Source organism: Stenotrophomonas sp. GZD-301 (assembly GCF_049310345.1).
Taxonomy (GTDB): Bacteria; Pseudomonadota; Gammaproteobacteria; order Xanthomonadales; family Xanthomonadaceae; genus Stenotrophomonas.
In genome coordinates this window covers 1-55,834 of record NZ_JBMOWY010000041.1, presented here as the reverse complement: position 1 = coordinate 55,834, position 55,834 = coordinate 1, and the positions used below count along the sequence as shown (strand labels likewise).

Genomic DNA, 55,834 nt, shown 5'->3' with positions numbered 1-55,834 from the left:
TCGACGCCGAGCAGGCGCTGGACAACGCACGTGCAGATGCGGCCGGGCTTCGCTACGACAGCGACCCGAGGCGAACAAATGCCTCCGGTGCCCGGCAGGACGACGAACCCGGCGCCCCTGGCGCCAACGACGATGAAAGGAATGACGATGACGAGTAAGCCTGGCCTGTTGGCCCGAATGCTGGGTCGCGGCAGCCGTGCGCCCGTGGTGGCCTCGCTCGCTGCCGCGGTCCTCAATCAGCCCCTGCTGGTGCAGCCGTCCATCGGCGAAGCGCTGGTGGGTGGCTATCTGGAAGGGAAGGTCACCAGCGACGACAGCGTGCTGAAGGCTGACCGATTCGAGGTGTCCGGCCCCGATGGTCAGCCGGTTGGCGTTGCCCAGAACCTGATCGGTGTGATCAACCTGTCCGGTGCAATGGTGAACCGGCCTATGCCCGGCCCCAGTGGTTCGGGGCCGGTGAGCTATGCCGCCGTGCGCGACACCTTCGACGAACTGCTGAACGACGATGCGGTGACGTCCATCATCCTGCGGCTGGATACGCCGGGTGGTATGGCGTCGGGCTGCTTCGACCTGGTCGACCACATCTTCGAGGCGCGTGGCCGGAAGCCGGTGTATGCGCTGGTCGATGACCATGCCTACTCGGCCGGCTTCGCCCTTGCGTCGGCGTGCGATGAGATCTGGATCAGCCGCACCGGCGGCGTCGGGTCGGTAGGCGTGGTCCGCTACCACCACGACTGGAGCGGCAACAACGCCCAGATCGGCCTGAAGGTGACCCCGCTGTTCGCAGGCGCCCGCAAGGTCGACTTCAACCCGAACTTCCCGCTCAGCGAAGAAGCGCATGCCGAGGCGATGGTTGATCTGGAGGACATGCGCACGATGTTCGTCGACACCGTGGCACGAAATCTCGGTATGGAGGCTGATGCCGTGAGCGCCACCGAGGCGGCCTGCTACCGCGGCCAGGCTGCCGTGGCGGTGGGCTTTGCGACCCGGCTCGGCACCTGGCACGACCTGATCGCGCACCTCGGTGCCGCCGAAGCTGCACCGCCGCCCGCGCCGGGCAACCCCGAACAGGACGAAGAGGCGGAGGCAGCGGTAGCGGCAGCGGCAGCCCCTCCGGTGCCGGACGCCGCACCCGCGCCGCCTGCTGCCGTCGTGGAGAACCCGGCAGCTGCCTTGGCAGCCGCAGTCGCATCCAGTGAGCTGCCGCCGGCGCTCGCGGTGGCGGTGCTGCGGCGTCAGGCCCAGCCGGGGGAAACCGCCGAGGCGGCGATTGAATATGCGACGGCGGTGCAGGACGCATGCGCCGCCACCCTGCGCGGTGACGAGACGCTCGCCGCCAGCTTCATCGAGAAGAACACCGACCTCGACACGGTGCGTACGCAGCTGCTGTCGATGAAGGCGGAAGAAGGCCGGGCCACCCAGGTCATCACCGCGCAACCGGCCTCGATGGCCGATCAACGAGTCGCCCAGATCAAGGCGCAGCTGGACCCCACCAACATCTACAAGAACCGAGGAAACTGACGATGGAAATCTCCCTGGCCGGCCCCCGTACCGGCGAATTCCTGCTCTCCGAAGCCGGCGGCGAGCGTAGCCGCGAGCTGATCCGCATTCCGGCGGGGCAGGGCGTGCTCCGCGCAGGCACCCTGCTCAAGGCGGACAACACCGTCGCCGCCACCGGCGCCGACGCGGTGAAGGTGCTGTATGGCGCCGTGGACACCGGCACCGACATCGCGGACCTGGCGGTGAAGGGTGCCGCCGTAGCGCGCGATGCCGAGGTCTTCGGCGAGAAGCTGGTGTGGGCGCCGGGCGTGACCGCCGACCAGAAGCTGCTGGCAGCGCTGAGCCTGGCCGAGTCCGGGATCATCACCCGCTGGACCGAGCAGCCGATCGCCTCCAATGCGGCGGATCACCTGGTGTTCGTGACCACCCCGCTCACCGGTACCGCCGGCGAGCCGCTGTCCCCCATCGTCGCGCACGTCAAGGACGTGTTCGGCGCCCTGGTCACTGGCAGTGCCATCAGCGTGACCCTGGCCAAGGCCACCGGCGCAGGCAACCTGGCCGGCGGTGGCGCGAAGGCGGCGGTTGGCGGGGTGGTCACCTGGGATGCGGCCACCCTGAGCGCGGCCGGCGACTACACCCTGAAGGCGACGGCGCCGGACCTGGACGAGGCGGCCACCGAGACCATCACCATCGACGCCGCCGGACCGTAACCGCCGCCACCGCTTCACCTCAAAAGCCCTGCATCTGCGGGGCTTTTTTCGTATCCCCTTTCGAGAGAGACAAACACTATGGATCTGCAGACCCTTCTGGCACTGGGCGTGCTGAGCGTCGAATCCCTGAACGCCTACATCAACAATCTGCCGCGCATCTCCACCCGGCTGGCCGACATGCGCCTGTTCCAGGAAGACGGCCTGATTGGCACCACGGTCGTCAGGATCGGCATCGAGAACAACAAGCTGACCCTCGTGCCCAACGCCGCGCGTGGTGCCCCCGGCCAGCCCAAGGGTCTGGACCGCGGCAAGGTCAAGCTGCTGGAAACCACCCACTTGCCGCAGCGCTCGACGGTCATGGCTGACCAGCTGCTGGGCGTGTGGAACCCGACCGACCCGGAAGGTGCCAACGTCGCGGCGGTGGTCAACAAGCTCCAGGCCGTGCACAAGCGCGACCTGGACTACACCATCGAGTACCACCGCATGGGCGCGTTGCAGGGCAAGCTGCTCGACGCCGATGGCTCGGTGATCGTCGACTTCTACGAGGAGTTCGACATGCAGAAGGTCACCATCGGCATGGAGCTGAACAAGCCCGAGACCCGGGTTCGCGCCAAGACGGTGTCCATCAAACGTGCGATCGAGGGCAAGCTCGGCGACGTTCCGTATACCGGCGTCCACGTGTTCTGCAGTCCCGGGTTCTTCGATGCTCTCGTTGAGCATGATGAGGTGCGCGACGCTTACCAGCGCTGGCAGGACGGCGCCGCTCTGCGCACGGACCTGCGCAAGGGCTTCGTGTATGGGGACGTGATCTTCGAAGAGCTGCAGGGCAGCAGCGGCGGCAAGTTGGCGATCGCCGACAACGAGGCGATCGCGTTCCCGCTGGGTGTTCCGGACATGTTCCTCACCCGCTTCGCGCCGGCGGATTACCTGGAGACGGTGCGCGACGTGGGTCTGCCGTACTACAGCAAGACCGCAAAGCTGCGGATGGACAAGGGCATCGAGCTGGAAAGCCAGTCCAACCCGCTGAACATCAACACCCGCCCCGATGCGGTCATCCGCCTGAAGGCCGGCGCCAAGTAAGCGGCGCGCCCGGCCCGCTTCGGCGGGCCGGGCTGGAGGGGACATGGCACAGATACGAATCACCGTAGATCCGGACAACATTCTGGGCCGGCAGCTCACGGAGCTGGAGCAGAGCCAGCTTCCCTTCGCCGCGGCGCAAGCCGCGAACAAGGTGGCCTACGAGGTGCGCGAGCGCTGGAAGCGTCAGGCGCCGCGGGTCTTCGACCGGCCGACACCGCTCACGGTGAACGCCGCCATGTACCGCAAGGCCACCAAGGCCCAGCCCTACGCAGAGATTTTCATCCGGGACGAGGCGTTCAAGGGCACGCCTCCATCCAAGTACCTGGTGGCTGAGGTGGAAGGCGGCCAGCGGCGCCGCAAAGGCTTCGAGCGGCTGCTGCAGAGCAGGGGCATCCTGTCCCCGACTCAATTCGCGGTGATGGGGCGTGGTGCTCAGGCCAACCAGTACGGCAACGTGCCGGCCGGCCAGGTCACGAAGATCCTGTCGCAGCTCGGGGCCCAGCGGGACCGCTACCAGAACCAGACCGACGTCAGCAAAAAGCGCCGGCGCGGCAAGAAAAACAACCGCGACGGTGAGTACTTCGTGCTTACCACCCGCAAGGGGGCGCTACGCCCGGGCGTCTACGAACGCATCGGGCAAGGCTCAGGCGTCCGGTCCATCTTCATCTTCACCAACACCGCCGGATACCGCCCGCGCTACGACATCTTCGGGATGGCCGAGGACACGTGGAAGAAGCTGATGCCCTTCTTCCTCAAGCGCGAGTTGGAGAAAGCGATGCTGACCGCGAGGCCGCTACGTTGAGCCAGAAAGCATTCATGCAGTCCTTCGATGCCCTTGCGTTCGGGGCATTCCGTGCCGCCGGCGTCGCCGACGCGGCCACCTACACCCCGCCGGGTGCTGGTGCCGAGCCAGTGCCGTGCACTGCGCTGCTCGACGAGGGCGTGCAGGATTTCACCGACGACGATCCGGCCACCGTGGTTGCACGGTATGACCGGGTCAGGTTGCAGCTTGCCGAGGTCACGCCGCGCAGCGGTGGAATCGTCGCCATTGAGGCCACAGGGCGCCGCCTGAAGCTGGAGCAGAAGCTGAGCGGCGATGCGTCCGCAGAGCAGTGGGAGGTATCCAATGTCTAGCCCGCCGAGCCCGCGGCGAAAGCTCCTGGACGCGATGGGCGTCACGCTGCAGGCGATCAGTAAGGCAAATGGCTACCTCACCGACGCGGGCGGCGGCTGGACGCTTGAGCCCCGGCCGGGTGACCAGGACACGGCTGCCTTGCTCACTGCCGTTGTCGAGAGGCAACAACGGGCCACGGACCCGGCCAAGGTCAACAGCCACCGGCTGACCACCGTCAGCGTGATGGCGAAGGTGCCGTCCGGGACGGACGAATACCAGGCCACGCTCGATGACCTGGTCACCGACGTCGAAGCGGCACTGGATAGCCGCGAGTCGGCGCGCAACTACCCGCCCGGCATTCAGGTGCCGGTCTACGTGGGCATGGAGCCGCTGATGCCGGAGAAAGCCGGCGCCGGCTGGGTGGGCGTCCTGCTCACCTATCAATCGAACATCCCGAAAAACTGATCCGCCGCGCAGCGGCACAACTTGGAGAGCCAACATGGCCGAAGATCACAGCTACCTGGGCAGCGGTATCATTCTGATCCGCGAGTGGAACAGCGGCGAGCCGTTCCTCGAAATCGGCAACGTCTCCGCCTACACGCTGGCGCCGCAGACCACCACCATCGAACTGGCCGACTACCGGAACCAGGGCGGCGGCACCGCCAATCGCGTCGATCGGGTGACGGGCTACAACCTGAACTACACGTTCCACGACTTCAAATCCGCGAACTTCGCGCGTGCCACCCGTGGCAAGGCCAGCAACATCGCTGCCGCGAGCGTCGACGACGAGCCGGCGGTCGCGGCGAAGGGGTCGTTCGTGCCGCTGAAGAAGCTGGCCAGCAGCATCACGATGGTCGAGGATTCGACCGGCACGACCGAGTATGAGGAAGGCCGCGACTACCGTTTCGAGCGGGGAATGCTGTTCATTCCGGCCGACTCCACCATTCCGGCGCCGGTAGCGGACGAGCCCAACGTGCGTGTCCGCTACAAGCACGGTGAACTGGGCCATGTCGAGGCCGGCGTGACCTCGCAGAAGTTCTACGAGATGCAGTTCTACGGCGCCAACGAGGCCCGTGGTGGAAAGCTGGTGCGCATGGTGGCGCACAAGGTCAGCGGTGGCCTGATCGAGAGCATGGGCCTGATCGGGAACGAGTTCGGCGGTGGCAGCGTGCCGGGAGCTGTGCTTAAGGACAGCGCCAAGGCCACCGGTCCTGACACCTCGGCCTACTTCTACTGGCAGGAAGAGAAGTAAGTCATGGACGACCTGGAAGTGATTACGCCCCCCGCTCGACATGTCGCCTTCCGTGGCGCCCAGGTCACTGTGACGCCGCTGCGGCTGGAGCAGATCGGCCCCTTCATCGCTGCAAGCCGCACCATCATCGCCCGCGTGGCGATGGTGGCCGGCGTGGTGGAGGATGCCGGCCCGGTCGAGGTCGGCGCGCTCCTGCTCGACCTGCTCGAGCAGGACGGGCCGGAAGTGGCGAAGGCGCTGGCTGTCGCGATTGGCCGCGACGCGGAATGGGTGGCCGGCGGCACCTTGGACGAGGTCGCGGACCTGCTCGAAGCGGTTGTCGGGCTGAACCGGGATTTTTTTGCCCGCCGGCTGCTGCGTCTGGTCCAAGCGGCCAGGTCGGCGGGAGCCAATCCGGCGGCGGCGACCAGCACGGGTTAGCCGACCTCGTCCAGTACCTGATCGCGCGCGGCCACGGCCGCCGCGACGTCCTCACCTACACGCTCGCCCAGCTGCGGGCATTCACCGAAGCCGCCGCCCAGGACGATCGCGAGCGCCTCGCTGATCTGGCTGTGGCGACCCGCATGGCCATGTGCGCACCAGCGGCCGACTGGCAGCTCTTCCTGTCGGCCCTAAGTCACCAGTCCCCGGCCGAGCACAAGAAAGGAACCATGACCAATGGCTGAGCCCTCGGCAAACCTGCGCGTCCGTATCAGCGCGGACCTGGCCGACATTCGCCAAGGCCTCGGCCTGCTCACGCGCCAGTTGCGCGAGGTTCGTAGCGAAGCTGCGCGGCCGATCCCGGCGAAGAACGGAATCAATGCCCTCGGCGTCTCTGCTGGCCAGACCGCGCAGGCTATGCAGCAGCTGCCAGCTCAGTTCACGGACGTCATCACCAGCATCCAAGGTGGCATGCCGTGGTTCACTGTGCTCCTGCAGCAGGGCGGCCAGATCAAGGACAGCTTCGGGGGCATCGAGCCGGCTTTGAAGGGCGTATCCGCCGCGTTGTTGGGCATGGTTAACCCGTACACCATTGCTGCGGCGGCCGTCGGCCTGGTTGTGTACGCGTGGTACGACGCGGAGAAGCAGGCCGAGGCATATACCAGGGCTCTGGTGCTCTCGCGCAACGAGGCGGCCGCCACGTCGCTAACGCTGGTCACATTGGCCCAGCGCACCAGTGAGGCGATGGGCGTCACTGCGGGCGTCGGCGAGGACGCAGCGAAGGCCATCGGCGACAACGGTCGCATTGCGGCCCAGAACATGCAGGCTGTGGCGGCAGCTGCCGTTGCCATGAAGGAGGTCACCGGTCAGGCGATCGACGACACCGTGGCGCTGTACGGAAAGCTCGCCCAGGACCCGGTAAAGAACGCCCAGAAGCTCAATGAGCAGGTCAACTTCATGACCGTCGCGCTCTACGAGCAGGTGAAGGCATTGCAGGATCAAGGCCGAAACCAGGACGCCGCGACCGTCATCACCCGTGCCGCTGCCGACGAGACGGTCATGGCGCTCGCGCGGGTGCGCGCCAGCCAGAATCCGGTGGTCCGCGGGTTCAAGGACATCTTCGTCGAAGCGAGCAAGGCGTGGGCGGTGATGCAGAACAATATGGGCTTCGGGCCGGAGGCCGCCCAGATGCAGAAGATGCTCGCGGACAACCGGCGCGACGTTGCCCGCTTGAATGCACTGGCCGCCTCCGATGATCTGACCGCGCGCAACCCGATGGTGATTTCAGCGATCGAGCGGGACGTCAAGGCACGCTCCGCGAAGATCAAGGCGATCGCCGCCGATCTGATCAAGGAGCGCAAGGACGCCGAGGTGAAGGCCGCTCAGCAGGCGTCCGCGGAGTTCGTCGCGGAAATGGACACGATCCTGAGCGCCCAAGCCAGCAAGGAGGAAAAGAAGCGCAAGGAGGTGGAGCAGGCCAACGGGCAGGCTGCGGCGGCCCGGCGTCGCGCCCAGGCGGCGGGGCTCCTGGGAGAGGTGAAGGTAATCGAAGAGCGTCGCGCGGCAGCCGTTGCGGCGATCGAGAAGAAGTACGAGCAGAAGCCGACGGCGGGCACGGGGACGGCTTCACGCTCGGCAGGACTGCAGGGCTACAAGGATGACCTGGTAGCCGAGCAAGCGCAGATCACTGCGGGCACACAGTTGTTGCGCGCGCAGCTCTCGGCCCGAGAGATCACCGCGGCGGAGTACTACAGCCGTATGCGGACGTTCGTTCAGCAGGGAACCGACGCGCAAGCCAGTTCGCTGGAGCAGCAGATCGCCTTCCTGCAGAAGCAGGCAGTGACGGGGAAGGATGCGATCAACGTCAACCGGCAGATCGGTGAGCTGGAGGCGCGGCTTGCGAAGCTGCGAATCGAGGGGGCAGCAGCGCTTCAGGTGCTCACGACAGAGGAAAGTGCTGCGGCGAACACCAGGGCCAATGTAATCACAGCCTATGCCAGTGCTTTGGACGCGAGCAACGAGGCGCTGAAGCGCCAACTATCCACCCAGGTCCAGCGGGTTGGGATGGGTGATCGCGAGTACGAGATACAGCAAAAGCTCAGCGAGGCGTACGCCGACCAGGCAGAAAAGCTCCGGGAGCTCACGCTGCAGCGCAATGCGGGTCAGATCGACCAGTCAACCTTCGATGAGGAAAAGGTGATCCTGCTCGCCAAGACGCTGGATCGCCTACAGGCCGTGCGCGATGGCTACGGTGAACTGCAGGCCGCCGAAAGCAACTGGCTTCTCGGCGCCGTCGGGGCGTGGGAGAACTATCGGCAGGCCGCTTCCAACGCAGCCCAGCAGATGGGAAGCGTAGTGGGGAGCGTGTTCAGCGGCTTCGAGGAAGCCTGGGCGACGTTCACCACCAATGGCAAGCTCAGCTTCTCCGATATGACCAAGTCAGTCCTCGCCGACCTGGCCAAAATCCAGTATCGACAGGCGGTTATGGGGTTCGCGAAGTCCTTCGGCGGTGAGTACACCGGGACCATCGGCTCGCTCTTCTCTGGATCCTGGGGGTTCTCTTCGGGCGGTTACACCGGTGATGGCGGGAAATTCGAGCCAGCTGGCGTCGTCCACAAGGGTGAAGTGGTGTGGTCGCAGGCGGATATCGCGCGCGCTGGTGGGGTTGGAATCGTAGAAGCGATGCGAAAGGGGTTGCGCGGTTACACGGACGGCGGCGCGGTGGCGACGCGGGCCGATCCGACGGTCCAGGCCGGAAGCATCACGCTGCAGAGCAACTTGACCTTTAAAGGCGGCACTGAAGGCGGTGAACAGCCTGCGGTATCTGCCCATCTCGTCAAGGAAAGCTTCAACAGCGCCATCAACGATTGGGCGATGCGCAACCTTCGGCCCGGCGGGGTGCTCTACCAGGCGGGATACCGGCGATGAAACAGACATTCACGTGGCGTCTCTACAGTCAGCAGCCGAGGGTGGAGTACCAGGCCGTTACAAGGTTCGTTGAGTTCGGCGACGGGTACTCCCAGGAGTCGCCGGACGGGATCAACAACGAGAAGCAGATCTGGGACATCGAGCTCTGGGGCCACGAAGTGGACGACCAGATGGCAGCCGCAAAGGCGTTCTTGCGTGCGCGCCGGCGCCTCGGTGAATCGTTCCTTTGGACCCCTCCAGGCGACCACGAGGCGCTGTTTAAGTGCCGAGAGCTCTCAGCCGTGGATGAGCTGGAGGGCTATATCCGGATCACCTGCAAGTTTGAACAGACTTTCCAGCCATAAGGAGCCCTCATGGCGCGCCAGCACATTGACACAACGACCAACCACGGCAGCTACACAGGCGATCCGGCGCCAACCGCCTTCGGCAAGGTCAATGCGAACTTCTCCGAGCTCTACTCCGTCACCAGCGGCCTGACCCTGACCGCTGGCAACTACTTTTCGGGTGGCTGGGTCGCCACCGGTGCGGGCGGCACCGTCGCTTGGGACGATCGCACCGAGGGCGCCGCGAGCCGCTGGTTCTCGTTCGTCAGCGGCGGAATCTTCCAGCTCTACTACGCGCCGAGCGGCGCTTTGCCCATGTACGTCACCCGAAACGGTGTCGTCACCGCAACCTCGTTCAACCCCACATCATCGGCCGACGTCAAAGACTATCTGGAGGGTTACGCCGGGGACGCGGACGCTGAGCTGGACCGGCTGGTCGTTGTCAGCTACCGGTACCGCCCCGAGTTTGCAGACATCAACAAGACCTTTGTGGGACTGCTGTCCGAGAACGTTCACGACGTTCATCCGGATGCGACCGATGGAGGCACGGAGACGGTGATCCAGGTCGGTGAGGGCGAGGGCGCCGAGAAAGTGGTGAAGCAGTTGCCGCGGAACGTCGACATGATGCAGATCCTCGCGCTGGCCGTACGAGCGCACCAGCAGAAGTCCCGCCGCATTCGGCTCTTGGAGCAGCGCCTCGCCGCGCTGGAGGCGCTGGTAGCTCCGCCGCCGGCCGCTGTCCAATGATCACTGCCGACACCCAGCAGCTTGAACCGGGCGGCAGGGTCACCGTGTTCGAGCTGGACGCCAGCAGCTTCGGCGCAGACCAGTTGTTCTTCCATGCGCACCTGCAGAGCGGGGTCATCTGGTGGCAAGGGCAGGAGTACGGCGCCTGGCCCATCGATGCCACTGGCTTCGAGCGAACCAGCGACCAACCCCCCGTGCCGCGCCTGCGCGTAGGAAACCTTGACGGCCGGATTGGCGTCCTGTGCCAGATCTTCGACGACCTGGTCGGCGCGCGCGTCATTCGCAGGCAGACCTTGGTGAAGTACTTGGATGCGGCCAACTTTCCAGATGGGAACCCCGAGGCCGACCCGAACGAGCATTTCCCGGATGAGATTTGGTTCATCGAACGCAAGGTCTCCGAGGACAAGCAGGCCGTCGAGTTCGAGTTGACCACTGCAATCGACCTCAACGGCGAGCAGCTGCCCGGTCGGCAGATCATCGCCGGCCTGTGCGGCTGGCTAATCCGCGGTGGCTACCGAGGGCCCTATTGCGGGTACACCGGTCCGGCAGTGGCCGATGCCGACGACAACCCCACTGCGGACCCTGCATTGGACCAGTGCGCCGGCCGCGTGCGCAGTTGCAAGCTCCGGTTCGGCTTGAACGAGCCGCTCCCCTATGGCGGCTTCCCGGCCGCTGGCCTGCTGCGCACGTAGCACGATCTTCCACGGCAGTGCACGCGCGCGCTGACGCGCAGACAGTGAGTTCTGGGTTTGGGGGTGAAATTCCCCTACGTCGCGCAGGATCAACCCGAGTTGCGGGTTCGAGTCCCGATGGTTCTGCGTATGCCGGGATCAGCTCCGGCCACTGCCACTTCATCCAAAGGCCTGCCCCGCGCGGGCCTTTTTTATGGGCGAGACCCAATGCAACAAAGTACCCTTCAGGCGATCCAGGCGCACGCCGTGGCCGAGTACCCGCGCGAGTGCTGCGGACTGATTGTGGCTATGGCCGGCGGTGAGGCCTACGTTGCCTGCCGCAACGTCGCGGCGACACCCAGCGAGCACTTCCGGTTGCCCGCGGAGGACTACGCGGCTGCCGAGGATCTCGGCGAGGTGCTGGCAGTCGTGCACAGCCACCCGAACGCACCTGCAACGCCCTCCGACGCTGATCGCGTCATGTGCGAGGTAAGCGGCGTGCGGTGGCATATCGTCAGTGTTGGGCAGGTAACCGGCGAGGCGCCGGAATGCGCTGACCTGCAAAGTATCGAGCCGTGCGGCTACGTCGCACCGCTCATAGGCCGGCAGTTTTCCCACGGGATTCTGGACTGCTACACACTGGTCCGCGACTTCTACGAGCGCGAACTGGGCGTGCTGCTGAACCAGTACGACCGCCAGGACGACTGGTGGGTGAAGGGGCAGGACCTGTACAGCATTGACCGGCTCCATGCCGAAGGCTTCGAGCTGGTCGACACCGCGCCGCGCCGCGGCGACATGGTGTTGATGCAGGTCCGCTCACCGGTGCCCAACCATGCGGGCATTCTCTTGGGCGATGGCCAGATGCTGCACCACATGCATGGGCGGCTATCCGAGCGCGTGCCCTACGGGGGCATGTGGGCCGAGCGAACCTGCTACATCGTGCGCCATCGCGAGGTTCGTCATGACTGAGCGGGTCCGGACGGTACGGCTGTACGGCGTGCTCGGCGCACGCTTCGGTCGCGAGTTTCGGCTGGCGGTGAACAGCCCCCGAGAGGCCGCGTTCGCGCTGAGCATGATGGTGCCGGGCTTCCGCGAGTTTATGCGGGATGCTAAGGCCAAGGGCATGGAGTTCGCGGTATTCATCGGCAGGCAGAACCTGCGCTCGGACCAGGTAGATGACCCGCCGGGGAAAGACGATATTCGCATTGCACCGGTGCTGGTCGGCTCGAAGCGTGGCGGCGTGCTGCAGACCATCGTGGGCGCGGTGCTGGTCGTCGTGGGTGTGGTGCTGAATGCCTACACCGGTGTCAGCGGCACGCCCTTCATCAATCTCGGCATCAGCATGATGGCTGGCGGTGTAGTGCAAATGCTGTCCTCGCCGCCCAAGGGGCTTGGTGCCAAAGAGAGCCCGGAGAACACGCCGAGCTACAGCATGGATGGCACGGTCAATACTCAGGCGCAGGGTGGGCCGGTACCGGTCGCCTACGGTGGCCACGACACGAAGGGTATGTTCGTTGGCTCGGCGGTGATCAGCGGCGGGATCTACGCGGAGGATCAGCAGTGAGCCAAGCCAGCCAGTATGTGCGCATTCCATTCTCGCAGCTGGCGTCCGCGTGCCGCGATGTGGTCGGCGCCGGCGGAAAGAGCGGCAGCAACGCCCGAACCCCGGTGGAGACGCCCGACAGCCTGCGGTCTATCTCGCGCGCGCGCATTCTCGACCTGGTGAGCGAGGGTGAGATCCGCGGCCTTGTCGCGGGCAACCAGTCCATCTATCTGGATCGGGTACCGATTGCCAACGCTGACGGGTCGCTCAACTTTCAGGGCGTGCGGGTCGACATCCGTTCGGGCACGCAGGACCAGGACTACATCGCTGGCTTTCCGTCGGTAGAGAACGAAATCGGTGTCAACGTCGAACTGCGCGGGGAGTCGCCCGTCGTGCGAACGGCGAGCGGCTCAGATCTGTCGGCACTGCGCATCCGCTTCGGGGTTCCCGGGCTGCAGAAGGTGAACACCGAGAACGGCGATACCAACGGCTACAGCATCAGCTACGCGATCGATCTCTCCACGGACGGTGGCGCATACACCACGGTGCTGACCCCCGCGTTCACTGGCAAGACCACCAGCCAGTACGAGCGGAGCCATCGCATCGATCTTCCGGCCGGCTCCCATTGGCAGGTGCGTGTCCGGCGGCTGACACCCAATGCCAACAGCGTCACGGTCTCGGACACGGTGAACGTGCTGTCGTTGACCGAGGTCATCGACGCCAAGTTGCGGTATCCAAACTGTGCGCTGGCCGCTGTGGAGGTCGATGCGAGTCAGTTCCAGACGCCCCCAGCCAGGTCCTACCGGATCTGGGGGCGGATCGTCCGCGTGCCTGCGAACTACGACCCGCTCACCCGCAGCTACGCTACTACCGGCCCGGGGACTACCAACGGTGCGTGGGACGGCACCTTCAAATCGGCGTGGACGAACAACCCTGTCTGGGCGTTCTTCGACATGGTGACGAATGACCGGTTCGGCCTCGGTCACCGAATCCCCTTGGACTGGGTGAACAAGTGGCGGCTTTACCCGATCGCGCGGTACTGCGACCAGCTCGTGAGCGACGGCCAAGGTGGGATGGAGCCGCGCTTCACATGCAGCCTTTACATGCAGACCCGCGCCGACGCATACAAGGTGCTGCAGGACATGGCATCGATGTTCCGTGCCATCAGCTTCTACGCTGCCGGCCAGGTGATGGCGTCCGCAGACATGCCTGCAGACCCTGTGTTCACGTTCACCCAAGCGAACGTGGGCAAAGGGGATTTCAGCTACCAGGGCAGCGGCAAGAAAGTGCGGCACACCGTGGCCCTGGTGTCGTGGACGGATCCGGACGACTTCGGGCGGCAGAAGGTTGAGCCAGTAACGTACCGGCCCGGTGTGCTGCGATATGGGGTTCAACAGACCGAGGTCACTGCCGTTGGCTGCGATTCCAAGTCGCAGGCCCAGCGCATCGGAAACCACATCCTCTACACCGAGAATTTGGAGACCGAGACCGTCTCCTTCGTGGTCGGGCTGGACTCGCTGCACTGCCTGCCGGGCGACATCATCCAGGTTGCAGACTCCAACCGCGCAGGGCGGCGTAACGGCGGGCGCATCAAGAGCGCTGGCACCGACAGCCTGGTGCTCGATAAGGTGCCGGAGGCGATTGCGCCAGGCGACACCTTGCGCGCGACCCTGCCGAGTGGTCGGTCCGAGGCACGGACGGTGGAGCAGGTGATGGGCAACACCGTAAAGGTCACGGCGCCCTGGTCGTCGGTGCCGGTGCCGCAGTCGGTGTGGGCGTTGGAAAGCCCGGACCTGGCACTGCAGCAGTTTCGCGTGTTGGGCATCAAGGAGAACCCGATCAACGGCGACGAGGGCATCACTTACCTCGTGACCGCGCTGAAACACGTGCCAGGAAAGTTCGCCGCGATCGATGACGGCACCCGGCTGGAACAGATGCCGATCAGCATCATCCCGCCCAGCGTTCAGCCCCCGCCGACCAACGTGCAGCTTTCGTCCCACGTTGTGATTGACCAGGGCATCGCCGGGCCGGTACTGACGATCCAGTGGCAGGCCGCCGACAAGGCGATCGCTTACGACGTGGAATGGCGGCGCGATGACCTCAACTGGGTGCGTGCCGGCAGGGTGGCCACCAGCAGCATCGAGATCCCTGGCATCTACGCTGGCCAGTACCTCGCGCGGGTGCGTGCGGTGAACGCCCTGAACGCGGTCTCGGTCCCGGCCACCAGTAGCCTGACGGCGATCACCGGCAAGACAACGCCGCCGCCGGCGCTCACCTCCCTGACGACCACCAGCCAGGTGTTCGCTATCGCACTGGCGTGGGCATTCCCTGTGGGCGCCACGGACACCCAGCGCACGGAGATTTGGCATGGCCCAACGCCGGATCGAGCCGTCGCCACGAAGCTCGGCGACTTCGCGTATCCGCAGACCCGGCACCAGATCAACGGGTTGTCCGCGGGCGCCAGGTTCTACTTCTGGGGCCGCCTCGTGGATCGAAGCGGCAACGTTGGGCCGTGGTATCCGGCAGGCGCAGGCGTCATTGGGGAGGCCAGCAGCAGCCAGACCGACTACGACACGTACTTCTCCGGTCGCATCACCGAGAGCGCGCTCGGGCAGGGCTTGCTGCAGGAAATCAGCACCATCGACAGCCTGAAGCCACTTCTGCCGGTGCTGTGGAGCGCCCAGGGAGTCTACAGCTACGGCCAGACCGTGGTGCGCGACGGGCGAACCTACAGCTGGGCGAGTCCTACGCCGGGGAACCAACAGCCCCCCGGTGGCAGTTGGCAGGACGTCGGGGCAGGGATGGCTGGGTACGGGGCGCTGCTGAGTCAGGTCGACCAGAACACCCAGGCGATCAACGTGGTAGACGGGAAGGTGACTGCCCAAGGCCAGCGGATCACCGGCATCACTGCGCAGATCACACCGCAGGGCGCCGGTGACGGCGATTGGGGTGCCGGTGATACCAACGTGTATGCCGGCACGATCACCATCCAGAGCGTCAGTGCCAACGCGAGCCTCGCACAGGCGCAGCGCACCGACCAGGTGGAGGTGGGACTGGGACAGGCGAATGCAGCGGTGCAGGCCGAAACGACCGCACGCACCACCGGCTTTTCCGCGCTGGCCAGCCGTATCGACACCACCAACGCGAGCCTGGCCGGCACCAATGCGACGGTGCAGCAGGTCAGCCAGTCTGTAGTCGCTCTGGATGGAAAGGTCTCCAGCACCTACACGCTGCGTGCGCAGGTTACGGCCGGTGGCCAGATCTACGCGGCCGGCATGGGCCTCGGCGTGGAGCAGCAGCCCGACGGTTCCTACCAGTCGCAGTTCCTGGTGCGGGCCGACCGGTTCGCGGTGATCAACATCGCCAACGGCCAGGTCACGACGCCCTTCGTTATTCAGGGAGGGCAGACCTTCATCAGCCAGGCGCTGATCGGAAACGGCTGGATTACGAATGCCATGATCGCGAACCAAATCGCTTCCAGCTCGACGAACGGAAGTGGTCTGCCGCGCTGGGAGATCAACAAGGATGGCGGACGTGTCGTCCGTGGTGAGAACTTCACCATCACTGAACACCCCTCCTATGGTATTCGCATGAGGGACAACACCACGGGTATCGACTTCATCGAAATCGGGGAGCTGAGCTGATGCCAAGGGGCTTCCGACAGCGCAACCCGAATACCGGCGAGATCCTGGTTGACGTCACAACTCGGCTTCCCCGCATCATGGGGCGGGTTCAACTGAACGCGGGCGTGAGCGGCTCGGTTACAGTTCCAGCCAGTGGGACCAATCCGATCTTCTACTGGTTCAACCCGTCCTCGACGCAGCCTGACTACAACGCGTCGCCGCGGCTGTCCGACGACGGGAACACGATCACGTGGACGTACGTATCGGCCAACCCGCTCTACAACCGAAGTGGGGTACTGGTCTATGGGAGGTACTGAGGCATGGTTACTGGGGTGCGGATTCGCGGTGGTGCTGGAGCGCTGATTCAGATCGACCCAAGCTGGGAGTGCCTTGCCATGAAGGCCGGGCCCATCACCATCCAGACAACGTCCTACACAGTGCCCGGAAACGGCGGGAAGACCGTCGGGAAGGCAACGGTCGAGCTCGCAGGCTGCAATGAGCCTATCATCGCGGTCTTCTGCTCTGGCGCCTTCGTTGGCGTAACCAGCAAGACTCAGGTCGGAACGACGTTTCGGTGGGAGCTGGTGACCGACGTGGTAGGCGCAAGCCTCACCTACTGGGTGTTCGACACCACCGACGTCGCGCAGATGCAGTTCATCACCACGCAGGGCCTTCGGATTCGCAACCCAGCCAACAACCGAGTGGTCTTCGATTCGCGCTACAAGTACATGCGCGTGGTGCAGATGATCAATGCGCCAGCGGGCACTGGGTCTTCGGACGTTGGCGTGCCATTGGCCAGCGGCTACGCAGTCGGCATCTGCAATACTGGACTGTACACCCGGGTTGACGGTGGGCCGGTAGGCGGCGGCCCGTCCTGGCTGGTCAATTCGGCTGGCTATGTCGTGGGAGTGCGCACGAACACGAATGGCACGATCAGCGTGACGCTCATCAACACCAGGTTGCATATCAGCGACGGCCCATCGCCGCCATTTCCCCCAACCGGTCAGATGGGTTACAACAACCTGACCGGCTTGGTGCTGGACATGCGCAACTACTAGCGCACCGTGCGCGGCCGCTTACTGGTGCCGTCCTGATACTTTACCGACCAGGGCGTGACAAGATAGCCCGCGCGCTGCCAGTTCACTTGGGAGAAGTGGTTCTCCCGCGCGTCGTTCGCGGTGCCGTTTACCAGAACGTAGGGAGATGCGCCTTGTGACAGGGTGCACTCGCTGAAATAGCCATCGGTCTTCATCTGGATCGTGAACCTCCCGTTCGATTCCACGACCTGACCGCAGATCGTCGCGCGCGCGGCCTTCGACGCCTCGATGGCCCTGGGAGCGATGCGAACGACGAAGGCATCCAGGTGTTCGCCATCTGCTGACGCTTCCCGGTGGAGATCCACCGTACGTGCATGTATCACGCCGGGCTCGGTTGAGCACGACGTTGCGGCGAGTACCGCGGTCAAAGCGGTGGTTACGAACAGTGCGCGCATGACGCTCTCCATGTGTTGTGCTGCGGACATGGGGAAGCGTAACGCGTAGCTGCCTGACCGAGAACAACTGTCGGTCTGCGAGGACGGCTGTTAGGCGGCGGCGTCCAGCACGCCGGGGTGGTTGTTTCGGGGCGTGTTCACCGCGCGGCTGACGCGATACGCCTCCATCGCTGGCGGCTGGCTGGCCAGCAGCATCGCGATCGCCGCGTCGGCGTCGGCCGCGATCCACTCTTCGGCCTGGCCGGGGTCCAGCCACACCGGCATCCGGTCGTGGATGTCCGCCGACACGCCGCTGCTGTCGCCGGTGATCACGGTGAAGGTGCCGAGGTTGTCCGGGTCCAGCAGGGGGCTGGTGTCTTCCCAGAGGCCGGCGGCCCAGAGCGGGGTGGCCGCGTGGATGAACCACGGGTCCTTCTTCCCGTCCTCTTCGTTGACCGACCACTCGTAGTAGCCGGCCATCGGGATCAGGCACCGCCGCTTCTTGAATGCCGCGCGAAACGCCGGCTTCTCCGCGACGGTCTCGATCCGGGCATTGATCGTGGAGCCCTGGAGCTTCTTGGCCTTGGCCCAGAAGGGCAGGAGGCCCCAGGACAGCCTGGTGAGCTGCAGGCCCGTGCCGCGGTCAAGGATCACCGATGCGCGCTGGGTCGGGGCCAGGTTGTAGCTGGCCGGCATAGACAGCAGGTCGCCCACGAGCTGGGGGAACAGCCTCGCGTCTGCGTCGCGGATGGGGATCTGGACGAATCGGCCGCACATGGCCCGGACGATACTCCCCGCCGCCCCGCCTGACCTTCGCACGGCCTACACCCTGACCGGCGGGGCCCGCCGTGCCCGACGCGCAGACAGGCGGTTCCCCAATGGCCGCCCTTGCCGCGGTGGCGGATTCTATCCCTGCCGGACCCGGGGCCTTTGGCCGCTCATCCCGGGGGCGCCTGAGCCGCGCCGCGCCGGCGCCCTTCGCGCAGCGGAAACAACTGGTCGCAGACCATGAGACCCCGGTTCGTATCCTGCCGCCATGCTTCCTCATGACTTCGAATGGGCGATGTCCCTCCCGAACCCAGACTGCCGACCGGACGTGATCCGGCACCGGGGGCAGTGGGTTGCCAGGCTGCACCAGCGGGTGGACAACGGGTTGTGGTTTGCCGAGCTGGACGTGCAGCGGGAGCGCCGGCACAAAAGGCCCTGCCAGAGCTACGACACCGGGATCATCGGGGTCGAGCTGTGGGTTGAGCGACACCAGGATCGGCTGCGAACCGAGGTGCTGGCCAAGTACGCAGACGCCAAGTTCCCGATCAAGCCAGTGGGAACGCCGGACGCCGCACCTCCAGGCGCATAGGCGAGATGGCCGGCGGGCTCCAGGTCGCAGCGACCGCGACAGCAGGGTGCCAACATGGCTGGATGGCAAGATCACAGAGCGACAGGAGCCAGCTTGAGGCCAAGGCCTCGCGGCAATACCAGCGGGCGGCAGAGCTTGAGCGCGATCGCTCAGGCAGTTGGCGCGCGCGGGCACGCCGGCACCGCGCGGCGAACATGTTGCGTGAGGCGGCCGGCCGGCACGAGGCCGCTGCGTGGCGGCTAGCGGAGCCAGACCCGCCGGACGACCTCCCGTTCTAGACTGCCTTCTTCAGGCGGATGGGCGTGATCGTTGCCGCTTTGCCGGTCAACAGATCGTAGAGCGCGGCGATGGCGGCGCGCTTCTCCGCGTCGTACTCGTACATGTTGTAGTGCCGCTTCTGGACGCCACTGAGGCCGTGGGACTGGACGTGCCCCCGGACCTCTTCGGAGTAGCCGGCAGCCGCCAGGCGGGTTTCGACGGTGCGCCGCAGATCGCCGGGCGTGAAGCGCGGCCCCTCCAGCTCGTCGCAGGCGGCCATGTCGTCCACAACCTTGTCGAGCGCCCCGCGGAAGACGTCGTAGGTTACCGGCCGCAGGCCGCCGGTGATGCTGAACAGGTAGGGCCCATCCGCTTCACCGCGCATGACTTGGAGCGCGGCCAGGCTGTGGTCGATCAGTGGCACGAAGTGGAGGCGAGGCCGCTTGCGCCGGCCCTTGATGTCGAGGATCCGCACGGATGCGTGGTCCCGGTCATAGTCTGCATCCACCATGCGTGCCATCTGTTTGATGCGCTGGGCCCCCAGCAGCAGGTGGAAGCGAAGCATGGCGCCGCGCGCGTCGGTCATTGCGGCGATCCGCCGCCAGTAGGCTCGCAGGTCCGCGATGGAGAGGGCATGGTTTCGTGGCGCGCCACTGTCGATCGTGGCCAGGTCGTGAGCCGGGTTGCGGGAAAGGTTGACCGCCCGCAGGGCGTCGGGCGCCGCTGCGTCCTGCTTTGCCCGGATTGCTGAAGCGTACGCCGCACGCAGGTAGGAGCGCATCTTGCCCGCCTCCCGCAGCTTCCCGGCCTTGATGAGGCGGGCCATGACCGGGATGAGGTCGTCCAGCTCCACCTGCGCCGCTGGCATCGCCCAGAGGTCGGGCCAGGCTCGTTCTAAATGCAGCTTCACGGCTCTCTCGACGCCGCCGGCGCTGACCTTCCCGGCATCCTTCAGGCTTTCCACGTAGGCGTTCATCAGCGCGCCAAGCGTCGCCTTCTGCCGCCGCCCAGTTGCGACGGCTTCAGCTGCCTTGGCGCGCTCTGCTGCGGCGGCCTCATCCGCAATCGCTTGTCGCAGGTCGCGGTCGCCGCTCTGGTAGCGGCGGGAGAGCGCAGCTGCTGCCTCTCGCGCATCGGCCAATGCCCAGCCGGTGCCGATCGCAATCCGGTCGCGTTGACCGTTAGGCTTCGTGTATCGGTAGTAGAACTTCAGCTGCCCGCCGGCCAGCTTTCGCACGTCCAGACATCCAACACCCCGCGGGGCGGGATCCGAAGCCCACTCGCCCGTTGGAAGCGCGGCCAGCGCCTTTGCAGTAAGCATTCCCTTCATCGTGCTCATTGGTGACCGCTCGGTGACCGTTTGTCCGTGGAAAGTGGTGGACGATGATGGGCGCTGGTGGTCTCACAACCTGAGAAAATCAACCACTTAGCTTAAGGTGTGAGCTTCTGTGGAAGGCTGTGGAGGCCCGCTAGGGGCCTCATAATCCTTTGGTTCCAGGTTCGAATCCTGGTGGGCCCACCAAAGAAATCAGGCACTTAGGGTTTCCCCGAAGTGCCTGATAAGAGCTTGCGGAACAATGGTCGGAAGAATTACCGCCGTCGCGGAGGTTTCACGACGGGAAGATCGTAGTCGTAACGACCGGTCGTCGGCGGCGACTGATGGCCGGCAGCATCCTGCTTGTCGCCCTGGTTGCCGACGGTATCTGTGACGCCGCGATGCTTCAGCCAGTGCAGGGAGAGGCGATCCTGCTGCTCGATCACGCCCAAGCGGATGGCAGTGGTGATGAAGCGCTGCCAAGCGCTCTCGAATGATGACATGGCCATCGAGTTGCCGGTTAACCAGCAGAAAACGGTGCTCTGGTGCAAGCGGAATGTTTAAGCGCCGGCCTTCAGGATTCCCAATCTCACGGCGACGTATCGCCAGTTCATCCCACGGAGGACTAGGACGGAATCTGTTGATGTCTATACGATGAACGCATGCCCTGAACTCAATGTGGCGAGTTCATCGGCAATGGCCTCTGTGAGGTCATTCACCTCCTGCGATCGATGTTTGTATTCGTCGGTAATCTGCTCTTGGCTCTTATTTGCCAGGAAGAACAGTGCATGCCCGGACGCTCGAATGAGACACGCAATGGGCGCGTTTGGATTAATCTGGTTTGCTAGTAGCCAGCGGTCGATGGCCCTATTGGACAGTCCAGAAAGCGCCTCAGTCCGCCAGCAATGGCTGTTCACGACGCATAAGATCCTGCGTTGAGCGTCGATTCTGTTGTTGAATTCACTCATCGTTTCCGTACCGAGGTGAGTAGGGTTTGCATCCAGTCTTCGACCAATTCCAACTGAGTAAATGCGGATCTAGCGAGGTCCGGTGAGATGCTTTCGCCCAATCCGCGTGTGCAGAGCAGGCGTGCTCGCTCTAGGGTAAGGAAGGTCTCCTCCGAGATGTCCAATCCCTCTGTCCCTAACCGACGCGCGGCGTGGCGCGAAAAATCAGGCGCGCCAACTCCAAGTGAGTAACACGTGGCCACATTGCGGATCGCAAGGAAAATGTTAGACAGCTCAAAGACTACGCTGTTTGAACCTGCTCGAATTGACTTCGCCGATTTCTGAAACAATTCTAAAAATCTTTGACAATCCTCAGTAGCAGCTAGGTATGCGGCCGGGCTCCCAAGCCCGCGCAGGTAGTCAGAACTGTCGAGCGAGTGAAGAAGACGAGCCTCCAAGAAGAGGTGCCAGGCGAACGGAGTGCCCATCCGCCAGATCTCAGCCATCCGGCCATATGAGTAGACAGAGTAGATGTCGGGGTTGAATCTAGAGTCAGCGCCAGCCGTCAATGCCAAAAGGTCGACGTCAGACTCGGGAGTGACCTCGCCTCTGCAAACTGATCCAAAAGCGTAGATATGCGTCATTAGCGTCGATTAAAGCGCTTTACGATGATGGCCATGAAAAAGCCAAAGAGCACAAGGCGAACAAAAGTTACGGATGCGATGTAGCTCGAAGGAAAGTGGGGTGGGGCACTGGTCCCCAAGAAGACCTGGGGCGCGCTCAGGAATGCACTCCAGTAGCTACTGACTAGCGACCTGTCTCGATAGGTGAAGACGTCGAAGAGCGTCATTAAGAAAAAAATGACGAAGACCGCGCGGGCTAGCTTCCATGTGCTTTCACCGTTACCCCACACCAAGTCTAGCAACTTGAAGTTACTCCATCTCAAGAACTGTTCGACACGTTTCCAAGATCTGTACTTTCTGCGATAGTAAGCTTCGCCAGATCGCCATGCCTTGAGTAGATGCTCCTCCGTGGCGGCTAGCTCGACCTTGATCGCCTTGTTTACCGATTCGGCGTCACCAAGCTGTTGGTAGTTCATGCGCAGTGTGCGGGCAAATCTTATCTTGAGGTTCTCGCCGTTCGGGCAGCCTGTTGAAAGAACGTCGTTGTCAATGTCTGTCCTTTCAAAGATTGCGTATTGGAAGTTGCAACCGCTGAAGCTGGATCCATGAAGGTTGGTGCCGATAAACCGGCATCCTGTGAAGTTGCAAGAATCAAATCTGCAGTTGCGCAAGTAGCACGCGTCGAATGCGCAGTAGCTAAAATCAACATTCGTGAAGCTGATTCCCTTTGCGATCAGTCTAACGAACTGAACATTGGTTTGCTGGGCATTTGAAACACTGCTGATGAACTTCTTGTCCTTCAGTTCAAACTTGTTACTTTCACTAAGGATTGAATTTTGCTCTTTGATGCGGGGCATTTAGTTTGCCTCCCAAATGGGTGCTTGGTCGGTAAGATGGTCGCAGTCGATGCTTGGCCGGGAGATGGCCGAATCGTTAGATGGAAATATACTTGATGGGCTCCCGGTTTCTATGCGCAAGTGAGCGGCGCGCATCCTTCCATTCGAGCAGAAGAATCTCTCACTTGACATCGTTGCTGCCAACTCAGGCACAGAGTCACAGCGCTATAGCTTTGAATCAGCCTCCCTGCGTCGCGGCATGCGCCCAAACCTCCCTAGTAGGCTTCCGCCAGATCGCCCGGAACTCGAGCCACGATCATGCGGTGGACGGCTATCCACACGTCGCCGCCAACGTGCTGGCCTTGTCAGAGACGCTGTGAGGCATTCCAGTAGCCCCGCCACCGCGGCCGTTACAGCAGCAGCAACGCCGCAACCAACGCCGGAGGCATCATCAAGATGCCCAGGCGCAGGAAGCTGAGCCCGCTGACGTGCTCGCCTTCCCGCCGCAGGGCGACCAGCCAGAGCATGGTGGCGAGCGACCCCGTGACTGACAGGTTCGGCCCCAGATCGACGCCGATCAACAGGGCGGCGCGGGTCTGCGCGGGCACGTCGGCGATGTGGCCCACCGAGCCGGCCACGAGCCCGACGGGCAGGTTGTTGGCGAGATTGCTCAGCACGGCCGCTGCGATGCCCGCCGCCCAGCTGGCCTCGGTTGGAGAGCGGTGCGCGAGAGTCTCCAAGGCGCGGGCAGCCATTTCGATCACCCCCGTCTGTGCCACGGCTTCCACCAGGACGAACAGCCCGGCAACCAGCGGCAACACACCCCACGACACGTGCCGGAGGACCGGCAGGGGGCTGAGGCGCTGCCGCACGCGGATGGCCGCGAGGGTGGCCGCGCCGGCGCAGAACGTGGTGAGCCCGAGCGGTCCATTCATGGCGGAGGTGACGAGCAGCACGCTGCCCGTGAAGGCGATCCCGATCGCGCACAGGCGTCCACCGTCGGACAGCGCCGCCTGCTCCGTCAGCACGGCCAGCGGCTGTGCAAGCTGGCGCCGGTGGGCCAGGCGCAGCACCAGATACGTCATGCCGATCGCCGCCAGCGACGGGAGGGTGAACTGCCGCAGCCATTCCGGCAGGGACGGCATGTGGCTGCCGTAGACGACCAGGTTGGCGGGGTTGGAGATGGGCAGCACGAAGCTGGCCGCGTTGGCCACGAAGGCGCAGATGAACAGGTAGGGCAGCGGATTGGCCCGTGCCGCCTTGCAGGCTGCATAGACCGCCGGCGTCAGCACGACGGCCGTGGCGTCGTTGGAGAGGAAGATCGTCACCAGCGTGCCCACCAAGAACACCAGATCGAACAAGCGCTGCCCCGAGCCTTTGGCGTGCCCCACCGCATACGCCGCGAGCCAGTCGAAGAGACCTTCCTGCCGTGCCAGTTCCGCCAGCACCATCATGCCGATCAGGAACAGGTAGACGTCGCCTCCCTCGGCCACGGCGGCGATGGCGGTATTCAATGGCAGCAGCCCGGTAGCCGTCAGCAGCGCAGCCGCCCCCAGTGCCCAGGCGTACTCGGGTACCCGCCAGGGGCGAAAGATGACGCCGCAGGTGGCAACGGCGGTGACGATCCAGATCAGCAGGGACGGGGTGGAGATCTGCATCGATTGCTCAGGGGGGCTCAATGGCCAGCGTCGGAGGGCAGCGTTGTTGATCGCGTGGCCGCTGCGTCTGCGCACGCCCGCAAGGCGACATCATACCCGGCGCCCCGCCCGGCAGCCGCGGCGCGCCACCGCGCCGCAGCCGGTTCGCCCGGGCAGGGCCGGACTCAGCTGCGGCACCACTCGGCATGGTTACGAGGGCAGGCCAGATTGAGGTTGGCAGGGTGTGGGAATGCCGGCGAGAACCACATCAACCCGGGCACGCGCTGCGAGGCATACAGTCGCCGGACACCTGCGCATTCCATAGGCTGCACATGCGGTGGCTGATGACCTCGCCACCCGACGGCGGGGCACCCACGCGCTGATGACCGCCCGTCACCGCGATCATCAATCAGCGCAGATACCCCGACCGCTCGATCACCGCATCCACCGCAGCCACATCGTCATACCGCAGCTCCAGCAAGTCAGCGATCGCCTTGGTCTTGTCCGGCTGTGCGGCGTAGTACGCGCCTGCGATCCGGTAGCCCACGTAGTACCCCAGGTCGCTGACCCCGAATCGGTTGTTGCTGCTGTTGTACAGCCAGTCGCGGTAGTCGTTGCCGCGCCGGTCGGCCTGGAACCGCACCTTCAGCTCGGCCTCGTGTGCGGGCCCGTACACGTACAGCGGCAGATCGGGCTTCTTGCCGGTGACCAGCTCGGCGACCAGCTCCGCCACGCCTTCGCGCAGTGCGTACTGGGCGAGGGTATCGCCGGCGTCGACCTGCTGGGTGTGGATGTACTCGTGGATGTTGTTCTGCCCGTTGTTGTGGAACGGCTGCGAGGCATAGAAGGTGCGCAGCCGCGTCTGCAGGGGCGCGGGAAGCTCTGAAACATCGACGCTGTCGTCGCCCAGGGCGAGCTCGGCACCGATCAATACCTTGTCGTCCAGCGTGGTGCCGCCGGTGCGCAGCACGCCGATGGCGTAGGTGATGCTGGCCGGGCGCAGGGCGGGATACAGGCGTTTGAGTACGGTCAGGTCCGCTTCGAGCGCGGCGGTGGCGGCGAAGGCACGACCGGTCAGCGAGCGCACCGAGGCCCAGTAGCGCGGCCAGTCATTGATCGCCGCGACGTACTGATCGTCGGTGTAGCCGCGCGCCTGCATCAGGGCGTGCAGGCCGGGCGTGCCCTTGTCGATGTAGAGCGTGTTGATCAGCTGCTTCTTGCGTGCCGGATCGCTTTCGGCGCGGATGGCGTCGTGGGCGATCCAGAAGTTCGCGATGTCGCGTGTCTCGACCAGCGGCGTGGCGGCCGCAGCCGCCGGCACCGTGCCCGCTGCAAGAAATGCCACGAGCATCCACATCCATGCCTTCATGTCGGTCGCCTTCCAGTGGGTATCCACCGTTGGATGCAGCAGGCGCCGGGAAGGTTTAGAGGGCGGCAGCTCGGCAACAGCACCGACCCGCAGCGGGCATTCCCCTGAATGCCCGCCCGGCCGCGCGGTTACTTCGGCATCAGCACGCTGTCCACCACGTGGATGACGCCGTTGGACTGGGTGACGTCGGCGATGCTGATTGCCGCCTTGCCGCCCTTGGCATCCACCACCCAGAGCTTGCCGTCATGCAGTTTGATGGTCAGCGGTTCGCCTTGAACGGTCTTGAGGGTTGCCGTGCCGCCGTGCTTTTTGGCGTCGGCGGTCAGCTGCATGGAGGTATAGGTGCCGGGGACGACGTGATAGGTGAGGATCTTGGTCAGGTCGGCCTTGTGCTCGGGTTTGATCAGGGTATCGACGGTGCCGGCCGGCAGTTTGTCGAAGGCGGCGTTGGTGGGCGCGAAGACGGTGAAGGGGCCTTTGCCGTTGAGGGTATCCACCAGACCGGCGGCCTTCACGGCGGCAACCAGGGTGGTGTGATCCTTGGAGTTGATGGCGTTCTCAACGATGGTCTTCGTCGGGTACATCGCTGCGCCCCCGACCATGACGGTATCGGCGGCAAAGCTGAGCGAGGCGGTGGTGCCGAGGACGGCAAAGCTGGCTGCGACGGCGACGCGTTGAAGAAGAGCGTGCATGGTGCTTCTCCTGATCGGGTGTGCCCTCGGGGTGAGGGGTACTGACAGGTACGCGGCGGGCAGACGCGCGGATGCACGCCGGAGCAACTATTTACACAGGCGCATTCAGCTTCCTTCGCTCCCGAGGGGTGGGACAACACGGTCTCCACGCGGCGGCGCGTACCCTCCGCCGCACCGGATTCACCTCGGCAACCAACAGCGCAGCACACAAGGAGCGTTTCAATGGCACTGGACATCCGCATCGCAACGCCTTCGGACCTGCCGCAGGTGGCGCCGCTGTTCGATGCCTACCGGCAGTTCTACGCGCAGCCTGCCGATCTGCCGCTGGCGACGGCGTTCATGCGCGAACGCCTGGAAGAGGGATCTTCGCTGGTGCTGGTTGCCGTGGATGCATCGGGCGCGCTCGTCGGGTTCACCCAGCTCTATCCCCTGTTCGACTCCGTCAGTGCCGTGCGCAGCTTTGTGCTGTACGACCTGTACATCGCACACGCGGCGCGGCGGCAGGGGGCTGCACGGGCGTTGATGCTGGCGGCGGTCGAGGAGGCGCGCCGACGGGGCGCGGGCCGGCTGGAATTGCAGACCGCGCGGACCAACATACCCGCGCAGAAGCTCTACGAAGGGTTGGGCTGGGCGCGCGATGACGACTTCTTCGTGTACGCCTTCCATCCCTGATCGCTGGCACGGCCCTAGAATGGGCGAGCCGCCGGGGGGCGGGATCAACCGCGTGGGGAGCGTGCGATGCGTGTGGGCGGACCGTCATTGAACCAATTGCGTGCCGAGCGCGATGCGCTGCAGTACGCAATCGATGTGGAGGCGGCGCGGTTGGCAGCGCAGCAGACACCGGCCGACCGCTACGCGACGGCCTTGATGCCGCTCACCTCGCAACTGGTCGAGATCCGTCATCGGATTCTGCTGAAGACGCCTGCACGCGAGGCGATGGCACGCTGCCGTGAACTGGAGCGGCTGGCGGCGGCGGGGGCGGGGGCGGTTGGCACGGCCGCCGAACAGTACGCGCTGGCATCGGAGCTGCGCGATCTGCAGCTGCATTTCAGCTCGGCCCGGCGCCGTCCGCTGACGTGGAAGGCGGTGCTGGCACTCGGGGCCGTCGTCGCCGCGATGGTGTTCCTGCCTGGCCTGATCGTGGATTGGCTGACGCGTTAGTGCGCGGCAACGACAGGCTCGGCCGGACGCTCCCGCCGCGCCCGGCGCGGCACCTCGACGATGCGCGGGGCCTGCGCAGCCGTTCCTCGGCCTCGCGTCAGCCCGTGACCAGACCGTGCCCGCCGACGGGTGCGGTCTCGAAGCGCTCGCCGAAGCCGGTGATCATCGGCCGCGCCTGGGCGATGGTGGCCTGTACGGCCGGCAGGGCAAGCGAGGCGCGGTGCAGCTCGGCGCTTTCCCACGCCTCGGTGATCCAGATCGCGTCCGGATCGGCGGGATCGGTGGCGACCACGTAGCTCAGGCAGCCGGGCATGGCGGCGGTCCCGTCCAGCAGGAGCGCGATCACCCGATCGCGCTCGCCGGCCGCAGTCTTCATCTTGCCGATCAATCCGTACATGGTGCACTCCGAAACAGGTCAGGTGCCCATGCTGGGCATGCGGGCGGCACAGGTCAACGCCCGCCGCATTGAGGGGCGGGCGACGCTGCGGTATCCTGCGCGCCGCTTTCGCCTCCGGGCCGGACCTGCTGTGATGACGCCACCCTGACAACGCGCTGACGACGCGCCCGTGCCAGTGCCGGGTCCAGGGAGTGCCTTGCTTTCATCACACAACGCGCCGCGCGCCGCGCCGGTGCGTGGAGTTTTTTCCATGTCCGTTTCCTATCCGCTGCGCCAGCAATGGCTCGGCAATATCCGTGGCGACCTGCTGTCCGGCGCCGTCGTGGCGCTGGCGCTGATTCCCGAAGCGATCGCCTTCTCGATCATCGCCGGCGTCGACCCCAAGGTCGGTTTGTACGCGTCGTTCTGCATCGCGGTGGTCACCGCCATCGCCGGCGGCCGCCCCGGCATGATTTCGGCGGCCACCGGCGCGATGGCCCTGGTGATGGTCGACCTGGTCCGCGACCACGGCCTGCAGTACCTGCTGGCCGCGACGATCCTGGCCGGCCTGCTGCAGGTGGTGGCCGGCGCATTGAAACTGGGGGCGCTGATGCGCTTCGTGTCGCGCTCGGTGATCACCGGTTTCGTCAACGCCCTGGCCATCCTGATCTTCCTGGCGCAGATGCCCGAGCTGATCGGGCGGTCCTGGCAGGTATGGGCGGTGTGCGCGGCCGGGCTGGCGATCATCTACCTGCTGCCGCGGCTGACCCGTGCGGTGCCGTCGCCGCTGGTGGCGATCGTGGTGTTGACCGCCCTGTCGATCGGGCTTGGCTGGGAGGTGCGCACGGTCGGCGACATGGGCGCACTGCCGGACAGCCTGCCGACGTTCCTGTTCCCGGATGTCCCGTTGACCTGGGACACGCTGCGCCTGCTGCTGCCGGTGTCGGCGACGCTGGCTGTGGTGGGCCTGCTGGAGTCGATGATGACCGCGCAGATCGTCGAGGACATGACCGACACCCCCAGCCAGCGCAACCGCGAATGCGCCGGACAGGGGCTGGCCAACATCACCGCCGGGCTGTTCGGCGGCATGGGCGGCTGCGCGATGATCGGGCAGTCGGTGATCAACGTGTCCTCGGGCGGGCGCGGGCGGCTGTCGTGCCTGGTCGCCGGTGTGCTGTTGCTGCTGCTGGTGGTCTATGGCGCCCACTGGGTGCGGCAGATTCCGATGGCCGCGCTGGTGGCGGTGATGATCATGGTCAGCATCGGCACGTTCCATTGGCGCTCGTTCCAGGAACTGCGGCTGCACCCGACGAGCTCGTCGCTGGTGATGGTGGCCACCGTGGTGGTCACCGTGATCACCCACGACCTGGCCAAGGGAGTGCTGACCGGGGTGCTGCTGTCGGCGCTGTTCTTCGCGCGCAAGGTCGGGCGGATGCTCGATGTCCAGGCCGTCGCGCAGGCCGATGGCAGCTGCACCTACACCGTTGCCGGGCAGGTGTTCTTCGCGTCGGCCGGGCAGTTCGCTGCCAGTTTCGATCTGCAGCATGTCCCGCCGCGCGTGGCGATCGACCTGTCAAACGCGCACTTCTGGGACCTCAGCGCGGTGGCTGCGCTGGAACGGGTGGTGGCCAGGCTGCGTGCGCATGGCGCGCAGGTCGAGGTGCGCGGGCTCAATGCGGCCAGCCAGACCCTGGTCGAGCGCCTGGCGCGGACACCGGGCGTGGACGGGCCGCCACCGGGCGGACACTGAACCCGGTCAGGAAACGCGGCTAAACATCGGCGCGGCAAGGCCGTTATCCAGCTCAATGCCCGGTGCGTGAGTGTCACCGCCCCGAGCCGGACCGCAATGGACTGCGCGATGCCGTAGCGGCGCTTGATGGCGTCCGCTGACCCGTACCCTATTTCCGGAACCGCCCCCCATGCCTGCGTCCCGCTCGACCGCTTCCAAGCGCCCCGGCAGCATCGCCAACCGGCTGATGCTCGGTACCGCACTGATCGCCATGCTCTGCTTCGGCGTCACTGCGGCCATCAGCTACCGCGAAGCCAGCCAGGCGCTGGTGGAGTCTTCGCGGCGGACCATGCAGAGCCAGGCCGATGCGGAAGCGCGCCGGGTCAACGCGGACCTTTCCGCCGCCTTCGCCACCAGCCAGGCGTTGGCCGACAGCCTGGTGGTGCAGCACGCCGCCGGTACGTTGTCGCGCGCCACCGCCGCGCAGATCCTCCAGCAGCAGCTGCACTCGCACCCGGAATGGGTGGGGTTGGGCACCTTGTGGGAGCCGCAGGCGTTCGACGGCAAGGATGCGGACTTCGCCGATGCCCCGGCCCACGACGCCACTGGCCGCTTCATGAGCTACTGGGCCTGGCAGGACGGCACCCCGGTGCAGGACGTGCTCAAGGGCTACGACGTGCCCGGCGATGGCGACTGGTATCTGCGCCCGCGCGAGCTCAAGCGCCCCACCGTGGCCGAGCCGTACCGCTATGAGATCGGCGGCAAGCCGGTGCTGATGACCACGCTGTCCACGCCGGTGCTGGACAACGGCACCTTCCTCGGTGCGGTGACCGTGGACTTCGGCCTGGCCGCACTGCAGGAGCGCCTGGCCGCGCTGCGTCCGATGGGCGAGGGCCATGTGGAGCTGATTTCGCCGGCCGGCATCGTGCTGGCCGCCGCCGACGCCAAGGAGATCGGCACGCGCCGTGAGGATGCGGCCACCCGACAGCTGCTGGCGCAGATTGCCGCGGACAAGCCGTACGAGGATTTCCACGAAGACGCCGCCGGCAACGTCAAGGCGTACGTGCCGCTGCGCATCGGTGGCAGCCAGGAACGCTTCGCGCTGGGCGTGATCGTGCCGCACGATCTGATCACCGCGCAGGCCCGCGCGCTGCTCTGGATCATCCTCGCGGTGGGCCTGGGGGCGGCGCTGGTGCTCAGCGGCAGCGTCTATGTGCTGCTGCGCCGCCAGGCGATCCGCCCGCTGGCCGATGCGGTGCGGCTGTCGGCCGAGGTCGCCGATGGACGCCTGGATACGCCGTTGCCGGCGGTGCGCGATGACGAAGTGGGCCGCCTGCTGCAGTCGATGCAGCGCATGCGCGACCAGCTGCAGGCAGTGATGACCGCCCAGGCCGAGATGGCACAGCGCCACGAGGCCGGCGAACTGAGCTACCGCATGGATGCCGAGGGCTTCCCCGGCGCGTATGGCCGCATGGTGCACGACACCAACCACCTGGTGGGCGCCAACATCGGCGTGACCCGACGCCTGGTCGAGGTGATGCAGCGCTATGCGGTCGGCGACCTGACCCCGGACATGGACCGCCTGCCCGGCGAGCAGGCCGCGTTCACCGCGGCGATGGACACCACCAAGGGCAACCTGCGCGCGATCAACACGCAGATCCAGGATCTGGCCGGTGCTGCGGCGATCGGCGACTTCAGCCAGCGCGGTGACGTGGTGCGCTTCGACCACGATTTCCGCCTGATGGTGGAGAACCTCAACACGATGATGCAGGTGAGCGACGACAACCTGCAGCAGATTTCCGACCTGCTGCAGGCGATCGCGGCGGGTGACCTGACCGCGCGCATGCACGGTGAGTTCCACGGTGTGTTCGCCCGCATGCGCGACGATGCCGATACCACCGTGAGCCAGCTCACCGACATCGTCGGCCGTATCCAGCAGGCCACCGACAGCATCAACCTGGCCGCCGGCGAGATCGCCTCGGGCAACAGCGATCTGTCGCGCCGCACCGAGCAGCAGGCGGCCAGCCTGGAGGAAACCGCCGCATCGATGGAAGAGCTGACGTCCACCGTGCGCCAGAACACCGACCATGCCGTCCAGGCCAACCAGCTGGCCGCAGGCGCTGCCGAGGTGGCCTCGCAGGGCGGCCTGGTGGTGGGCCAGGTGGTGACCACGATGGCCGGCATCGAAGCGTCCTCCAAGCGCATCGCCGAGATCATCACGGTCATCGACGGCATCGCGTTCCAGACCAACATCCTGGCCCTGAACGCGGCGGTGGAAGCGGCGCGTGCGGGCGAGCAGGGGCGCGGTTTCGCGGTGGTCGCCTCGGAAGTGCGCGCGCTGGCGCAGCGCTCGGCCGGCGCCGCCAAGGAGATCAAGACGCTGATCGACGATTCGGTCGAGCAGGTCAGCCAGGGCTCGGTGCTGGTGCAGACCGCCGGCCGCACGATGGACGACATCGTCAGCGGCGTGCGCCGGGTCAACGACATCATGGCCGAAATCTCGGCGGCCTCGAAGGAACAGTCGGCCGGCATCGAGCAGGTCAACCAGACCATCACCCAGATGGACGAAACCACGCAGCAGAACGCCGCGCTGGTTGAAGAAGCGACGGCGGCGGCACGCGCGATGGAAGAGCAGGCGCAGCAGCTGGGCACTGTAGTATCGATCTTCCGCCTGCAGGCGCCGGCCGCACCGGTGCAGCGTGCCGGCGGGCGCGCGCACGCGGTGGTGTGAGGCCACCAGCCGGCATGCGCGGCCGCGCATGCCGGCACCGGCGCGCTTCACCCTGGAATCATCCGGCGGTCCTAGACTTGCGGGCATGCCCATGACCGCGCCGACACCGCCATGACAGCGTCCTCCGACCGCCTCGGTCTCTCCGCATTGACCGCGCTGGTGGTCGGCTCGATGATCGGGGCCGGCATCTTCTCGCTGCCGCAGAACATCGCACGCAGCGCCGGGCCCGGGGCCGCGCTGATCGGCTGGGCGATCAGCGGGCTGGGCATGCTGATGCTGGCGTTCGTGTTCCAGAACCTGGCCAACCGCAAGCCCGGGTTGGACACCGGCATCTACGCGTACGCCAAGGCCGGGTTCGGCGACTACATCGGGTTCTCCTCGGCCTGGGGCTACTGGGTCTGCTCGCTGCTGGGCAACGTCAGCTACTTCGTGCTGATCTTCAGTGGCCTGGGCTACTTCGTGCCGGCCTTCGGCGAAGGCAATACCTGGCAGGCGGTGGCCTGCGCATCGGTGTTGCTGTGGTCGATGCACACGATGATCCTGCGCGGCATCCGCGAGGCGGCACTGGTCAACGCGGTGGTGACCGTGGCCAAGATCGTGCCGATCGTGGTGTTTCTGATCATCGCCGCGATCGGCTTCAAGGCCGACATCTTCACCGGCGACTTCTGGGGCACCGCCACGCTGGGCAGCCTGGGCGAACAGCTGCGCGGGATGATGCTGATCACCGTGTGGGTGTTCATCGGTATCGAGGGCGCCAGCATCTACTCGCGGCGCGCCGGGAAGCGTGCCGACGTCGGGCGTGCCACCGTGATCGGCTTCCTGTGCGTGCTGGCGCTGCTGATGCTGGTCAATCTGTTGTCGATGGGCGTGCTCGGCCACGAGAAGCTGGCACACCTGCACAACCCCTCGATGGCATTCGTGCTGGAGGCGATCGTCGGCCCGTGGGGCGCCACCCTGATCATCATCGGCATGATCGTGTCGGTGCTGGGCGCGCTGCTGGCCTGGGTGCTGCTGTGTGCCGAGGTGCTGTACGCGGCGGCCGGCGACGGCACCATGCCCGCGTTCCTGGCCCGGCAGAACGCCAACGACGTGCCGGCCAACGCGCTGTGGCTCACCAACGGGCTGATCCAGCTGTTCCTGGTGATCACCCTGTTCAGTGCCGGCACCTACACCAGCCTGGTGCTGCTCGGCGCCTCGATGGCACTGGTGCCGTACCTGTTCTCGGCCGGCTACGGGGTGTTGATCGCGTGGCGCGGCGATGGCTACGCCGAACCCGCTGCATCGCGCTGGCGCGACCTGATCGTGGCGCTGCTGGCCACGTTGTACGCGGTGTGGCTGGTGTATGCCGGCGGCGTGGCGCAGGTGATGCTGTCGGCGCTGCTGTACGCGCCGGGCATGCTCATGTTCGCGCTGGCCAAGCGGCAGCACGGGCAGCCGGTGTTCACCCCGGTGGAGTGGGGGATTGCCGGGTGCGTGCTGGTGGTGGCGCTGTGCGGGGTATGGGGGCTGTGGCACGGGAGCCTGACGCTGGGCTGAGACGCCCCAGCCACAGCGACAGGTGGACCAGCAGGATCAGCACCGGCACCTCCACCAGCGGCCCGATGACCGCCGCGAATGCGACCGGCGAGGCCAGGCCGAAGGAGGCGATGGCCACCGCGATCGCCAGTTCGAAGTTGTTGCCGGTGGCGGTGAAGGCGATGGCCGTGGTACGCGGATAGTCCTTCGCGATCCACCGGGCCATGAAAAAGCTGATCAGGAACTGCAGCAGGAAGTAGAGCGTCAGCGGCAGGGCGATGCGAAGCGCATCCAGGGGCAGGCGCAGAACATCACTGCCTTTGAGGCTGAACATCAGCACGATGGTGAACAGCAGCGCGGCCAGGGTCAGCGGGCTGATTGCGGGCAGGAAGCGCGTTTCGTACCAGTGCGCACCGCGCATCCGGGTCAGCAGCACCCGCCCCAGCCACGCCGCCGCGAACGGAATGCCCAGGTACACCAGCACCGCGCCGGCGATGGTCCAGGTACTGACATGGATGACGCTGCGTTCCAGGCCGAACAGCGGCGGCAGTACCGTCAGGAACAGCCACGCGTACAGGCTGAAGAAGGCGATCTGGAACAGCGAATTGAACGCGACCAGGCCGGCGACGTACTGGTTGTCCCCGCGCGCGAGCTGGTTCCAGACCAGTACCATCGCAATGCAGCGCGCCAGCCCGATCAGGATCAGGCCGGTCATGTAATCCGGATGGTCGCGCAGCAGCAGCGCGGCCAGCGCGAACATCAGCACCGGCCCGACCACCCAGTTCTGCACCAGCGACAGCAGCAGCACGCGCCTGTCGGCAAACACGGTGGGCAGGGTATCCATGCGCACCTTCGCCAACGGGGGATACATCATCAGGATCAGGCCGATCGCGATGGGGATGTTGGTGCTGCCGATGGTGAGGGCATCCAGGGCGGCGGGCAGGCCCTCGAACCAGGTGCCCAGTGCGATGCCGAGCGCCATCGCCGCGAAGATCCACAGCGTCAGCCAACGGTCCAGGAAGGACAGGCGCTGGGCAGGCGCAGGCGTCATGGCGTCGGCGTGCAGCGGACATCCGGTCCGCAGGTGGCGTCGCCGGCGCAGCAGTTTTCGGTCAGGTAGCCGATCAGGCCGTTCATCGCGTCGAAGTCGGCGCGGTAGCAGATGCTGCGGCCCCGGGCTTCGGCCGTGACCAGCCCTGCAGCGGCCAGTTCCTTGAGATGGAAGGAGAGGGTGGCGCCGGGCAGCGCGAGATCGGCGGCGATCTCCCCGGCCAGGCGGCCGCTGTGGCCCGCTTGGACCAGCAGGCGGAACACGCTCAGGCGGGTGGCGTGGCCCAGGGCAGCGAGGGCGGTGGTTGCGGTTTTATGTTCCATGTTTCTAGAATAGTCGAACAATAGCGACGGAGCAACGCCACCATGTCCCGCCTTCCCCACCTGACCGCTGCCGCGGCCCCTTCGCCCGATCTGGACGCGTTGCGCCTGGAAGGCAGCGACCACCCGCCGCGGATCCTGATCCTGTACGGGTCGCTGCGGCCGCAGTCCTACAGCCGGCTGCTCGCACGCGAAGTGGAGCGCCTGCTGCAGCACTTCGGCGCCGAGGTGCGGGTCTTCGATCCGCACGCGCTGCCAATGTGCGATGCCGTCGGTGCCGACCATCCGCAGGTGCAGCAGCTGCGTGCCTGGTCGCAGTGGTCCGAAGGGCAGGTATGGATCAGCCCGGAACGCCACGGCAGCATGAGCGCGGTGTTCAAGAACCAGATCGACTGGCTGCCGCTGTCCGAGGGCAGCGTGCGCCCGACGCAGGGCCGCACGCTGGCGGTCATGCAGGTCTGTGGTGGCTCGCAATCGTTCAACGTGGTCAACGCGCTGCGCATGCTCGGTCGCTGGATGCGCATGGTCACCATCCCCAACCAGTCCTCGGTGCCCAAGGTCTGGCAGGAGTTCGACGAGGCGGGCCGGATGCGCGCCTCGTCCTACTATGACCGCGTGGTCGATGTGGTGGAGGAGCTGGTCAAGTTCACGCTGCTCGTGCGGGGTCGTACCGACTACCTCACCAGCCGTTACAGCGAACGCAGGGACATCGCGGCGGCGCACGCTCTGGCGGTAGCCGCCGGTGCCGTCGCCGCACCATCGCCGCCGGCCGGGGGCGCGCAATGAAGGCCACCGTCTTCCACAATCCTGCCTGCGCCACCTCGCGCAACGTGCTTGCGTTGATCCGCCATGTCGGGATCGAGCCGCATGTGATCGAGTACCTGGTGACGCCGCCGACGCGCGAACGGCTGGTCTCGCTGATCCAGCGCGCGGGTCTGGACGTGCGCCAGGCGCTGCGGCAGAACGTGCCGCCGTACGCCGCGCTGGGCCTGGACGACCTGCAGCTGGATGACAACCACCTGCTCGATGCGATGCTCGCGCACCCGATCCTGATCAACCGCCCCTTCGTCGAGACAGCGCGTGGTGTCTGCCTGGCCCGGCCCTCCGAAGCGGTCTTGGCACTGCTGCCGCCGCTGCTGACGGATTTCATCAAGGAAGACGGGCAGGTGGTGCCGGCGCTGCACCTGCCGGACTCGGCCGGCGCGGGCGTCAAGCGATCGCCGCGTTGATGGCGCGCGGGGCGGTGGCGCCAGAAAACCGCATCCTGCGCGGCGGGCGAAGAACAAAAAAAGGCCCGGTCGATGACCGGGCCCAGAGGGTCGTGCAGTGCGCCGATTACCAGCGCAGACCTTCGAAGGGGTTCCAGCTGGTGTTGCCCTTCACCCGATCCAGGTAATACGCGTAGTTGGTCGTGATCGCGATCAGCAGCGACCAGATCAACAGCAGCGTACGGCCGATGAAGCCCGGCAGGATCATCGCCACCACGTACAGCGCCACGGTCACGGCGAGGACCACGATGGCCTTGCGCCACAGGCCGAGGATGAACAGGTAGATCCAGGTGAAGAACAACGCGAAGAAGTTGAAGTTGATCTTCACCTTTTCGCCGAACGGCAGCTTCTGCAGTGCGTCCTTGAAGCCCGGGGCGTTGGGCGCGCCGTGCTTCTCGAAGAAGTTGAAACGGAGCTGCCACTTGGGGCTGTACTGCGAGGTGTTGAAGGAGTCCATATCCATTTTTCTAGGTTGTAAACGCTTTCATCATAGCTTTCGTTAATGACAGTACGCCAGTGTATCGACGCGGACGTGTCGGAAAATCGTCGCGCATGAACCGTCACACATTGCGGCGAATTTTCAGATAGGGTGCGCAATCCCCTCGGCGGATGCCGTCGGGAACGACCGCAGGACACAGGACACGGAGACCATGTCGAGTACTTCCTCGCGCCACGGCGCGGGCCCCGCCAATCGCCCGATCGCACCGTGCCCGGTAGCGACCCAGGCCCAGCAGCTGCTGGCCCAGCAACAATTGACGCAGGCGGCCTCGCGCGCCCTGGCCATCGCCGCTGCCGCGCTGGTCACGCCCGACCCCGAGCTGCGCTGATACACCCATTGCCCACGCGCCGCCCGACCGGGTCGGCGCATGCAGTGCGTGGCCGTCAGAAACGCGCGGTTCGGTAGGGAAGTACGCCCGCCCGCGTGGGGTGTGGTGACCCGGTGGGCCACGACGTGCGCTGTACAGCGAAAACGAAAGCGAACCTTCCGGCAGAAACTGCGCACGGAACGACCCGGCGCGGGTGGCTGGGCGCTGCGGCGGTCGCATACCGTCCTGACGATGCGAATGATGCCCGTTTACAAAATGAATGGGGAAATCCCCGTGGCACAAGGGCTGCGACCATATGTCGCGATCGGCGCCTCCCGGTCGCCGGGTGGCTTGGCTGAATGGGGAGAAATCAGGGGGCTGTGCCTTCGCACCCGGCTTACATTTGGCCTCATAGACTGAGCCGCATTTTTCGCCTCAAGCCTGTTGGAGAGTTCGTGGGTTCCGGTAGTGACAGACATCAGCTGCGTACCGGTTGCCGGTCCACGCAGGCAGGACGCAATCGCGCCGCTGGGCGCGCCGGGATCGGGATGATCCACTTCGTACCGGGTTCGCCCGGCTTGGCACGCCCCACCACGGGACGCCGCGCATGACCACGCAGACCCTCAACGCCGTTGTGGACGCCGGGCGGGCGGTGCTGCCGGTGGAAACGCCGATGGCCATGCCCGAGCAGTCGTTCCGCGAGGGACGCCTGCAGGTGCCGCGCCAGCGCACCGCGCCGCGTCTGATGGCGCTGCGCCGCTTCTACATCCTCGGCGGCACCGCGGCGATGACCATCGCCGCCACCATGATGATGTGGAAGGTGCTCGCGGTGAACGGCGTCACCGTGCTGGAGGCCTGCCTGCTGTGCCTGTTCGTGGCGCTGTTCGCGTGGATCGCGCTGTCCTTTGCCGGCGCCGTGGCAGGCTTCCTGACCGCGGTGTTCGATCGCGGCTACAAGCTGGGTATCGATCCGGATGAGCCGTTGCCGCAGGTGCATACCCGCACCGCGCTGCTGATGCCCACCTACAACGAAGATCCGCGCCGCCTGCTGGCCGGGCTGCAGGCGATCTACGAGTCGGTCGCCGCGACCGGGCAACTGGCGCAGTTCGACTTCTACGTGCTCAGCGATACCCGCCGCGAGGACATCGGTGCGGCCGAAGAGCAGGCGTTCGAGGCACTCCGCGATGCGGTGCAGGGCCACGACCGGCTGTTCTACCGTCGCCGTGGCGACAACAGCGGGCGCAAGGCCGGCAACATCGCCGACTGGGTGCGCCGCTTCGGTGGCGGCTACCCGCAGATGCTGATCCTGGATGCCGACAGCCTGATGACCGGCGACACCATCGTGCGTCTGGTGGCCGGCATGGAACACAACCCGGACGTCGGCCTGATCCAGACGCTGCCGGCGGTGATCGGCGGGCGCACGCTGTTCGCGCGCATGCAGCAGTTCGGCGGGCGCGTGTACGGGCCGGTGATCGGCCGCGGCGTGGCCTGGTGGCATGGCGCCGAAAGCAACTACTGGGGCCACAACGCGATCATCCGCACCGAGGCCTTTGCCGAGAACGCCGGCCTGCCGCCGCTCCCGGGCCGCCAGCCGTTCGGCGGGCATGTGCTCAGCCATGATTTCGTCGAGGCCGCGCTGATGCGCCGTGGCGGCTGGGCCACCCACATGGTGCCCTACCTCAAGGGCAGCTACGAGGAAGGCCCGCCCACGCTGACCGACATGCTGGTGCGCGACCGCCGCTGGTGCCAGGGCAACCTGCAGCACGCCAAGGTGGTCGGCTCCAGGGGCCTGCACTGGGTCAGCCGCATGCACATGATGATCGGCATCGGTCACTACTTCACCGCGCCGATGTGGGCGATGCTGATGCTGATCGGCATCGCGATCCCGCTGTTCCAGGGGGGCATCGACTTCAACGCGCTGCTGCACCTGTCGCCGGGCCAGTACTGGCGGCACCAGGACGAAGAAAAAGTGGTGCGCATGTTCGCCATCACGATGGTCGTGCTGCTGGCGCCCAAGGTGCTGGGTTACCTGGCCATGCTGCTGGACCCGGTGGAACGGCGTGGTTGCGGCGGCGCCCTGCGTGCCTTGATCTCGATGCTGCTGGAAACCGTGCTGGCCGCCCTGATGGCACCGGTGGTGATGTATGTGCAGTCGCGCGGCGTGGCCGAAGTGCTGGCCGGCAAGGATTCGGGCTGGGATGCACAGCAGCGCGACGACGGCGGCGTCTCCTGGCCCGCCCTGATCCGCGGCTACGGCGGCCTGAGCGTGTTCGGGCTGTTCATGGGCGCGCTCGCCTACGCGGTGTCGCCGTCGCTGGCGGCGTGGATGGCCCCGGTGGTGATCGGCATGGTGCTGGCCGTACCGGTGGTGGCGCTGACCTCCGGCCGCCGTGCCGGCGACCTGCTGCACCGCTGGGGCCTGATGGACATCCCCGAGGAACTGGCCCCGCCGCCGGTGCTGGTGCGCGCCGCGCAACTGCGTCGGGCGGCGCTGGAGAACGCTGCGCCGCGGTGAGTTGTGCGCATAATGCGGCGCCAATGTTCTGGAGTTGCCGCATGCCGCACCGCTTGGAAGCCGTCATCAATGAAACCGGCACCGACCCGCAATGGGCGGTGCTGTGGCTGCATGGACTGGGCGCTGACGGCCATGATTTCGCCCCGATCGTTCCCGAACTGCTTCGCCCGCACTGGCCGGCGATCCGCTTCGTGTTCCCGCATGCGCCGGTGCAGCCGATCACGATCAACAACGGCGTGCCGATGCGCGCCTGGTACGACATCGTCAGCATGGACTTCCGCTCGCGTGCCGACGCCGCCGGCGTGGACGCCTCGGTGCTGGCGCTGGACGGCCTGATCGAGGACGAAATCGCCCGGGGCATTCCGGCCGAGCGGATCCTGCTGGCCGGCTTCTCGCAGGGCGGCGCCATCATCCTCAGCGCCGCGCTGCGCCGGACCCGCCCGCTGGCCGGTCTGATCGCGCTGTCGACCTACCTGCCCGATCCGGAGACGGCTGCCGCGCAGCGCGTGCCGGACGGCATCCGGCCGCCGGTGTTCATGGCCCACGGCGCGCAGGACCCGGTCATTCCGCAGCCCATCGCCGCCCATACCGCACAGACGCTCACCGCGCTGGGCTTCCCGCTGGAATGGCATTCCTATCCGATGGCCCACCAAGTCTGCGGCGACGAGCTGCAGGCCCTGGGCGATTGGCTGGACGCGCGGTTCCAGGCCGCTTGAGCCGATGAGCGACCCGCGCCAGCTGCCGTGGCTGCCCGAGCTGTGCCGCCTGCCGCGGCTGGCGGCGATGCTGGGGCTGGCCGAGCTGGTGGTGCTGGTGGTGGCGCTGGCACCCGACGGCAGCCGGCAGTGGTCGCTGTCGGACTTTCTCAGCGCCAGCGGCTTCGCCCTGTGGCTGGCGCTCGCGGCCACCGTCTGCCTGTGCAGCGCCCGGCAGGCGCTGTCGCGGCTTCCCGAGCTGCCCGGCACGCTGCTGGCGGTGGCGATGACCGCGGTGATCGCCAGTGCCTGCGCCGGCATCGTGCATGGGCTGTACAACGCGCTGGGCGGCAGCAGTTTTGCCAGCGGCGTCGGCTTCTGGCGCTTCACCCTGGGCAGCGCGGCGATCACCGCGCTGATGGTGGCGCTGGCCCTGCGCTATTTCTATGTCAGCGACCGCTGGAGCGCGCAGGTGATGGCCAACGCACGCGCGCAGGCCGATGCGCTGCAGGCGCGGATCCGCCCGCACTTTCTCTTCAACAGCATGAACCTCATCGCCGGCCTGCTGCGCCGCGATCCGGAGGTGGCCGAACGGGCGGTGCTGGACCTGTCCGATCTGTTCCGGGCCGCGCTCGGGGCGGGCGAGGGCGATGCCACCCTGCGCGAGGAATGTGAGCTGGCCGAACGCTATCTCTCGATTGAATCGCTGCGCCTCGGCGAGCGCCTGCAGGTGCAGTGGCAGCGCGAGGAACCGCTGCCGTGGGATCTGCCGATGCCGCGCCTGGTGCTGCAGCCGCTGGTGGAGAACGCGGTGCTGCACGGCATCTCGCGGTTGCCGGCCGGGGGCACCATCGTCATCGGCCTGCACGTACAGGCCCAGCAGCTGCACATCCGCGTGCACAATCCGGCCCCCGACCCGAGCGCGCGCAGCCTGCCGCTGGCGCACGGCGCCGGCCACGCCCAGCGCAGCATCGCGCACCGCCTGGCCTGGCGTTTCGGGCCGGGCGCGCGGATGACGGGAGGATGGAGCGACGGCTACTATGCTTGCGACATCACGGTCCCGATTCCATGAGGATGCTGTCTTGAAAGTGGTCATCGCCGACGACGAACCGTTGGCCCGCGAACGGCTGCGGTCACTGCTGGCCGAACAGGCCGGGGTCGAGGTCGTGGCCGAGGCGGAGAACGGCGAACAGGCCCTGCATGCCTGCGCCGACCTGCAGCCGGACCTGGTGCTGCTGGACATCGCCATGCCGGGGCTGGACGGGCTGGAAGCGGCCCGCCACCTGGCCACCTTCGATCCGCGCCCGGCGGTGGTGTTCTGTACCGCCTACGACGCGCACGCGCTGTCCGCGTTCGAGGCGGCCGCCATCGACTACCTGATGAAGCCGGTGCGCCCCGAGCGGCTGGCCGCCGCGCTGGAACGCGCACGTACCTTCCTGGCCGGCCGCGGCGGCCAACCCGTGGCAGCCAGCCAGCAGGCCCGTACCCTGCTGTGCGCGCGACTGCGCGGCAGCCTGCGGCTGATCCCGATCGACGACATCCACTACCTGCAGGCCGAGGAAAAGTACGTGGTGGTCCACCACGCACGCGGCGAGGACCTGATCGAGGAGTCGCTGAAGTCGCTGGAGGAGGAGTTCACCACGCGCTTCGTGCGCATCCACCGCAACTGCCTGGTCGCCCGCCATGAACTGATGGAGCTGCGCCGCAACGGCGCCGGCCAGGTGCAGGCCGTGCTCCGCCACGGCAAGCAGCCGCTGGAAGTGAGCCGCCGCTGCGTGGCCAGCATCAAGCAGGACCTCAAACACCTGTGATGCCGCAACGGCGTACCGGCCGTGGGTCGGTACGCATGGCCGGCTTTGACATAATGGCGCCATGAAGACCCTGCGCATCGCCACCCGAAAGAGCCCGCTTGCCCTGTGGCAGAGCGAACATGTCGCCGATCGCCTGCGCCAGGCGCATCCCGGCCTGGACGTGGTGCTGGTGCCGATGAGCACGCGCGGCGATGAGGTGCTGGACCGCTCGCTGGCCGCCATCGGCGGCAAGGGCCTGTTCCTCAAGGAACTGGAGCTGGCGATGCTGCGCGGTGAGGCCGACTGCGCGGTGCATTCGCTCAAGGACGTGCCGATGGAACTGGACGCGCCGTTCGCGCTGCCGGCGATGCTGACCCGTCATGATCCGGCCGACGGCTTCATCTCCAACCTGTACGCCTCGCTCGAGGCCCTGCCGATCGGTGCGCGCGTGGGGACTTCCTCGCTGCGCCGCCAGGCGCAGCTGCGCGCGCTGCGTCCGGACCTGGAACTGCTGGACCTGCGCGGCAACGTCAATACCCGCCTGGCCAAGCTCGACAACGGCGGCTACGACGCGATCGTGCTGGCCGTGGCCGGGCTGGAGCGGTTGGGCCTGGGCGGGCGGATCGTGGCCCGGCTCGCCGCACCGGCGTGGCTGCCGGCCCCGGCGCAGGGCGCGGTCACGGTGGAATGCAATGGCGAGGATGCGCAGGTGATGGCGCTGTTCGCCGCGCTGGACGATGCCCGCACCCGCGCCTGCGTGGAGGCCGAGCGTGCGATGAACCGAGCGCTGCACGGCAGCTGCCATGTGCCGGTGGCCGGCTTCGCACAATGGGATGGCGAGGACCTGTTCCTGCAGGGGCTGGTCGGCGGCGTGGCCGATGGCCGCCTGATCCGCGCCGAAGCGCGCGGCCCGGGCAGCGACCCGGACGCACTCGGAAAAGCGGTGGCACAGGGGCTGCTGGACGGCGGCGCGGGCGAACTCCTCGCGGTCTAGCGCGTACCGACCAACGGTCGGTACCTGCCGCGGACAGAAGCGCAGGCCAGAGGCCGGCGCTACGTTGCGGTGCGCTTCGCGCCGGTTATTTGAACTTGTAGACCACGTTCATGGTGGTCAGCGTGTCGGTCTTGCGCTTGTCTTCGGCGACGTCGCTGTTGTAACGGGCCTGCCAGCCGGCCTTCAGCGCCAGGTGCTCGTTCATGCTGACCGACACGCCGAAATCGTTCTGGCCGAAGGTGTTGTACGAGCCCGACTCGACCAGCAGCGTGTTGACCAGGTCGGTATTGGGGGTCAGCGTGTACTTGACGTCGAACAGGCCGCGGCCGATCAGGCCGGTGCGGGTTTCATCGTTCTCGGTATTGTGCGTGCGGCGCACACCGGGGCCGATCTGCGCGTCGATGTAGAAGCGGTCGCTGTCCACCACGCGGGTACCGTAACCGAGACCGAACGAGCTCTGGCGGTCGTAGGTGGCGAAGTCGTCGCGCTCGTAACGCACGGTGGCGGTGAGCTGGCGGTGTTCGCCCAGCTGCAGCGCGCTGCCGGCACTGCCGGTGTAGCGGTTGGCGGTGGTGTTGCGGCGGCGCACGGTGCTGCCGTCATCGTTGGTTTCGGTGTACTCCGAGCGCGAGCGCAGGCCGAACAGGTCCATGCTGTGCACCCAGTCGTCATCGGTGTAGCGCAGGCGCAGGCGACCGTTGGCGCTCTCGGTGTTGCTGTTGCCGCGGGCCGAGGCAAAGCCCAGTTCGCCGCCGCTGCCGCTCCAGGGCGAGGTCATCGCGGCCAGCTCGGAAACGTCTTCCGCCCAGGCCACCGGGGCGCAGAGCAGCAGGGGAACAAGCAACGAGACGCGCAGGGACATCAACGGTTCTCCGGATCGGACAGGGGGAGGGACAGGCCGGTGATGATACTTGAAGCGTTCAGCGCGACATCTGCGCCCGTGCCCCGGCTTTAGCAGACGTTCGGCCTTTCCGCCTGTTCAGGGTAGATCGACGCGCAGGGTCGGATCGTCGAAGCGCGCGTACGACACGGTGATGTCGAAGGCCTGTCCCTGGGTCTGTCCTTGGCGCTGGATGCGCACCGGCAGCCCCTGCGCGTTGATCCAGTACAGCATGCCGTCCGGCGCTGCGGTGGCATGGCGGACGCGGTACTTGCGCGCGACCTGGCCGTCGATGCGGTCGTTCCCCATTGCCTCCACCTGCAGCTGCGCCGGTGCCAGATCGGGCGGCAGCGGATTGCGCCACTGCGCCAGCAGCCCCGGGGGCACCGGTACCTGGCGGACCTCGCCATCGCGCTGCAGGAAGAAGGTGTCGCCGATGATGGTCTGCGCACCCGCGTCGGTGGTCAGGCGATACCGGTCCGGTGCGACAAAGTCCATCCGCGCCTCCAGTGCGCGTGGCCCCTGCATCTGCATGCGGGCCTGGAAGCTGCGCAGCTGACCGAACCGGCGGCTGGCGGCGAGCACCTCGCCGGCCGGATCGGCCGCCGGTACCGGTGCGGCCAGCGATGGGGCGGGGGCGGCCGGCTCGGCGGTGCGGTCGCATCCCCCCAGCAGCAGGGCGAGCAGGGCGACGGGGAACAGGCGCAGGACGGGCGACGACATGGTGGGGGCGGCCGGGCAGGGGGCACCACGATAGCCGAAGATGCCGTGGATGCCGCCACAACGACGGCGACTCGGACATAATCGGCTCATGGACCGATATGAACGCATCAACGCCCTGCATCGCCTGCTCAAGTCCGCCCGCTACCCGGTGACGGTGGCGACGCTGCAGGAGAAACTGGCGTGTTCCCGCGCCACGGTGTATCGCGACCTGGCCTTCCTGCGCGATGCGCTGATGGCCCCGGTGGAGGGCGACGGCGAGGCCGGCTTCCGCTACCAGGCCGATGAAAGCGACCGCTTCGAGCTGCCCGGGTTGTGGCTCAGCTCCGAAGAACTGCACGCGCTGCTGGCCTCCCAGCACCTGCTGGCGCGTACCGGCGGCGGCGTGTTGTCCTCGGTGCTGGCGCCCCTGCAGCAGCGCATCGAGGGCCTGTTGGCCGCGCAGGCCGGGGTGTCGACCTGGCCGGTGGACCGGGTGCGGGTGATTCCGCACCGCGGCCGCAAATTCGACGAGGCCAGCTTCCGTGCGGTGGCCTCGGCAGTGCTGGAACGCAAGCAGCTGGCGTTCGAGTACCGCGCCCGCTCCACCGACGAAGCCACCAAGCGCACCGTCTCCCCGCAGCGCATGACCCACTACCGCGACAACTGGTACCTGGATGCCTGGGACCACGGGCGCGAGGGCCTGCGCAGCTTCGCCGTGGACCGCATCTACAAGGCGCGGGTGGTCGATACCGTGGCCCGCGACGTGGACGACAGCGAGCTGGACGAGCAGCTCGGGGCGAGCTACGGCATCTTCTCCGGCGCCCCCAAGGGCTGGGCCACCATCGTGTTCAGCGCCAAGGCGGCGCGCTGGGTGGCCGACGAACACTGGCATTCCAAGCAGCAGGGCCGGTTCCTGCCGGATGGCCGCTACGAACTGAAGGTGCCGTACAGCGTCTCCCGCGAGCTGCTGATGGACGTGCTGCACTACGGCTCGGATGCCGAGATCATCGAGCCTACGGTGCTGCGCGAACAGGCCAAGGCCCTGCTCGCGCTGGCCCTGAGCAACTACGAGTAAGGCCACCTGCGGCCGTCGCACCCGCCCGGGGCGGCCGCCGCTCATGCCTCACCGTCATGTGGACCCGGTACCCGTGTGGCCGGCGCCTGCGGTATGGTTGAGGGCTATCGCAGCCCCCGGATCGTCCCCCCATGAAAAAGTACCTGTTGCTCCCGCTGCTGGCCGCGTCGCTGGCCCTGGCCGCCTGCGGTAAATCCGGCGGCGATGCGCAGAAGCTGGTGGTGGCCGCCACCGCCGTTCCGCACGCCGAGATCCTGGCCCAGGTCAAGCCGATCCTGGCCAAGGAAGGGCTGGAACTGGACGTGCGCGTGTTCAACGACTACGTGCAGCCCAACGACCAGCTCGTGCAGAAGCAGGTGGACGTCAACTACTTCCAGACCGAGCCCTACCTGGATGCCTACAACCGCGACCGCAAGACCGACCTGGTCAAGGTGATCGGCGTGCACATCGAGCCGTTCGGCGCCTACTCGCGCCGCTTCAAGACGCTCGACGAGGTGCCCACCGGTGCGGACGTAGTGATTCCCAACGATCCCAGCAACAACAGCCGCGCGCTGATCCTGCTGCACAAGGCCGGCCTGATCACCCTGAAGGATCCGACCAACGCCCTGGCCACCCAGCGCGACATCATCGCCAACCCGAAGCAGCTCAAGTTCCGCGAGCTGGATTCGGCGATGCTGCCGCGTGTGCTCGACCAGGTCGACCTGGCCCTGATCAACACCAATTACGCGCTGGATGCCGGGCTCAACCCGACCCAGGACGCGCTGGCGATCGAAAGCAAGGAGTCGCCGTACGTGAACTTCCTGGTCGCGCGTCCGGACAACAAGGACGATGCGCGGGTGCAGAAGCTGGCCAAGGCACTGACCAGCCCGGAAGTGAAGGCCTTCATCGCCGAGAAGTACAAGGGCGCGGTGCTGCCGGCGTTCTGATGCCGGTGGGTGAGGGAGAGGGCCGGCCAACGGCCGGCACTACAGCGGCGCGGTGACCCGGAAGCCCATCGTTGCTTCCACCGCCTGCTGCCAGCCGGCATACAGCGCCTCGCGGCGCTCCGCCGCCATCTGCGGCTGGAAGCGGCGGTCCACGGCCCACTGGTCGGCGATCTGTGCGCGGCTGGTCCAGAAACCGGTCGCCAACCCGGCGAGATAGGCCGCGCCCAGCGCGGTGGTTTCGGCCACCTGCGGGCGCAGTACCGGCACGCCGAGGAGGTCGCTCTGGAACTGCGCCATGAAGTCGTTGGCGATCGCGCCGCCGTCGGCGCGCAGTTCCTTCAGCTCGATGCCGGCGTCGGCCTGCATCGCCGCCAGCACGTCGCGGGTCTGGTACGCCATCGACTCCACTGCCGCACGGATGAAATGCTCTTTGGTGGTGCCACGGGTCAGGCCGAACATCGCCCCGCGCACATCGCTGCGCCAGTACGGCGCGCCCAGCCCGACGAAGGCCGGCACCAGGTACACGCCGCCGTTGTCCTCGGCGCGCTCGGCATAGGCCTGGCAGTCGCTGGATTTGCCGAACATGCGCAATCCGTCGCGCAGCCACTGCACGACCGAACCGGCGACGAAGATCGAGCCCTCCAGCGCGTACTCGGCCCGGCCGTCGATGCCCCAGGCCAGCGTGGTCAGCAGCCCGTTGCGCGATTCCACCGCCGTGTCGCCGGTATTCATCAGCATGAAACAGCCTGTGCCATAGGTGTTCTTGGCCATGCCCGGCTCGAAGCAGGCCTGGCCGAACAGCGCGGCCTGCTGGTCGCCGGCGATGCCGGCAATGGGGATGTGCTGGTCGAAGAAAAACTGCGACCGGGTGGTGGCGTAGACCTCGCTGGAGCTGCGCACCTCGGGCAGCATCGCGCGCGGAATATTGAACAGCGCCAGCAGCGCATCGTCCCAGCGACGCGCGTGGATATCGAACAGCAGGGTGCGTGCGGCATTGCTCGGATCGGTGACATGCGCCTGGCCGCCACTGAGGTTCCAGACCAGCCAGGTGTCGATGGTGCCGAACAGCAGCTCACCGCGCTCGGCGCGCGCCTGCGCACCGGGGACATGGTCAAGGATCCAGCGGATCTTGGTGGCCGAGAAGTACGCGTCGATCACCAGCCCGGTGCGTTGCCGGATCAGCGGTTCATGGCCCTCGGCCTTGAGCCGCTCGCACAGCGGGTGGCTCTGCCGCGACTGCCACACGATCGCATTGTGGATCGGTTGCCCGGTGGCCTTGTCCCACACCACGGTGGTCTCGCGCTGGTTGGTGATGCCGATGGCGGCGATGTGGCGCGGATCGATCTGCTGGCGGTTCAACAGCTCGGTGATCGTGGTGTAGACACTGGTCAGGATCTCGCGCGGGTCGTGTTCCACCCAGCCCGGCTCGGGGAACAGCTGGGTGAACTCGCGCTGGGCACGCCCGGCCATGCGGCCGTTGCGGTCGAACAGGATCGCGCGCGAACTGGTGGTGCCCTGGTCGATCGCGAGCACGTACTGCTTGTCCATCACTGACTCCCTGGCAAGCCCCCGCACACCGCGGCGACCCGCCCAGCCTACGCCATCGCCGTGCGCGCCTGCAGGTGCGCGGCCAGCGCGTCGCACTGTGCCGGCTGCAGGTGCAGCCCCAGGTGCGTGCGTCGCCACAGCACGTCCTCGGCGGTGCGGGCCCACTCGTGGTTGACCAGGTAGTCCAGCTCGCGCTGGGTCAGCCCGCCGCCGTGGTCCTGGCCCAGCGCATCCAGCGACTGCGCGCCGTCCAGCAGGCGCGCGGCACGGGTGCCGTAGCTGCCGGCAAGACGCTGCAGCAACGCCGCCGGCAGCTGCGGATGGGACTGCTGCAGGCGCGCGGCAACCGCGTCGCCATCACCGCCATCGCCGCCGGGCAACACCGCGCCGTGTGCGGTCCACGCCGGCCCGGCGTGCGGCAGGTGCGGGACGAGCCGGTCCAGCGCTTCCTCGGCCAGGGCGCGATAGGTGGTGAGCTTGCCGCCCAGCACGCTGAGCAGCGGCGCGCCGCCGGTGTCCAGGTCCAGGCGATAGTCGCGGGTGACCCTGGACGCATCGTGGTGATGGTCGGCAAGCAGCGGACGCACGCCGCTGAAGCGCCACACGATGTCCTCGGCCCGCACCGGGGCGCGCAGGTAGCGGTTCACCGCCGCCAGCAGGTAGGCCTGCTCGTCATCGCGCGGGCGCACCTGGGCGGGGTCGCCGTCGTAGTCGGTATCGGTGGTGCCGATCAGGGTGAAGTCGTGTTCGTAGGGGATGGCGAACACGATGCGCTGGTCCGGCTGCTGGAACACATAGGCGTTGTCGTGCGCGAACAGGCGCGGCACCACCAGGTGGCTGCCCTGTACCAGGCGCAGGCCGATGGGGGCGTCCAGACCCGCACGCTCCAGCAGCTGGCCGGCCCACGGCCCGGCGGCATTGATCACGCACTGCGCGCGGATGCGCTGCACATCGCCGCGGGCGTCGCGCAGCACCGCCCACCAGTGGTCGCGGTGGCGGATCAGCTGCTCGCAGCGCGTGCGCACCTGGATGCGGGCGCCACGCTCGTGCGCGTCCAGGGCATTGAGGACCACCAGGCGCGCATCGTCCACGCGTGCATCGGAATAACTGAAGCCGGTGCGGTACTGGGTCTGCAGCGCCGCGCCCGCCACATCGGTGGCCAGCCGCAGGCGTCGCGACCGCGGAAAGTGGGTCGTGGTCTGGCCGAGGTGGTCGTACAGCCACAAGCCGGTGCGCACCACCCAGGCCGGCCGCAGCAGCGATGCGTGCGGCAGCACGAACGTGGTGGGGCGAACCAGGTGCGGGGCCAGCCGGCGGACCGTTTCGCGTTCGTTGAGGGCCTTGCGCACCAGCCCGAACTCGCCGTTGCGCAGGTAGCGCAGGCCGCCGTGGATGAGCTTGGTGCTGGCGCTGGAGGTATGCGCGGCGAGGTCGTCCTGCTCGCACAGGCAGACCGACAGCCCGCGTCCGGCGGCGTCACGCGCGATGCCGGCGCCGTTGATGCCGCCGCCCACCACCAGCACGTCGAAGGTATCGCTCATCGGTTTCCCGTGGTGGACCCGGGTGGGTCCGTGCCGGCAGTGTCGATCACGGCCGGACAAGACACGATGAAAGTGGGTAGGCCGGAAACGACAACGGGCCCCTGAGGGCCCGTTGCGAACGTACCTTGAAGCAGAGCGTGGCTTAGAAGCGCGCGCCGATGCCGAAGCCCACGGTCCACGGGTCCAGCTTGGCCTTGTCGCCGGTGCCGTCGCCGTTGACGGTCAGCTCCGGGCGCGAATGCATGTAGCGCGCATCGGCACGGGCGAACCAGGTGCTGTTGATGTTCATGTCCACGCCGACGGTGCCGATGGCGCCCTTGGCGGTGTCCAGACCGATGTGGCCGGCATCGCTGACCAGCTTTTCATTGCTGAAGTTCGACTCGTAGTAGCCCACGCCCACGAACGGACGGAACACGTTGTCGGCCTGGCCGAAGTGGTACTGGCCGCTCAGCGCGATCGGCTGCTGCTCGACGGTGCCCAGACGCGCGCCATCGGTGCCACGCACGCGGTGATCGAACTTGTCGGCGGCGCCCCACAGTTCCACGGCCCAGTTGTCGTTGATGTAGTAGCTGAAGCTCAGCGTCGGTGCCGGGCCGCCATCCACCTTGCGCACGCCGTCGAGCGGATCGTTCTTCGGCTGCAGCAGCGAGACGCCGCCAACCACGGCAAAATGCTTGCCCGAGGCGGTGTCGGTGGTGGTGGTGTCCTGCGCGAATGCGGCCGGTGCAAAGGCCAGCGCGGTCAGGGTTGCCAGGGTCAGGGTGCGGATGGAGCGCATGGGGGAATCTCCTCGGTGTTTTTTTGTTCTGGACCCCTTGTTTCGGGGTGGGCCAAACGTAGTCCCCGAAACATGAATCGCATCCGACGCGCGTTAAAAATTGGTTTGTTCCGTTCAGCGGGCAGCGCGAAACTGTTGCGCACACGGGCGATCATGCGACCGTGGATATTCATGCAGTTGCACGTGGAGTGATGAACAACATGCAATGCCAAGGGCTCCCTGCGCAGGTGGATGCGCATGTTCGCGTACTCGTGCTCGGTTCCATGCCCGGCATCGCCTCATTGCAGGCGGCGCAGTACTACGCGCATCCGCGCAACCGGTTCTGGCCGCTGATGGCGGCGTTGTGTGGCATCGATGCGACGCAGCCCTATGCCGTGCGGATGGAGGCACTGCTGGCCGCAGGCGTGGGTGTGTGGGATGTGATCGGCCGCTGCGAGCGCGCCGGCAGCCTGGATGCGTCGATCGTGCGTGGCAGTGAAGTGGCCAATGCGCTGCCGGCACTGATCGACACGCTGCCCGCGCTGCGCGCGATCGCCTGCAACGGCGGCACGGCGCGCCGCGCCTTCCTGCGGCACATCGTCCCGTCGCTGTCGCCGCAGGCACGGGCGCTGCCGGTGTGGTCGCTGCCCTCGACCAGCCCGGCCAATGCGTCCTGGCCGTTGCCGCGCCTGCAGGTGGCGTGGGCGCCGTTGGCGGCGGCACTGGCCCGCTGAAGGGGCGTTGGCCGGTAGGAGCGCGGGGACAGTGCGGACAATACGGCACCGACTGGACGCCCGCCCACGCGCGTCAGCGGTGCATGTAACGCGCGCTGAAACAGCCTGTCCCGGGACAGGGGCATTGAAATTGCCACAAGCAGGTTGGCGCTAGCGCCTCCTGCCCCCACAATAGAGGATTCCCTACACCAGATTGCCGGAGTTATCCCCATGGCCGAAATCAAGGAAGCACTTGTCCCCGATATCGGTGACTACAGCGATATCCCGGTAATCGAGGTGCTTGTCGCCGTTGGTGATACCGTCAAGAAAGACCAGGGTCTGGTGACGCTGGAGTCGGACAAGGCCACGATGGAAGTGCCGTCCTCGGTGGCCGGCGTGGTCAAGGAGATCAAGGTCAAGGTCGGCGACAACCTCTCCGAGGGCAAGGTCGTGGCCCTGATCGAAGTGGCCGAAGGCGAGGCCGAGGCCAAGCCGGCCGCTGCCGCTGCTGCTGCCCCGGCCGCTGCCGAGACCGCGACCAAGGTCGAGCCGGTCGCCGCCCCGGCGCAGCCGGACAAGCTGGCCGAGCGCGAGATCGAGCAGGCTGCGGCCAAGCCGACCCAGCCCGCCCCGGCCGCCGCCGCGCCGTCGGCCGGCGCCCCGAGCAGCCCGCCGGTGCAGTTCAGCGCCGACAGCGTGCTGCCGCAGAAGGTCCCGTATGCCTCCCCGGCGGTGCGCGTGTTCGCCCGTGAGCTGGGCGTCGACCTGAACCAGCTGACCGGCACCGAGAAGGGCGGCCGCATCACCAAGGGCGACGTGCAGAAGTTCGTCAAGTCCGCGCTGACCGGCGGCGTGCCGGCGGCAGGCGGTTCCGTCGCCGCGGGCGGTGGGCTGAACCTGCTGCCCTGGCCGAAGGTCGACTTTGCCAAGTTTGGCGAGGTCGAAGTCCAGCCGCTGTCGCGGATCAAGAAGATTTCCGGTGCCAACCTGGCCCGCAACTGGGCGATGATTCCGCACGTCACCCAGTTCGAGCAGGCCGACATCACCGAGCTGGAAGCCCTGCGCGTGGCCCTCAACAAGGAAAACGAGAAGGCCGGCATCAAGCTGACCATGCTCGCCTTCCTGGTCAAGGCCAGCGCCGCGGCGCTGAAGAAGTTCCCGGAGTTCAACGCCTCGCTGGATGCCAGCGGCGAGAACCTGACCCTGAAGAAGTACTTCAACATCGGTTTCGCCGCCGACACCCCGAGCGGGTTGGTGGTGCCGGTGATCCGCGATGTGGACAAGAAGGGCGTGGTGCAGATCGCGCAGGAATCCGGCGAACTGGCCAAGAAGGCACGCGACGGCAAGCTCGGCCCGGCCGACATGAGCGGTGGCTGCTTCTCGATCAGCTCGCTGGGCGGCATTGGCGGCACGGCGTTCACCCCGATCGTCAATGCACCGGAAGTGGCCATCCTGGGCGTGTCCAAGTCGTCGATCCAGCCGGTCTGGAACGGCAAGGAATTCGCACCGAAGCTGATGCTGCCGCTGTCGCTGAGCTACGACCACCGCGTCATCGACGGTGCGCTGGCCGCCCGCTTCACCACCTACCTGTCGCAGGTGCTGGCCGACATGCGGCGCGTGCTGCTGTGAGGCAAGGCCTGGCATTGCAGCCGGGCAGAGTCCGGCTCCATGCGATGGCGCTGCTGGCGCTCCTGCCGGCGGCACAGGCAGGCGCAGCCGGCTGCAGCTCCGACCTCGGTCGGGGCTGGCCGCCGGCCGTAGGCAACTACGGCCAGGCGGTTGAAACGCTGTTCGATGGCAAGGCGCAGCCCGCGCTGTCGCTGGTGACCCTGCCCAAGAGCGGGGTCGAAACCGGTGTGGCGCTGCTGCCCGGTACCGATGAGCAGGAATGGACCCTGCGCTACAGCCGTGCCGACAAGCGCGTGTACAACTGGAACAACAGTGCGCGCCAGGGTGGCCTGGAGCTGCGCGTGGACCAGGAGCCGGACCAGTACCAGGTGCGGATCCCGGCGGCGCTGGCGCAGCGCCTGATGCGCAGCTGGAAGGCCGCGCTGGACGCCGGCGTGCCGGCCGATCGCAAGGCGCCCGTGCTGGATGGCGAAGTGCTGTCCTTCATGGTCGATGGCGAACGTTACAGCGGCACGCGCCCGGAGTGCGGCGCCGGCAGGATGATCATGAAACAGGTGGCGCTGCTGATCGAAGCCAGCGACACCAAGGAAAAGAAGCTCGACCGTCGCTGGCAGGATCTGGACGAGTCGCTCGACGAACTGCAGCAACTGCTCGGCGGCAACGCCGGCTGAGCACCAGGAGAACACGAATGGCCGCTATTGAAATCAAGGTTCCCGACATCGGCGATTACAGCGATGTGCCGGTAATCGAACTGCTGGTCGCGGTGGGCGACACGGTGAAGAAGGACCAGGGCCTGGTCACGCTGGAATCGGACAAGGCCACGCTGGAAGTGCCGTCCTCGGCCGCTGGCGTGGTCAAGGAAATCAAGGTCAAGCTGGGTGACTCGCTGTCCGAAGGCGACGTGGTGGTGGTGCTGGAGGCCGAAGGCGCTGCTGCCCCGGCTGCCCCGGCCGCCGCTGCGGCACCCGCCCCGGCCGCCCCGGCCAGCAAGCCGCCGGTGACCCCGTCGCACCGCGCCCCGGCCGAACCGGCCGCGCCGCAGCCGGCGCTGTCCTCGGGCAAGCCGGCCGACATCGAGTGCAAAATGGTGGTGCTGGGCGCAGGCCCGGGCGGTTATACCGCGGCCTTCCGTTCGGCCGACCTGGGTGTGGACACCGTGCTGGTCGAGCGTTACGCCAGCCTCGGCGGCGTCTGCCTCAACGTGGGCTGCATTCCCTCCAAGGCGCTGCTGCATGCCGCCGCGGTGATCGACGAAGTGGCCCACGCCGGTGACTTCGGCGTTGAATTCGGCAAGCCGACCATCACCCTGGACAAGCTGCGCGGCTACAAGGAAAAAGTGGTCACGCAGCTGACCAAGGGCCTGGCAGGCATGGCCAAGCAGCGCAAGGTGCGCACGGTGCAGGGCCTGGCGAAGTTCGTGTCGGCCAATGAGCTGGAGATCGTCGGCGACGACGGCAAGACCCAGCTGCTGCGCTTCGAGCAGTGCATCATCGCGGCCGGTTCGCAGGCGGTGAAGCTGCCGAACTTCCCGTGGGACGACAAGCGCGTCATGGACTCCACCGATGCGCTGGAACTGGCCGAGGTGCCGGGCAAGCTGCTGGTGGTCGGTGGCGGCATCATCGGCCTGGAAATGGCGACGGTGTACGGCGCGCTGGGCAGTGAAGTGACCGTGGTCGAGTTCATGGACCAGCTGATGCCGGGCGCCGACAAGGATCTGGTCAAGCCGCTGGCGGACCGCCTGAAGAAGCAGGGCATCGTGGTGCACCTGAAGACCAAGGCGACCGACGTCAAGGCGGACAAGGCCGGTATCACCGTGTCCTTCGAAGCTGCGGTGGAAGGCGAAAAGCCGGGCCTGGAAGCCACTACCTTCGACCGCGTGCTGGTGGCGGTGGGCCGTTCGCCGAACGGAAAGAAGATCGATGCCGAGAAGGCCGGCGTGCAGGTGACCGACCGCGGCTTCATCCCCGCCGATCGCCAGATGCGCACCAATGTGCCGCACATCTTTGCCATCGGCGACATCGTCGGCAACCCGATGCTGGCCCACAAGGCCACGCACGAAGGCAAGCTGGCGGCCGAAGTGGCGGCAGGCGAGAAGAAGGAGTGGGTGGCGCGGGTGATTCCGTCGGTGGCCTACACCAACCCGGAAATCGCGTGGGTCGGCGTGACCGAGACCGAGGCGAAGGCCAAGGGGTTGAAGGTAGGCGTGGCCAAGTTCCCGTGGGCCGCCAGCGGCCGCGCGATCGGCATCGGCCGTACCGAAGGCTTCACCAAGCTGATCTTCGACGAAGAAACCCACCGCATCATCGGTGGCGCGATCGTCGGCGTGCACGCCGGTGACCTGCTGGCCGAGATCGGTCTGGCGATCGAGATGGGTGCGGAGGCCGAGGACATCGGCCACACCATCCACGCGCATCCGACGCTGAGCGAATCGGTGGCAATGGCTGCGGAAATCTACGACGGCACGATCACCGATCTGTACATGCCCAAGAAGAAGTAAGTCGCCCACCACCGTTGGTGGTGACGCGGATTCAACAGAAAACCCGGCGAAAGCCGGGTTTTTCTGTTCAATCCCTGCAGCAACGGCAACGGCAACGGCAACTGCGCGGCGCCTCCGATGCTGCGTGGACGCGCACCGGGCAGCCCATGCCGGGGCACGCCGTGAACCCATCCCTGGGGGCTCGTGGGCGGCATCCATG

At 66.5% G+C, this 55,834-nt stretch carries 56 protein-coding genes (1 of these 56 cut by a window edge); 37 read left to right on the top strand and 19 right to left on the bottom strand.

The window, feature by feature from the left end; genetic code table 11:
• From ACO6VK_RS11195 to ACO6VK_RS11115, 17 genes are all read left to right on the top strand, one after another.
• Nucleotides 1–158, top strand: the 3' portion of a protein-coding gene (locus ACO6VK_RS11195) for a phage portal protein (protein ID WP_422507139.1). 1,324 nt of this gene lie to the left of the window's left edge; only the last 158 of its 1,482 coding nucleotides appear in the window; its start codon lies off the left edge, out of view; the stop codon is at nt 156–158.
• The gene (locus ACO6VK_RS11190; RefSeq protein WP_422507137.1) at nt 148–1,521 is read left to right on the top strand and encodes a S49 family peptidase; all 1,374 of its coding nucleotides are present in this window, start codon (nt 148–150) and stop codon (nt 1,519–1,521) included. Before ACO6VK_RS11195 ends, ACO6VK_RS11190 begins: the two co-directional genes overlap by 11 nt.
• Before the next feature lie 2 nt (nt 1,522–1,523).
• Nucleotides 1,524–2,210, top strand: a complete 687-nt coding sequence (locus tag ACO6VK_RS11185; RefSeq protein WP_287248866.1) for a head decoration protein — start codon at nt 1,524–1,526, stop codon at nt 2,208–2,210.
• Between the two features lie 78 nt (nt 2,211–2,288).
• Complete coding sequence (locus ACO6VK_RS11180) at nt 2,289–3,290, top strand: major capsid protein (RefSeq protein WP_422507135.1); 1,002 nt, start codon at nt 2,289–2,291, stop codon at nt 3,288–3,290.
• Between the two features lie 43 nt (nt 3,291–3,333).
• Nucleotides 3,334–4,092 carry a hypothetical protein gene (locus ACO6VK_RS11175; protein WP_422507133.1) on the top strand — a complete coding sequence of 253 codons (759 nt, stop codon included), beginning with the start codon at nt 3,334–3,336 and terminating at the stop codon, nt 4,090–4,092.
• Between the two features lie 14 nt (nt 4,093–4,106).
• Nucleotides 4,107–4,424, top strand: coding sequence for a head-tail joining protein (locus ACO6VK_RS11170; protein WP_422507131.1), 318 nt, complete (start codon nt 4,107–4,109; stop codon nt 4,422–4,424).
• Between the two features lie 34 nt (nt 4,425–4,458).
• Complete coding sequence (locus ACO6VK_RS11165) at nt 4,459–4,869, top strand: hypothetical protein (protein WP_422507129.1); 411 nt, start codon at nt 4,459–4,461, stop codon at nt 4,867–4,869.
• A 34-nt stretch (nt 4,870–4,903) separates the two neighbouring features.
• A complete protein-coding gene (locus ACO6VK_RS11160) occupies nt 4,904–5,656 on the top strand; it encodes a hypothetical protein (RefSeq protein ID WP_422507127.1) in 753 nt (250 codons plus the stop codon).
• Nucleotides 5,657–5,659: 3 nt separating this feature from the next.
• Entirely contained in the window at nt 5,660–6,076 is a 417-nt protein-coding gene (locus ACO6VK_RS11155) for a hypothetical protein (RefSeq protein ID WP_422507125.1), read from the top strand.
• Nucleotides 6,077–6,313: 237 nt separating this feature from the next.
• Nucleotides 6,314–9,004 carry a phage tail tape measure protein gene (locus ACO6VK_RS11150; protein WP_422507123.1) on the top strand — a complete coding sequence of 897 codons (2,691 nt, stop codon included), beginning with the start codon at nt 6,314–6,316 and terminating at the stop codon, nt 9,002–9,004.
• Entirely contained in the window at nt 9,001–9,348 is a 348-nt protein-coding gene (locus tag ACO6VK_RS11145; protein ID WP_422507121.1) for a phage tail protein, read from the top strand. Before ACO6VK_RS11150 ends, ACO6VK_RS11145 begins: the two co-directional genes overlap by 4 nt.
• A gap of 9 nt (nt 9,349–9,357) precedes the next feature.
• The gene (locus ACO6VK_RS11140; RefSeq protein WP_422507119.1) at nt 9,358–10,074 is read left to right on the top strand and encodes a hypothetical protein; all 717 of its coding nucleotides are present in this window, start codon (nt 9,358–9,360) and stop codon (nt 10,072–10,074) included.
• Nucleotides 10,071–10,766 carry a phage minor tail protein L gene (locus ACO6VK_RS11135; protein ID WP_422507117.1) on the top strand — a complete coding sequence of 232 codons (696 nt, stop codon included), beginning with the start codon at nt 10,071–10,073 and terminating at the stop codon, nt 10,764–10,766. The genes ACO6VK_RS11140 and ACO6VK_RS11135 overlap by 4 nt, the downstream gene beginning before the upstream one ends.
• 207 nt (nt 10,767–10,973) lie before the next feature.
• Nucleotides 10,974–11,714, top strand: a complete 741-nt coding sequence (locus tag ACO6VK_RS11130; RefSeq protein WP_422507115.1) for a C40 family peptidase — start codon at nt 10,974–10,976, stop codon at nt 11,712–11,714.
• Nucleotides 11,707–12,309: a tail assembly protein gene (locus ACO6VK_RS11125; RefSeq protein ID WP_422507113.1), complete on the top strand. Its 603-nt coding sequence runs from the start codon at nt 11,707–11,709 to the stop codon at nt 12,307–12,309. The genes ACO6VK_RS11130 and ACO6VK_RS11125 overlap by 8 nt, the downstream gene beginning before the upstream one ends.
• Nucleotides 12,306–15,932 (top strand): phage tail protein, encoded by a 3,627-nt coding sequence (locus ACO6VK_RS11120; protein WP_422507111.1) that lies wholly within the window; start codon nt 12,306–12,308, stop codon nt 15,930–15,932. The genes ACO6VK_RS11125 and ACO6VK_RS11120 overlap by 4 nt, the downstream gene beginning before the upstream one ends.
• A 299-nt stretch (nt 15,933–16,231) precedes the next feature.
• Nucleotides 16,232–16,969, top strand: coding sequence for a hypothetical protein (locus ACO6VK_RS11115; RefSeq protein ID WP_422507109.1), 738 nt, complete (start codon nt 16,232–16,234; stop codon nt 16,967–16,969).
• Here the strand turns inward: ACO6VK_RS11115 and ACO6VK_RS11110 are convergent.
• Together ACO6VK_RS11110 and ACO6VK_RS11105 are read right to left on the bottom strand one after the other, a co-directional pair.
• Nucleotides 16,966–17,403, bottom strand: a complete 438-nt coding sequence (locus ACO6VK_RS11110) for a hypothetical protein (protein WP_422507107.1) — start codon at nt 17,401–17,403, stop codon at nt 16,966–16,968. The genes ACO6VK_RS11115 and ACO6VK_RS11110 overlap by 4 nt on opposite strands.
• A 90-nt stretch (nt 17,404–17,493) precedes the next feature.
• Complete coding sequence (locus ACO6VK_RS11105; protein WP_422507105.1) at nt 17,494–18,159, bottom strand: SOS response-associated peptidase; 666 nt, start codon at nt 18,157–18,159, stop codon at nt 17,494–17,496.
• A 286-nt stretch (nt 18,160–18,445) separates the two neighbouring features.
• On the opposite strand from ACO6VK_RS11105, the gene ACO6VK_RS11100 reads away from it, so the two are divergent.
• A complete protein-coding gene (locus ACO6VK_RS11100) occupies nt 18,446–18,739 on the top strand; it encodes a hypothetical protein (protein WP_422507103.1) in 294 nt (97 codons plus the stop codon).
• Nucleotides 18,740–19,013: 274 nt separating this feature from the next.
• Here the strand turns inward: ACO6VK_RS11100 and ACO6VK_RS11095 are convergent, their stop codons facing one another.
• The 8 genes from ACO6VK_RS11095 to ACO6VK_RS11060 form a co-directional block, all read right to left on the bottom strand.
• Nucleotides 19,014–20,234, bottom strand: coding sequence for a site-specific integrase (locus tag ACO6VK_RS11095; protein WP_422507101.1), 1,221 nt, complete (start codon nt 20,232–20,234; stop codon nt 19,014–19,016).
• 353 nt (nt 20,235–20,587) lie between these two features.
• Nucleotides 20,588–20,863, bottom strand: coding sequence for a hypothetical protein (locus ACO6VK_RS11090; RefSeq protein WP_422507099.1), 276 nt, complete (start codon nt 20,861–20,863; stop codon nt 20,588–20,590).
• A 96-nt stretch (nt 20,864–20,959) separates the two neighbouring features.
• Entirely contained in the window at nt 20,960–21,280 is a 321-nt protein-coding gene (locus ACO6VK_RS11085; RefSeq protein ID WP_422507097.1) for a hypothetical protein, read from the bottom strand.
• Nucleotides 21,277–21,903, bottom strand: a complete 627-nt coding sequence (locus ACO6VK_RS11080) for a nucleotidyltransferase domain-containing protein (protein ID WP_422507095.1) — start codon at nt 21,901–21,903, stop codon at nt 21,277–21,279. The genes ACO6VK_RS11085 and ACO6VK_RS11080 overlap by 4 nt, the downstream gene beginning before the upstream one ends.
• Nucleotides 21,903–22,739, bottom strand: a complete 837-nt coding sequence (locus ACO6VK_RS11075; protein ID WP_422507093.1) for a pentapeptide repeat-containing protein — start codon at nt 22,737–22,739, stop codon at nt 21,903–21,905. The genes ACO6VK_RS11080 and ACO6VK_RS11075 overlap by 1 nt, the downstream gene beginning before the upstream one ends.
• 389 nt (nt 22,740–23,128) lie before the next feature.
• On the bottom strand, nt 23,129–24,376 hold the full coding sequence (locus ACO6VK_RS11070) for an arsenic transporter (protein WP_422507091.1): 1,248 nt from the start codon (nt 24,374–24,376) through the stop codon (nt 23,129–23,131).
• Nucleotides 24,377–24,764: 388 nt separating this feature from the next.
• Nucleotides 24,765–25,712, bottom strand: a complete 948-nt coding sequence (locus ACO6VK_RS11065; protein WP_422507236.1) for a hypothetical protein — start codon at nt 25,710–25,712, stop codon at nt 24,765–24,767.
• Between the two features lie 140 nt (nt 25,713–25,852).
• Nucleotides 25,853–26,416, bottom strand: a complete 564-nt coding sequence (locus ACO6VK_RS11060; protein ID WP_422507089.1) for a fasciclin domain-containing protein — start codon at nt 26,414–26,416, stop codon at nt 25,853–25,855.
• Between the two features lie 222 nt (nt 26,417–26,638).
• On the opposite strand from ACO6VK_RS11060, the gene ACO6VK_RS11055 reads away from it, so the two are divergent.
• Together ACO6VK_RS11055 and ACO6VK_RS11050 are read left to right on the top strand one after the other, a co-directional pair.
• Nucleotides 26,639–27,088: a GNAT family N-acetyltransferase gene (locus tag ACO6VK_RS11055; RefSeq protein WP_422507087.1), complete on the top strand. Its 450-nt coding sequence runs from the start codon at nt 26,639–26,641 to the stop codon at nt 27,086–27,088.
• Between the two features lie 87 nt (nt 27,089–27,175).
• Complete coding sequence (locus ACO6VK_RS11050; protein WP_422507085.1) at nt 27,176–27,577, top strand: hypothetical protein; 402 nt, start codon at nt 27,176–27,178, stop codon at nt 27,575–27,577.
• Between the two features lie 97 nt (nt 27,578–27,674).
• Here the strand turns inward: ACO6VK_RS11050 and ACO6VK_RS11045 are convergent, their stop codons facing one another.
• Entirely contained in the window at nt 27,675–27,974 is a 300-nt protein-coding gene (locus tag ACO6VK_RS11045) for a putative quinol monooxygenase (protein ID WP_422507083.1), read from the bottom strand.
• Nucleotides 27,975–28,224: 250 nt separating this feature from the next.
• Between ACO6VK_RS11045 and ACO6VK_RS11040 the strand changes: the two genes are divergently transcribed.
• The 3 genes from ACO6VK_RS11040 (at nt 28,225) to arcD (ending at nt 33,949) form a co-directional block, all read left to right on the top strand.
• Nucleotides 28,225–29,703, top strand: a complete 1,479-nt coding sequence (locus ACO6VK_RS11040) for a SulP family inorganic anion transporter (RefSeq protein WP_422507081.1) — start codon at nt 28,225–28,227, stop codon at nt 29,701–29,703.
• 169 nt (nt 29,704–29,872) lie between these two features.
• Nucleotides 29,873–32,413, top strand: coding sequence for a methyl-accepting chemotaxis protein (locus ACO6VK_RS11035; RefSeq protein ID WP_422507079.1), 2,541 nt, complete (start codon nt 29,873–29,875; stop codon nt 32,411–32,413).
• Nucleotides 32,414–32,524: 111 nt separating this feature from the next.
• Complete coding sequence (arcD, locus tag ACO6VK_RS11030) at nt 32,525–33,949, top strand: arginine-ornithine antiporter (protein WP_422507077.1); 1,425 nt, start codon at nt 32,525–32,527, stop codon at nt 33,947–33,949.
• Here arcD and arsB read toward each other — a convergent pair.
• Together arsB and ACO6VK_RS11020 are read right to left on the bottom strand one after the other, a co-directional pair.
• Complete coding sequence (gene arsB / locus ACO6VK_RS11025; protein WP_422507075.1) at nt 33,855–34,979, bottom strand: ACR3 family arsenite efflux transporter; 1,125 nt, start codon at nt 34,977–34,979, stop codon at nt 33,855–33,857. The two genes, arcD and arsB, sit on opposite strands and share 95 nt — an antisense overlap.
• Nucleotides 34,976–35,302 carry an ArsR/SmtB family transcription factor gene (locus ACO6VK_RS11020; protein ID WP_422507073.1) on the bottom strand — a complete coding sequence of 109 codons (327 nt, stop codon included), beginning with the start codon at nt 35,300–35,302 and terminating at the stop codon, nt 34,976–34,978. The genes arsB and ACO6VK_RS11020 overlap by 4 nt, the downstream gene beginning before the upstream one ends.
• 42 nt (nt 35,303–35,344) lie before the next feature.
• Between ACO6VK_RS11020 and arsH the strand changes: the two genes are divergently transcribed.
• Together arsH and arsC are read left to right on the top strand one after the other, a co-directional pair.
• Nucleotides 35,345–36,085: an arsenical resistance protein ArsH gene (gene arsH / locus ACO6VK_RS11015; protein ID WP_422507071.1), complete on the top strand. Its 741-nt coding sequence runs from the start codon at nt 35,345–35,347 to the stop codon at nt 36,083–36,085.
• Nucleotides 36,082–36,528, top strand: coding sequence for an arsenate reductase (glutaredoxin) (arsC, locus tag ACO6VK_RS11010; protein WP_422507069.1), 447 nt, complete (start codon nt 36,082–36,084; stop codon nt 36,526–36,528). The genes arsH and arsC overlap by 4 nt, the downstream gene beginning before the upstream one ends.
• A gap of 106 nt (nt 36,529–36,634) precedes the next feature.
• Here the strand turns inward: arsC and ACO6VK_RS11005 are convergent, their stop codons facing one another.
• Nucleotides 36,635–37,024 carry a DUF2628 domain-containing protein gene (locus ACO6VK_RS11005; protein ID WP_422507067.1) on the bottom strand — a complete coding sequence of 130 codons (390 nt, stop codon included), beginning with the start codon at nt 37,022–37,024 and terminating at the stop codon, nt 36,635–36,637.
• Between the two features lie 193 nt (nt 37,025–37,217).
• Here ACO6VK_RS11005 and ACO6VK_RS11000 point away from each other — a divergent pair, with 193 nt between their 5' ends.
• The 6 genes from ACO6VK_RS11000 to hemC all read left to right on the top strand — a co-directional run bounded on the left by ACO6VK_RS11000 (nt 37,218) and on the right by hemC (nt 43,367).
• Complete coding sequence (locus ACO6VK_RS11000; protein WP_422507065.1) at nt 37,218–37,394, top strand: hypothetical protein; 177 nt, start codon at nt 37,218–37,220, stop codon at nt 37,392–37,394.
• 586 nt (nt 37,395–37,980) lie between these two features.
• The gene (gene mdoH, locus ACO6VK_RS10995; RefSeq protein ID WP_422507063.1) at nt 37,981–39,888 is read left to right on the top strand and encodes a glucans biosynthesis glucosyltransferase MdoH; all 1,908 of its coding nucleotides are present in this window, start codon (nt 37,981–37,983) and stop codon (nt 39,886–39,888) included.
• 41 nt (nt 39,889–39,929) lie between these two features.
• Complete coding sequence (locus tag ACO6VK_RS10990; RefSeq protein ID WP_422507061.1) at nt 39,930–40,604, top strand: alpha/beta hydrolase; 675 nt, start codon at nt 39,930–39,932, stop codon at nt 40,602–40,604.
• Nucleotides 40,605–40,608: 4 nt separating this feature from the next.
• Entirely contained in the window at nt 40,609–41,655 is a 1,047-nt protein-coding gene (locus ACO6VK_RS10985; RefSeq protein ID WP_422507059.1) for a sensor histidine kinase, read from the top strand.
• A 10-nt stretch (nt 41,656–41,665) separates the two neighbouring features.
• Nucleotides 41,666–42,394 carry a LytR/AlgR family response regulator transcription factor gene (locus ACO6VK_RS10980; RefSeq protein WP_422507057.1) on the top strand — a complete coding sequence of 243 codons (729 nt, stop codon included), beginning with the start codon at nt 41,666–41,668 and terminating at the stop codon, nt 42,392–42,394.
• A gap of 61 nt (nt 42,395–42,455) precedes the next feature.
• Nucleotides 42,456–43,367: a hydroxymethylbilane synthase gene (gene hemC / locus ACO6VK_RS10975; protein WP_422507055.1), complete on the top strand. Its 912-nt coding sequence runs from the start codon at nt 42,456–42,458 to the stop codon at nt 43,365–43,367.
• 85 nt (nt 43,368–43,452) lie between these two features.
• Here hemC and ACO6VK_RS10970 read toward each other — a convergent pair whose 3' ends face one another.
• Together ACO6VK_RS10970 and ACO6VK_RS10965 are read right to left on the bottom strand one after the other, a co-directional pair.
• A complete protein-coding gene (locus tag ACO6VK_RS10970) occupies nt 43,453–44,229 on the bottom strand; it encodes a DUF481 domain-containing protein (protein WP_411852248.1) in 777 nt (258 codons plus the stop codon).
• A 117-nt stretch (nt 44,230–44,346) separates the two neighbouring features.
• Nucleotides 44,347–44,970: a hypothetical protein gene (locus ACO6VK_RS10965; protein ID WP_422507052.1), complete on the bottom strand. Its 624-nt coding sequence runs from the start codon at nt 44,968–44,970 to the stop codon at nt 44,347–44,349.
• An 88-nt stretch (nt 44,971–45,058) separates the two neighbouring features.
• Between ACO6VK_RS10965 and ACO6VK_RS10960 the strand changes: the two genes are divergently transcribed.
• Nucleotides 45,059–46,024 (top strand): helix-turn-helix transcriptional regulator, encoded by a 966-nt coding sequence (locus ACO6VK_RS10960; protein ID WP_411852246.1) that lies wholly within the window; start codon nt 45,059–45,061, stop codon nt 46,022–46,024.
• A gap of 131 nt (nt 46,025–46,155) precedes the next feature.
• Nucleotides 46,156–46,950, top strand: coding sequence for a MetQ/NlpA family ABC transporter substrate-binding protein (locus ACO6VK_RS10955; protein ID WP_422507050.1), 795 nt, complete (start codon nt 46,156–46,158; stop codon nt 46,948–46,950).
• A 39-nt stretch (nt 46,951–46,989) separates the two neighbouring features.
• On the opposite strand, the gene glpK is transcribed toward ACO6VK_RS10955, so the two are convergent.
• From glpK to ACO6VK_RS10940, 3 genes are all read right to left on the bottom strand, one after another.
• A complete protein-coding gene (gene glpK / locus ACO6VK_RS10950; protein WP_422507048.1) occupies nt 46,990–48,498 on the bottom strand; it encodes a glycerol kinase GlpK in 1,509 nt (502 codons plus the stop codon).
• 47 nt (nt 48,499–48,545) lie between these two features.
• Nucleotides 48,546–50,039, bottom strand: a complete 1,494-nt coding sequence (gene glpD, locus ACO6VK_RS10945) for a glycerol-3-phosphate dehydrogenase (protein ID WP_422507046.1) — start codon at nt 50,037–50,039, stop codon at nt 48,546–48,548.
• Nucleotides 50,040–50,181: 142 nt separating this feature from the next.
• On the bottom strand, nt 50,182–50,817 hold the full coding sequence (locus tag ACO6VK_RS10940; RefSeq protein WP_422507044.1) for an OmpW/AlkL family protein: 636 nt from the start codon (nt 50,815–50,817) through the stop codon (nt 50,182–50,184).
• A gap of 191 nt (nt 50,818–51,008) precedes the next feature.
• Between ACO6VK_RS10940 and ACO6VK_RS10935 the strand changes: the two genes are divergently transcribed.
• The 4 genes from ACO6VK_RS10935 (at nt 51,009) to lpdA (ending at nt 55,635) form a co-directional block, all read left to right on the top strand.
• Nucleotides 51,009–51,530, top strand: a complete 522-nt coding sequence (locus tag ACO6VK_RS10935) for a DNA-deoxyinosine glycosylase (RefSeq protein WP_422507042.1) — start codon at nt 51,009–51,011, stop codon at nt 51,528–51,530.
• A 210-nt stretch (nt 51,531–51,740) separates the two neighbouring features.
• Nucleotides 51,741–53,138, top strand: coding sequence for a dihydrolipoyllysine-residue acetyltransferase (gene aceF / locus ACO6VK_RS10930; RefSeq protein WP_422507040.1), 1,398 nt, complete (start codon nt 51,741–51,743; stop codon nt 53,136–53,138).
• Between the two features lie 44 nt (nt 53,139–53,182).
• Nucleotides 53,183–53,809 carry a hypothetical protein gene (locus ACO6VK_RS10925; RefSeq protein WP_422507038.1) on the top strand — a complete coding sequence of 209 codons (627 nt, stop codon included), beginning with the start codon at nt 53,183–53,185 and terminating at the stop codon, nt 53,807–53,809.
• 17 nt (nt 53,810–53,826) lie between these two features.
• Complete coding sequence (gene lpdA, locus ACO6VK_RS10920; protein WP_422507036.1) at nt 53,827–55,635, top strand: dihydrolipoyl dehydrogenase; 1,809 nt, start codon at nt 53,827–53,829, stop codon at nt 55,633–55,635.
• Nucleotides 55,636–55,834 lie beyond the last annotated feature (199 nt).

Coding starts and splice junctions, on each gene's coding strand:
- ACO6VK_RS11155 (WP_422507125.1), top strand. CDS start 5,660: ATGGACGACCTGGAAGTGATTACGCCCCCCGCTCGACATGTCGCCTTC.
- ACO6VK_RS11135 (WP_422507117.1), top strand. CDS start 10,071: ATGATCACTGCCGACACCCAGCAGCTTGAACCGGGCGGCAGGGTCACC.
- ACO6VK_RS11115 (WP_422507109.1), top strand. CDS start 16,232: ATGGTTACTGGGGTGCGGATTCGCGGTGGTGCTGGAGCGCTGATTCAG.
- ACO6VK_RS10960 (WP_411852246.1), top strand. CDS start 45,059: ATGGACCGATATGAACGCATCAACGCCCTGCATCGCCTGCTCAAGTCC.
- ACO6VK_RS11160 (WP_422507127.1), top strand. CDS start 4,904: ATGGCCGAAGATCACAGCTACCTGGGCAGCGGTATCATTCTGATCCGC.
- mdoH (WP_422507063.1), top strand. CDS start 37,981: ATGACCACGCAGACCCTCAACGCCGTTGTGGACGCCGGGCGGGCGGTG.
- ACO6VK_RS10935 (WP_422507042.1), top strand. CDS start 51,009: ATGAACAACATGCAATGCCAAGGGCTCCCTGCGCAGGTGGATGCGCAT.
- ACO6VK_RS11110 (WP_422507107.1), bottom strand. CDS start 17,403: ATGCGCGCACTGTTCGTAACCACCGCTTTGACCGCGGTACTCGCCGCA.
- ACO6VK_RS11190 (WP_422507137.1), top strand. CDS start 148: ATGACGAGTAAGCCTGGCCTGTTGGCCCGAATGCTGGGTCGCGGCAGC.
- ACO6VK_RS11080 (WP_422507095.1), bottom strand. CDS start 21,903: ATGACGCATATCTACGCTTTTGGATCAGTTTGCAGAGGCGAGGTCACT.
- glpK (WP_422507048.1), bottom strand. CDS start 48,498: ATGGACAAGCAGTACGTGCTCGCGATCGACCAGGGCACCACCAGTTCG.
- lpdA (WP_422507036.1), top strand. CDS start 53,827: ATGGCCGCTATTGAAATCAAGGTTCCCGACATCGGCGATTACAGCGAT.
- glpD (WP_422507046.1), bottom strand. CDS start 50,039: ATGAGCGATACCTTCGACGTGCTGGTGGTGGGCGGCGGCATCAACGGC.
- ACO6VK_RS11170 (WP_422507131.1), top strand. CDS start 4,107: ATGCAGTCCTTCGATGCCCTTGCGTTCGGGGCATTCCGTGCCGCCGGC.
- ACO6VK_RS10970 (WP_411852248.1), bottom strand. CDS start 44,229: ATGTCCCTGCGCGTCTCGTTGCTTGTTCCCCTGCTGCTCTGCGCCCCG.
- ACO6VK_RS11185 (WP_287248866.1), top strand. CDS start 1,524: ATGGAAATCTCCCTGGCCGGCCCCCGTACCGGCGAATTCCTGCTCTCC.
- arcD (WP_422507077.1), top strand. CDS start 32,525: ATGACAGCGTCCTCCGACCGCCTCGGTCTCTCCGCATTGACCGCGCTG.
- ACO6VK_RS10990 (WP_422507061.1), top strand. CDS start 39,930: ATGCCGCACCGCTTGGAAGCCGTCATCAATGAAACCGGCACCGACCCG.
- ACO6VK_RS11075 (WP_422507093.1), bottom strand. CDS start 22,739: ATGCCCCGCATCAAAGAGCAAAATTCAATCCTTAGTGAAAGTAACAAG.
- ACO6VK_RS11065 (WP_422507236.1), bottom strand. CDS start 25,712: ATGTGGATGCTCGTGGCATTTCTTGCAGCGGGCACGGTGCCGGCGGCT.
- ACO6VK_RS10940 (WP_422507044.1), bottom strand. CDS start 50,817: ATGCGCTCCATCCGCACCCTGACCCTGGCAACCCTGACCGCGCTGGCC.
- ACO6VK_RS11005 (WP_422507067.1), bottom strand. CDS start 37,024: ATGGACTCCTTCAACACCTCGCAGTACAGCCCCAAGTGGCAGCTCCGT.
- ACO6VK_RS11020 (WP_422507073.1), bottom strand. CDS start 35,302: ATGGAACATAAAACCGCAACCACCGCCCTCGCTGCCCTGGGCCACGCC.
- ACO6VK_RS11035 (WP_422507079.1), top strand. CDS start 29,873: ATGCCTGCGTCCCGCTCGACCGCTTCCAAGCGCCCCGGCAGCATCGCC.
- ACO6VK_RS11060 (WP_422507089.1), bottom strand. CDS start 26,416: ATGCACGCTCTTCTTCAACGCGTCGCCGTCGCAGCCAGCTTTGCCGTC.
- ACO6VK_RS11180 (WP_422507135.1), top strand. CDS start 2,289: ATGGATCTGCAGACCCTTCTGGCACTGGGCGTGCTGAGCGTCGAATCC.
- ACO6VK_RS11055 (WP_422507087.1), top strand. CDS start 26,639: ATGGCACTGGACATCCGCATCGCAACGCCTTCGGACCTGCCGCAGGTG.
- ACO6VK_RS11145 (WP_422507121.1), top strand. CDS start 9,001: ATGAAACAGACATTCACGTGGCGTCTCTACAGTCAGCAGCCGAGGGTG.
- ACO6VK_RS10925 (WP_422507038.1), top strand. CDS start 53,183: ATGGCGCTGCTGGCGCTCCTGCCGGCGGCACAGGCAGGCGCAGCCGGC.
- ACO6VK_RS11130 (WP_422507115.1), top strand. CDS start 10,974: ATGCAACAAAGTACCCTTCAGGCGATCCAGGCGCACGCCGTGGCCGAG.
- ACO6VK_RS11165 (WP_422507129.1), top strand. CDS start 4,459: ATGGGCGTCACGCTGCAGGCGATCAGTAAGGCAAATGGCTACCTCACC.
- ACO6VK_RS10965 (WP_422507052.1), bottom strand. CDS start 44,970: ATGTCGTCGCCCGTCCTGCGCCTGTTCCCCGTCGCCCTGCTCGCCCTG.
- ACO6VK_RS11085 (WP_422507097.1), bottom strand. CDS start 21,280: ATGAGTGAATTCAACAACAGAATCGACGCTCAACGCAGGATCTTATGC.
- arsH (WP_422507071.1), top strand. CDS start 35,345: ATGTCCCGCCTTCCCCACCTGACCGCTGCCGCGGCCCCTTCGCCCGAT.
- arsB (WP_422507075.1), bottom strand. CDS start 34,979: ATGACGCCTGCGCCTGCCCAGCGCCTGTCCTTCCTGGACCGTTGGCTG.
- ACO6VK_RS11100 (WP_422507103.1), top strand. CDS start 18,446: ATGTCCCTCCCGAACCCAGACTGCCGACCGGACGTGATCCGGCACCGG.
- hemC (WP_422507055.1), top strand. CDS start 42,456: ATGAAGACCCTGCGCATCGCCACCCGAAAGAGCCCGCTTGCCCTGTGG.
- ACO6VK_RS11040 (WP_422507081.1), top strand. CDS start 28,225: ATGTCCGTTTCCTATCCGCTGCGCCAGCAATGGCTCGGCAATATCCGT.
- ACO6VK_RS11140 (WP_422507119.1), top strand. CDS start 9,358: ATGGCGCGCCAGCACATTGACACAACGACCAACCACGGCAGCTACACA.
- ACO6VK_RS11070 (WP_422507091.1), bottom strand. CDS start 24,376: ATGCAGATCTCCACCCCGTCCCTGCTGATCTGGATCGTCACCGCCGTT.
- ACO6VK_RS11105 (WP_422507105.1), bottom strand. CDS start 18,159: ATGTGCGGCCGATTCGTCCAGATCCCCATCCGCGACGCAGACGCGAGG.
- ACO6VK_RS11125 (WP_422507113.1), top strand. CDS start 11,707: ATGACTGAGCGGGTCCGGACGGTACGGCTGTACGGCGTGCTCGGCGCA.
- ACO6VK_RS10955 (WP_422507050.1), top strand. CDS start 46,156: ATGAAAAAGTACCTGTTGCTCCCGCTGCTGGCCGCGTCGCTGGCCCTG.
- ACO6VK_RS11000 (WP_422507065.1), top strand. CDS start 37,218: ATGTCGAGTACTTCCTCGCGCCACGGCGCGGGCCCCGCCAATCGCCCG.
- ACO6VK_RS11175 (WP_422507133.1), top strand. CDS start 3,334: ATGGCACAGATACGAATCACCGTAGATCCGGACAACATTCTGGGCCGG.
- aceF (WP_422507040.1), top strand. CDS start 51,741: ATGGCCGAAATCAAGGAAGCACTTGTCCCCGATATCGGTGACTACAGC.
- ACO6VK_RS10985 (WP_422507059.1), top strand. CDS start 40,609: ATGAGCGACCCGCGCCAGCTGCCGTGGCTGCCCGAGCTGTGCCGCCTG.
- arsC (WP_422507069.1), top strand. CDS start 36,082: ATGAAGGCCACCGTCTTCCACAATCCTGCCTGCGCCACCTCGCGCAAC.
- ACO6VK_RS11045 (WP_422507083.1), bottom strand. CDS start 27,974: ATGTACGGATTGATCGGCAAGATGAAGACTGCGGCCGGCGAGCGCGAT.
- ACO6VK_RS11150 (WP_422507123.1), top strand. CDS start 6,314: ATGGCTGAGCCCTCGGCAAACCTGCGCGTCCGTATCAGCGCGGACCTG.